Genomic DNA, 57,671 nt, shown 5'->3' on the forward strand with positions numbered 1-57,671 from the left:
GAACGCGGAGAGCTTGCGACCTACAGGACGTAGGGAGTGCCATTTATGCAGGATGCATATAAATGGTCTCGAAGCTGTCCATGACAGGCGCCTTCGCTTTTATCTATGAAGCTAGCTACTAAAGCTGTATGACCGATAATTGCTCCTCGGCTATGGCATCCAGCTTTGACCCACCTCGTATATCAATTCAGCCCTGAGTTATTGTTATTAACTACCTATGATATTCAGGATATGCACACGTCCTAATTCGTAGTTGCCGCGGGGGATACAAGCTTCGCGGCTAAAGCACGCTCCTACATAAAGAGGGGCATTTCAGCCATCTGATGTTCAGGGTTAACAAATGCCTTGATGGCAAGCATGCCAATGAAAGGTCATGTCTGGTACTTTTGCTTGGTTTAGGCATATAAATTAAAAAGCCTGCCGATACAGCAGGCTTTTATTTCCTACATATCTCTATTCCATAGCCAGCTCTTTTAATTTCCGGGTTAGTGTATTACGTCCCCATCCCAGCCGTTTAGCTGCTTCCTGCTTGTGACCATTAGTATGCTCGAGAGCCGTTTCGAGTAGTATTCTCTCAAAAGCCGGCTGCACCTCGGTAAGCAGATTACTTTCACCATCCTTGAGGCGTTGGTTGATCCAACTCTTTAATGATTCCTGCCAGTCAGTCATTTCTCCCGATTGGTTAACCGGCGGTTTATTCTGCTCGTTAAGGAGCTCCGGCGGCAGATCTTGAGGTAGTATCTCCTGCCCGGATGCCATGACCATCAACCAGCGACAGGTATTTTCCAGTTGTCGTACGTTTCCGGGCCATGGCAGCTGTGCAAGCTTCTCAGCCGTTTCAGGTGTTAATATTTTAGGTTCTACAGCTATCTCTTTGGCCGCAGAGGTAAGGAAGTGACGTGCCAGTTGAGGGATATCCTCCCGCCGCTGTGAAAGAGGGGGAAGGTGTACTCTTATTACGTTGAGGCGGTGAAAGAGGTCTTCACGAAACTCCCCTTTCTGCACTAACTGTTCAAGATCCTGATGTGTAGCCGCAATGATTCTGACATCGACGCTAACCGGAGAGTGGCCACCAACACGGTAAAATTGCCCATCGGCCAATACTCTTAACAGACGGGTTTGGACATCGAGCGGCATATCACCTATCTCATCCAGAAATAGCGTGCCGCCATTGGCTTGCTCGAATCTTCCCTGCCTGACACCAGATGCTCCAGTGAAAGCACCTTTTTCATGGCCGAATAGCTCAGATTCGATGAGATCTTTTGGAATTGCGGCCATATTAATTGCGATAAAAGGGCTCTCTTTCCTTGGGCTATGCTTATGCAGTGCACCTGCAACTAACTCCTTACCCGTACCGGATTGACCATTGATAAGCACGCTGATAGAGGACCTCGATAGTCGGCCAATAGCGCGAAAAACCTCCTGCATAGCCGGCGCTTCACCTATGATCTCCGGTGTTTTCACCTGATGCTCTTCCGGGGCATTTGTTGCCTGTTCACTGGAATGAGTCAAAGCTCGCTCTACCAGTGCAACAGCTTCATCGATATCGAAAGGCTTAGGTAGATATTCGAACGCTCCGGCTTGATATGCACTAACCGCACTATCTAAGTCGGAGTGCGCAGTCATTATAATCACCGGGATATGGGGATAATGAATTTGGATTCGCTCCAACAGGCTCAGGCCATCGGTGCCCGGCATTCTTATATCAGAGATAATGACTTTAGGTTGAGATAGCTCGAGTGCCTCCCACAGTGATTCTGCTGCGGCAAAACTTGCACAGCTGATTTGTGCCCCTTTTAAGGCTCGCTCGACAACCCAACGAATAGAGCTGTCATCATCAAGCACCCAAACTTGTTCCGTTATACTCATGATTATCCCCGATCTATTCATTATTAATGATGTGGTTATATTGGTTCCGCTGGTCAGCTTTTTATGGGGAGTAAGATGGTAAATTCCGTTCTCCCAAGTTTAGAGTGGCAGTCAATTCTGCCGCCATGTAGTCGAGCAAAGTTGTGCGCGATCGATAAACCCAGTCCAGAGCCATTATCACGACCTGTCACCATAGGATAAAACAGAGTGTCCAGCAGTTCAGGTTTGATACCCGGGCCATTATCTATGATGGATAGGGCCAGTACTAACTTATGCCTTTCAGTACCTATGGTGACTTGATGCTGGGTGCGTGTTTTTATCAATATCTTCCCACCCGCAGTGTCGAGTGCCTGGACTGCATTTTGAACTATGTTCAGTACGGCTTGCTGCAATTGTTCAGGGTCCATTTGAATATCGGGTATGGAGGGATCGTAATCTTGTGTCAATGTGATATTCGCAGGAAGGGTCATGAACACCAGGTTAAGTACTTTCTGAACCACTTCGTGAATATTATGCAGACTATGCTGTGTCGGCTTTTGGGGGCCGAGTAATCTATCCACCAGATTTCTTAGTCGATCGGCCTGCTCGATAATAAGATCAGTAAACTCATTGAGCTGAGGGTCATGCAACTCTCTGGATAGTAGCTGAGCTGCGCCACGAAGTCCTCCCAAGGGGTTTTTTATCTCATGAGCAAGGTTTCTCACCAGATACTGTGCCGCTTGCTGTTGGGCATCTATAGTCAGCTGCTGGTGAATACGTCTTTGCTGGTCGACCTGTCTGAGTTCTAACAGGCCTAATCCCTGTTCCTGCTCCAGAGGGGTGAGCGTGATGTCTACGGTATGGTGTTGATTATCAAGTGTCACTAATGCAGCAGTATTTACCGTGAGTCCTTGATTTTCTCGAATAGCCTTACTCAACAGTTCTGTGCTTACTCCGAGGATTTGAAAGCCGTCTGATAAAACATGCTCGGTTAGTCGGTGGCTCCCCACCCCCAATAACTGCTCGGCCGCAGCATTGGCATAACAAAGCTTAAGATCAACATCTACCACCATGACCGCGGTCACCAGATTATTGAATAGGTGTTTTATATCCATCAGTGCTCCAAGTTGACTAATGCACCATTATGGTGCACCAATTTGGTGCACTCTGCAACTTTCTTCAGCTGAGTGATATATGATTGACTAAAAGCTTAACTAACTATTTTTTATAGTGTTATAACCTTCTTCAATTAAGAGTAGTGGCTTGTGGCTTTTTGTTAACTATCGCTCGGTGAAGAAATATTTTCCTCGGGGGAGTGGATGCAAGTTGTTTGCCGTTTTGGGCCACAGCCTTGATAACAAAAGAGTGTTCACCACGATCAATATTCTTAAGGCTAAAGATAGGGGTTTCTTGTGGGGGCCCAATCACCTTGTCATCCATCAATAAGACGAGCAGATGTTTGGGTTTTAGATCCGGTGTTATGGTCGCCATTATGGTGATATCGCCGTTGTTATCACGAATAGTCTCATCTTCTTTCGGACTGAGAATGCTCATCTTATATTGAGTCGCAGGAGTGACCTCCTCTTTCGTTTCCGGTGCCAAATCCTTAGGCAGCTGAACTTTTATCTGGTTTTGCGTATTACTTTTAAATTCGACCACTTCAGAATTACTTATTGGTTTATCGGAGTAGTGAACCTTGCCATCTTTATCGACCCATTTATATACGGTGGCTTGAGTAACCCATGTAAAGAGCAGAAGGCAGAAAATAAGAGCTAAACGCATAAAAGTTCCTTTGTTACACATATGTAAGCCCTTCAAGATTAGCTTTTATTTGGCTAAAAATCATGGAGAAAATATGTTTATCTGAATTATCGATAGCTCTTTTTAGAGTATTGCCTGTAGCTTACTATTCAAAATACCTCTGTTTAAAGCCGTTGCTTCAGTACTCAGGAAAAACTATAGGCTTTAGGGGATACACTTAAGCTTCCGTTGAGAAGGGTTAAGAGGGGGCGCCGTAAGGGGCCCCCTTGTGTAGAAGGAGGTGAGTTAACCTAACTGTTTAATCATCTCATCAGCGACGACTTCTGATGATGCTGGGTTCTGACCTGTTATCAGGTTGCCGTCTACCGCAAGGTAGCTCGCCCAATCATCGCCTTTGCAATACAGGGCGCCATTATCTTGCATCATATCTTCGACCAGAAAAGGTACTATATCTGTTAGTTGAACGGCTTCTTCTTCGGTGTTTGTAAAGCCGGTTACACGTTTACCTGCTACTAAAGCTGTGCCATCGGGAGCTTTTACATTTTTCAGGACACCCGGAGCATGGCATACGAGACCTACCGGTTTATTGGCCTGATGAAAGGCTGTGATTAATGCAATTGAGTGTGGGTCGTTAGTGAGATCCCAAAGTGGGCCATGGCCGCCTGGATAAAAAATCGCGTCATAATCTTCAGCCTTTATATCGGCTAAACGTAGGGTGTTTGCTAAATGTTGGCGGGCTTCACTGTCTTGATTGAAGCGCTCCGTTGCAGCAGTTTGAAAGTCGGCTTGCTCACTGCTTGGGTCGAGCGGGGGCTGTCCGCCTGAAGGGGATGCCAGGGTGACAGTAAAATTTTGGTCTTTAAAGCGATAGTAAGGGCTGGCGAACTCCTCTAACCAGAAGCCTGTCTTTCGTCCCGTTTCACCCAGCTTGTCGTGAGAGGTCAGTACCATCAATATATTCATTTTTATTATCCCGTTTACCTGAGTTGTCTTTCATTTTTCAGCATAGATCCGGTTGCTTGAAACCATCCGCAGCTGGTCGTAATCTATAAGTTTCGTTCTAATATTTTACGGCTCATGGCGAGGTCGACATCTTGTTTCTCACCCAGCGCCGTCATGCCGTGTCGTTCGAGTTGTTCAATGATGTTATCTATGCTCGATGTATCTAAATTATAATCTGAAAGTCGGGTATTGATTCCCATGGCTTCGAAGAACTCTCGGGTCTTGGCTATCGCGCTATCGATCTTCTCATCGGTATCGCCTTCGGTGATCCCCCAAACTCTCTCACCATACTGCAACAGCTTTTCCTTCTTGCTATCACGGCGGCAATCGAGCATTCCCGGCAGAACCATTGCAATAGTGCGTGCATGGTCTATGTCATATAGAGCCGTGATCTCGTGTCCAATCATATGAGTCGCCCAATCATGAGGAATGCCTTTTCCGATCACACCACTGAGTGCCATGGTGGCGACCCACATCAGGTTGGCACGTACGTCGAGATTGTCTGGCTCGCTTAACGCTAATGGGCCCAGCTCGATTAAGGTCTGAAGTAAACCTTCGGCAAACCTGTCCTGTACTGGTGCGTTGACCGGATATGTTAAGTATTGCTCGGTGATGTGAATGAAGGCGTCGACAACACCGTTAGCGACCTGACGCTCAGGGAGTGTGAAGGTTTTAGTGGGGTCGAGTATTGAAAACCTGGGAAATACATGGTCACTCATAAATGAGAGTTTGGATTGAAACTCTTTACGGGTTACTACACTGGCGCTATTCATCTCAGAGCCGGTTGCCGGCAGGGTCAGCACAGTGCCAAATGGCATAGCTTGGGTGACCTTGGCTCCCCAGCTTAGCAGGATCTCCCACGGCTCACCCTCGAAAGGTACTGCAGCAGCGATAAATTTAGTTCCATCGATCACTGAACCACCGCCGACAGCGAGCAGAAAATCGATCTTCTCCTCTTTCACAAGGGCGACCGCTTGCATCAAAGTTTCATAGGTAGGGTTGGCTTCAACCCCACCGAACTCCAAGACTTTACGTTGACCTAAGGCCGCTTTAACCTCGTCCAGGGTGCCGGTTCGCTTAGCGCTATTGCCACCGAAAAGAATCAGGACTTTAGCCTCGTTCGGAATTAGCTTATCGAGTTCGGCAATCTTGCCCTCACCAAAGCAGATATGTGTTGGGTTGTAATAGTCAAAGCTGTACATAGTTTCCCGTCTTATCGACCAGTCATACTGAAGGTGTTAGTAGACCAGTCGTCTAGTTGTTAATTAAAAAAATTCCCGCCTTAATTCTAGACGGGAAGATAGATGCTGTTTGATATTTTTATGTCGAACCAGGTTGAGCGAGTTGCTTGTGAGTGGTCTTCAGTACTCGTTCGATCACGGCTGGATCTCGGTTTAGCTTATTCATCAAACTAGCGCCTAACCACATTTGGTAGAGCATTTCGGCGGTATCAAAGGCGGGCATCTCAGGGATGGAACCATCGGAGATACCGGCTTCAATGCAGTTAGCAATGCGGTTGATGACAGACGCCGATCCTGATTTTAATGCTAAGCGCATAGGCTCAGACAGGTCGGCCACTTCGGCACTTAACTTTACGACGAGGCATTTTTGATCCACACAAGTATCGCTTTGGGTAGATTGCCAGCGCAGCCAGTACTCCATGAGGCGATCCAGAGCCGAACCCTGCTTTGAGTCGAAGATCTCATCGATGCTATTAAGGTAGCCTTTAAAATAGTTGTGGATGATCTCTTCACCAAACTGCTCCTTTGATTTGAAGTAGTGATAAAAAGAGCCCTTTGGAACATTGGCAAATTTTAAGATCTGTGAAAGGCCAACATTTGAGAAGCCCTTGCCGGAGATCAATGTGTAGCCAGAATCTATAATATGCTGGCGTGTAAGTTGTGTCTCTGTTTTCATGTGAATAGATTAATAGGGAATAGACCGGTCGTCTAGTGTTGTTTTATAATTCAATCGTGTGTTTGTATCCCTTTCAGTCATCTCTAAGTTGTGTTTGCCTCCGTGTATTGATAACTCTTTAATGTTTCTGGCCTGCGTTTTGACACATAAATTGAGAATAGGCGGACCATTTCTATTTGAGTCAGCCTAAGGTCGGCAGTTAAGATCTTCGAAATCCCAAAGGCCTTAACTGCCGGATGAGTCTGTATCGATTTATGGGTTGATGGCTCTGAGGTGTGCTTTGCGGTACTCATATCTGTTATTGATAGTGTCTAGCTCACTCACAGACATCGCAACTGCAACAGGTTGATCGTTGCTGTCACTCTTGGACGTAAACTTCTGTGCGGTGCGATTGACGAAGTCAACAACATAAATATTTGCTGCCGATTCTTTATCTATAAGTGTTTTTATCTCTTGGGCGGAGCAGTCATTACATACGGTAATTTCAGAGATGGCTGCGTAGCTTGTTGAGGTAAAGAGTAGAGTGAATGAGACTAAGGTTGCTTTGATTTTATTGTTCATGCAGATTCCTTTTTATTAGTGTTGTGTGAGCTGAGTCACATTTAATCCTAATGGAGAACTCTGGTTTTGTCTATTTTTTATTCACGGCCATATCTTTTAAAATCAATTATTTAGCTGTGGCTAATTTACCTTTTGCTCTCTGTTGGCGCCTGTTCTGCCTTAAAGGTTTTTTGAAGTAGCCGTTAAGGGGCGTGGGGAGTGCAGCTGTCAGGTGGCTTGCTTTCAAAGATAATTCAAGAGCATAAATCATCGCTAATGAGAAGCTTCGATATGAAACCTCAATATTTCAATGAGAAACAGTATCTGGCTGGCTATCTTCGATATTGTTCTCTGTAAACAGGGCCATCAAGGCCTGTCTGATATCATCCGGCTCCAGTGGTTTAGAGATGTATTCATTCATTCCGGCCTGTAAACAGCGTTCCCGATCTCCCACCATCGCATTTGCTGTCATTGCTATGATAGGGATATCTTGGTAGTGCTGACCTGCGTAGCCTGCCCTGATCATCTCTGTAGTCTGATAGCCGTCTAAGCGTGGCATCTGACAATCCATGAAAATTAATTGATATGAGGTTTGGTTGCTACTCTTTAGCATCTCAATAGCTTGCTCACCATCAGAGGCTATGTCTATCTCTAGTCCGAATTGGGCAATCATTCCCTGAGCAACAAGCTGGTTCGTTTTATTATCTTCAACGAGGAGTAGCTTGGGCGTTTGAGTGCCGAAATAGGTTCTCAAATCCCAACTTTTTGTCGCCATGGCTCCTGTATCAAGCCGTTCGGCATTATCCTCCGCGCTCTGGCTTATCTGCCACAATGCGGTCAATAGTTGCTCTAAATGCAGCGGGTTGCAGAAATAGCCAACTATTTTCCCATTGAGAAATGGAGTAATAATGGTTTCATCCAGAGCTGTAATGAATAGCAGGGTTGGCGTTTTCGATAAGCTTGTATTGTCTTCAAGTTTCTTAAGCTCTGCTTCAATTGCATCCCGGCCGGCCGGGAGATGGATAATGGTCAGCTGGGGTCGATATGTATCTGCAATGTTTGCCGGTCTGAAATCTGTTAACTGTGTAGCCTTAACGACCTTAAGCTTAGCATTTAACAGGTTGAGCGTTTTTCCAAGCACCTGATCGGCTCGGGTGCTTCGGCTGAAGAAGAGAATGGATAAAGATTGCAGATCTGTTGCATATAGCTCCGCAGTGCTCTCAGCTTTTATCCGAACATTGAAACTAAATTTGCTGCCTTTACCTTCATCACTTTCGACTGAGATCTCTCCCCCCATAAGTTCGGTAAGACGCTTCGCAATAGAGAGTCCCAGACCGGTTCCGCCGAAGTGCCGGGTGGTTGAGCTGTCGGCTTGAGTGAAAGGTTGAAACAGCTTTTCAAGCTTGTCTGATGCCAGACCAATTCCGGTATCTTCAACTGAAAATCTGAGTGTCGGTTCTGCGTTGTCACTAAATTTCACATAGAGGATAATGCTACCCTTCTCGGTAAATTTAATGGCATTTCCAATCAGGTTGGTTAGGATCTGGGCTAGCCGGGTTGGGTCACCCATATAATCTTGAAAGTTTATATCTGTTATATCACAGACAAGCTCAATGCCCTTCGTCTGTGCCTGAATGGCCAGGGGGCGAATGGTTTCATACAGTAGCTCGGGAAGGTTAAATGTCACGGACTCTATAGGGAGCTTTCCTGATTCAATCTTAGAGAAATCCAGAATATCATTAATCAGGCTCAACAGGTTTTTTGCACTTACCTTGGCTGTGTGTAGGTGGTTAAGTTGACTCTGATCCAGGGCTGTACACTCCAGTAGGGTCAACATTCCCAAAACCCCGTTCATTGGTGTGCGAATTTCATGGCTCATGCATGCCAGAAACTCTGACTTGGATTGGGCGGCAGCTTCTGCGACTTCACGGGCATCATCTAAAGCCAGATTGTTTATCTCCAGTTGGTGGGCATATTTCTCTATTTTCTTTTCGTTCTCCCTTGCTCGGGTCCTGTCTTCAATGCAGATAAATATTCCTGTTACTTTTCTCTTTTTATCGATATCCGGTATATGGGTTATGTGAAAAAACAGGCTCATCTCCTGATGAGAAAACTCTGCGTCAAAGGTGACCGGTTTTCCACGTAATGCTGCTTGGATCGGTTTCTCTATTAGAGAAAATAGCGTTTCTGGTAATGCTTCTCTACAGGTATGGTTTAGTACCTCCTCCCTCTCTTTCTCCAGCCATAGCAGACTATACTGGTTGATGAATTGAATCTGCTCCTTTTTATCGACATAGAGCAGATGTACAGGCAATGCGCTGGCCATATTCTTGATATATCTGTGCGACTTTTCGACTTCAGCCTTTTGCAACAACTGCTTATGAATTGAACTGTTATAACTGTTAGCTAAAATACTAAATTCATCGCGTGTTTCTACCTGAAGAGGTTCAGGTATCTGTTTTTTATTGTCCTGTTTTAACAACTGCTGAGTCATCTTTGAGAGGGGCTTTAATACGACTATGCGTTGTATGATGATGTTGATTAGCAGGAGCAGAATGAAGCCTCCAATCACAATCAACATAAAACTGTCTCTGGCTTGCTTTAAAGCTCCTTCGAGGGACTGCTTATTATATTCAAGATAGATGATGTAGGGCTTCAACCTGTTTGCCTGAGGGTCGATCAAGTGGATTTTTACCGATTGATGCAGGCTGTTACCTATCGAGGTTCCCTGAATACTTCGGCTGCTGCCGGCGGGATTATTGATCAGTTTCATGACGGGTACGGAGAACACCCGATTGGCACTTTTGCCGTTGTATTGCACCAAACTATCGGCGCTGATGCTGAGATCTGAGGCTTTAATAACAGAGAGGCGGGTGATATTCGGGTAGGTTGCCAACACGCCAACGACTCTGATCATGTTGCTTGTTTGAGAGTTAGTTTCAAGTGCCAGCTTAAGTGAGTCTGTTATCTGGGATAACTCATTTTGAGCCTGGTTCTTTAGTCGCTCTTCAGTTTCCTGAATAAAATAAATACTCAAGACCACACAGATGATCACGCCGATAATCAAAGTGCTGAGGTTGAGCTTGAATCCAATGCTGTGGCGATAGCTGGTAGGGACCATAGCTTTCAGATGCCCGGTTTGAACAGTGATTCGACATGCTGGCAGGAGCTGTCGAAGGCATCGACCTGATTGAGTGTGTTGCATACCGACTTAGAAAGCTTGGTCAGTGTCTGCTGATCCGCGAGGAGTTGTTTCTGCTCCATGCTGGTTAACAGGTGTATATCAGTAAGGGCTTGATTAAATTCGCTTTCTGAAATCTGCTCGCGTTCAGCCATGAGTTTAACGGCTTCTTGTGGGTGCTTATCCAGATAATCCATTGCCATCTGCCAGGCTTGTTGAAGTTTAGGTATTAGGTCGGGGTTGAGGGCGATAACCTCCTTCGATATGGACACGGTATCGAGAATTTCATTAGGGATCTCGGCGGTGGTGAATATCAAATGGTTAGATAACGCCTTGTCGTTGAGCATATCGAAAGAGTAGGGAGGGTAAGTCACTACGGCATCTATCTCTCCGGTAGCTATCGCTTTATGAGCGTTTCCTTGCTCCATGTTCACCACCTGAACATCGTCGAGTGACATATCATATACAGCTAACGCTCTGGCTAAAATGTAGATCCCAAGAGAGCTGACTTCACAGCCGACTCTCTTCCCCTTTAGGTCGCTTATGGACTCAAAAGACTGGTTACCCAATATCACATCTCCTCCGTTGGAGTAGTCGGCAAGTAGTACAACCGTTAATGGTGCCCCACCAAACTCTTGTGCCTGAACGGCTTCCACTATGGTACTGGTAAAGCCATCGACCCGGCCGTTGATGTAAGCTCGCTGAGCATCGGAAAGCGTCGCTGTTTGTACCAGTTTGATATTGATTCCCACCTTCTCGTAAAACCCTTTCGTCTCGGCTAAATAGAGCAGCTCATAGCCTGGCCAGGGGTTAATTGCGATGGAGATGGGTTGCTGTGGCTTCTCTTGCCCACAAGCTGTCAATATGAGCGTTATCAACAGGCAGGCTAATCGTTTCATCATGGGGATAATCGGCAATAAAATTTAATGTAGTTATTAGGTTAGTAGAGCTAAATGGATACCGCCAAAAATTAACAGCTTGGTTTTTAATAGCGGAGGGAGAAGCAATTATGGTGCGAAGAGAGGAGCTGTGGATGAAGAAAATTAAAAAGCCCCGGTTACTACCGGGGCTTTTAGGGCTGGAGAGTTTGGATATCTACCCGTTACAGGCTGTAATAAAGATCGAACTCTACAGGGTGAGTCGTATTATTCACTCGAGTAACATCATCAGACTTAAGTGCGATGTAAGAATCGATAAAGTCATTGTTAAATACATCGCCGCGAGTCAGGAATTCACGGTCAGCATCGAGACACTCGAGTGCATTTTCCAGTGACGTTGCAACTGTTGGGATCTCTGCTGCTTCCTCGGCTGGAAGATCATAAAGATCTTTATCCATCGCCTCACCCGGGTGGATCTTGTTCTGAATACCGTCAAGACCAGCCATCAGCATCGCTGAGAAGGCTAAGTATGGGTTCGCCATAGGGTCACCAAATCTCAGTTCGATACGGCGGCCTTTAGGGCTAGGTACGACTGGAATTCGGATCGAAGCGCTACGGTTACGTGCCGAGTAGGCCAGCATTACAGGCGCTTCGAAGTGTGGGATCAGGCGCTTGTAGGAGTTAGTCGCAGGGTTAGAGAATGCGTTAATCGCTCTGGCGTGCTTGATAATACCACCGATGTAGTAAAGTGCTGTTTCACTCAGTCCGCCATACTTATCGCCGGCGAAGAGGTTAGTGCCATCTTTTGCCAGTGACATATGAACGTGCATACCACTACCGTTATCACCAACTACTGGCTTAGGCATGAAGGTTGCTGTCTTGCCGTATGCGTGGGCAACGTTATGCACGACATATTTAAGCACCTGAACTTCATCTGCTTTAAGGGTTAAAGAGTTAAAGCGAGTCGCAATTTCATTCTGACCGGCAGTTGCCACTTCATGATGGTGAGCCTCAACAACCTGGCCCATCTCTTCAAGAACGAGACACATAGCACTACGCAGGTCCTGTGATGAATCGACTGGAGCGACAGGGAAGTAACCCCCTTTTACGCCAGGACGGTGACCCGTGTTACCTTCATCATAGCTGGTGCCTGAGTTCCATGAAGCTTCTTCAGCATCAACCTTATAGAAGCAGCCGGACATATCTGAGCCATACTTAACATCGTCAAACAGGAAGAACTCAGGCTCCGGTCCAACTAATACCGTATCGGCGATACCAGTTGAGCGAAGATACTCTTCGGCTTTCTTAGCGATAGAGCGTGGATCACGGTTGTAACCCGTTAAAGTGCCTGGCTCAAGAATATCGCAACGGATGTTAGCAGTGGTTTCTGCGGTGAATGGATCCAATACAAAACTGTCAGGATCAGGCATCAATACCATGTCTGACTCGTTGATACCTTTCCAACCAGCGATTGAAGAGCCATCAAACATCTTACCTTCTTCAAAGAAGTCGGCGTCTACTTGATGTGAAGGGATAGATACATGCTGCTCTTTACCACGAGTATCGGTAAAGCGCAGATCAACAAACTTAACTTCTAATTCTTCGAGTTGTTGTAAAACTGATTCAGCTGACATTCTAAGTCTCCGAGTAGGGTAAAGGGGTTTCCCTTATTATATTTAAATTTTTTAATGCTCAAATATGGTTTTAGCTTCTATGCTTTATACAAAGCGAGAGTCATGCCAAAAATATAAGTTCATGATTTTTAAGGTGTCGTGTATGTTGGGCAATGGGCAAAGACGCCGGATTGCACCATATTGGTGCGCTATATGTTCAATGTTGGTGCGTTCACCAAGGTGGTGCGGGTGTGTCTAAAACGAATTATTCATAGCTGACTAAAAAATAATCCTGTCCGAGAGCCCTCGGCTAGAGTAGAATGGCACGTTTTTTATTGCAACAGCTATTATTAAGGCTGTTACAAACCCCCAATATTTTGATGGTAAGAGGTTTATCTGTGTTAGAGAATTTACGTAACATCGCCATTATTGCACACGTTGACCATGGTAAAACTACCCTGGTTGATAAGATGCTGGCGCAGTCTGGAACCCTTGAGACTCGAGGAGAGGCCGCTGAGCGGGTGATGGATTCAAACGATCTTGAAAAGGAACGTGGAATCACGATTCTTGCGAAGAACACTGCCATCAAGTGGAATGATTACCGTATTAACATCGTAGACACTCCAGGTCACGCCGACTTCGGTGGTGAAGTTGAGCGTGTTCTGTCTATGGTTGATTCTGTATTACTTCTTGTTGATGCTGTTGACGGTCCAATGCCGCAAACTCGCTTCGTAACCAAGAAAGCATTTGCTCAAGGTCTAAAACCAATCGTTGTTATTAACAAGATTGACCGTCCTGGCGCTCGTCCTGATTGGGTTATCGATCAAGTTTTCGATCTATTCGACAACTTAGGTGCTACCGATGATCAGTTAGACTTCCCTATTGTCTACGCTTCTGCTCTGAACGGTTTCGCATCTCTCGATCCAGATACTGCAGAGGGCGATATGACTCCTCTGTTCGAAACCATCGTTGAGAAAGTCTCTTCTCCAGATGCTGATGCTGAAGGTGATTTCCAGATGCAGATCTCTCAACTGGATTACAACTCATATGTTGGTGTAATCGGTGTAGGTCGTATCAAGCGTGGTAGCGTTAAGACGAACCAGCAAGTGACTATCGTCGATGCGGAAGGAAACAAGCGCAACGGCAAGATGGGTCAGGTATTAGGCTACATGGGGCTTGAGCGTCACGAAGTTGCAGAAGCTAATGCCGGAGACATAGTTGCGATTACCGGTCTTGGTCAGCTGCAGATTTCAGATACGGTATGTGCAACTACTACTGTTGAAGCTCTGCCTCCTCTGTCTGTCGATGAGCCAACACTAACTATGACCTTCCAGGTCAACACTTCTCCATTTGCCGGTAAAGAGGGTAAATACGTGACTTCACGTAATATCCTTGAGCGTCTAGAGCAGGAATTGGTTCACAACGTGGCCCTTCGTGTTGAAGAGACCGATAGCCCGGATCGTTTCCGTGTTTCTGGTCGTGGTGAGCTTCACCTTTCAATCTTGATTGAAAATATGCGTCGTGAAGGGTACGAGTTAGCCGTTTCTCGCCCTGAAGTCATCGTAAAAGAGATCGATGGCGAGATGTGTGAGCCATACGAGACACTGACTGTCGATGTTGAAGAGGAGCACCAAGGTACGGTTATCGAGAAGCTTGGTATCCGTAAGGGTGATATGAAGGATATGCAGCTTGATGGTAAGGGGCGTGTACGTATCGACTTTATCATTCCAAGCCGTGGCTTGATCGGTTTCCAAACTGAGTTCATGACCGCGACTTCAGGTACAGGTCTTATCTACCATTCATTTGACCACTATGGTCCTGTGAAAGGTGGTGACATCGGTCAGCGTGCACGAGGTGTATTGATCTCAAATGGTACCGGTAAGGCACTAACATTTGCACTATTCGGTCTACAGGATCGTGGTCGCCTCTTTATCGGCCATGCAGCGGAAGTATATGAAGGCCAGGTTATCGGGATTCATGCCCGTGCAAACGATCTAACAGTTAACTGTTTGAAAGGTAAGCAGCTAACTAACATGCGTGCATCGGGTACCGATGAAGCGCAGGTATTGACTCCACATATTGAGATGACGCTTGAACAAGCACTTGAGTTCATCGACGATGATGAGTTAGTAGAAGTAACGCCTGAGAACATCCGTGTTCGTAAGCGTCACCTGACTGAAAACGATCGTAAGCGTGCCAGCCGTGCGGCGAAAGACGCAAATTAATTTGTCGCAGCTCTTAAGCTGCGAAGGTTAATTTTTGCTGTAATCGCAAATCTTATTTAAAGCCCTGAACATGCAGATGTTCAGGGCTTTTCTGTGTCTGGCCATAAATGTTCCATTCATTTATTGGCATTCCCACCATCCATGGCGGTCAGATGTGCTTATCTCCGGAGTACAGGATGTACAAGGAGGGGATTTATGCCAGCTATCCATGGATAGCGACGATACTTGGAACAAAGTCTCACTTTGAAAGTGCCAGGCATTTTAAGCTTACAGCACTCTATACGTGAGCCTTCATAGCTAAATGTATCGAAACTCATGGTTATTAAAATTCAAATCCTACACCAGCGTATATGCTCATGGATTCGGTCGCATTATCGTATGCCCCACCCAATTTAGCGGTTACATTTTCATTGAACCGCTCCCCAACGCCAATTGCTAAGGCCTGTGCTTTACCATGGTGACCAATAGCAGCGCTGACAGCAAATTTGCCCACACCGTACGGATTAACCAGGCCTGCGAAGGCTGCTGAACCCGCATATGCGCCATCAATGTTATTGGACATCTGTTCCAGCTCTTGACGGATCGAAGCGATCTCGGTTGAGTTGTTGATAATATCCTGGGAATTTTTTCTTGCGAGAGTATCCGCATGTCGTGCTGTTAGCCCTGTTGATGCGAGTTGCTGCTGTTGAGCCTGAATGTCACTCTCATTAGCAGCCACTTGCTGCTGATTATTTTTAGCAAGTATACCTGTTTGCTCGGCCACTCTTGCTGTATTCTCCGATAGTTCTTCCGCACGTAGCGCATGCTGGCGGTTTTGTTGTAACTGCGTTTGTTGAGCCTGAATATTCACTTCATTGGCAGTCATTTGTTGCTGGTTATTTTTAGCAAGAATATCTGTTTGTTGAGCAAGCCTTGCAGTATCTATCGATAGCTTTTCTGCATGTTGGGCATATTGCTGGTTTTGTAACAACTGTTTTTGTTGAGCCTGAATATTGACTTCATTGGCAGTCACTTGTTGCTGGTTATTTTTAGCAAGAGTATCTGCTTGTTGAGCAAGCCTTGCACTATCCACCGATAGTTTTTCTGCATGTTGGGCTGACTGCCGGCTTTGCTGCAGCTGCTGTTGTTGAACTAGCAGCGAATTACTATTGGCAACAACTTGCTGGACGGTATCATGAGCAAGAATATCCGTTTGCTGGACACGGTCTGAATTGGCTGTGATCTGTGCCTGTTGTTGCTCTAATCCTTGAGCATTAGCCTGGGTCCACTGGTAAGTATTGTCGTGCAAGCTGAACAGGGTTGATACCTTTTCACTATTTTCTTGAATATCGTTGCCATTGTTGTGGGTGTTCACAGCTAACTGAAGTAGCTCGTTGCCCAATGCTACTCGATCTATTTCGCTACTATCTTCTGCCAGGGCGCTATTAGCAATAAGGCTGGTGGCGAGTATAGATAGGGTTAAGGGAAGTCGTTTCATGTTTACCACCTTTTTTAAAAACAAACCGGTTAATGAGATTCATTGACTAATCATCATGTTAGATATGCCTTTAATCTATTACTCAAGGTGTTCAGTGGGAACTAACTATTTCGACTTATAGGTATGACAAAAATTCATGCCTCAACCCGGAGAAAGTCTAATTTGGGTTGTGTGAGTTTTCCTGAAGGTAGACTTTACCTGAGTCGATCTTTTGTTGAAGGCTCTCCTGCAACAGTTGAAAACATAGCTCGCGAAACCACCTATGCTCTTGATCTCTATGATACTTCGCATGCCAAAGTAGGTAGTATCTATGTGGTGGCAGATTAGTGGGAAATGAGCGTATCTCCAGCTGATATATTTCAACATATTTACTCGCGATATGAAGTGGAGCCGTCATAATTGTTTCAGTATTTAGTATCACTTTAACGGCAGAGTGAAAGGAGGGGGCATGGGCAAATACCTTACGTTTGCTTGCGTCAATATACTCCTTCGCTTTCAGCTGTCGGCGCCTATCAACGGCCCCATTGACTAGAATATGCTTTGCACTAAGATAGCTATCCAGTGATAGTTCCTGATTAGCTAGTGGGTGGTGTTTGCTAAATAATACGACGTGCTGATCCTGAGCTAACTCTTTGCCGTAAAGGTTTTCTGGAATGTCATCGGCAACAGTGGCAACAATATCTACTTCACTTAATGCCAATGGGTCCAGATGTTCCTCTTGCCAGTATTGAGACATAATAGAGACATTCGGTGCTTGAGACTCCACTTGTGAGCAGATCAAAGGCAGGACTGATTTGGCGACAAAACTACTGAAAGCCAAAGTAAATTTTCTGTTGAATTGCATAGGGTCAACCATCACAGGCTCGAACAAACTGTCCATTTGACTGAGCAAGCGTGGTAGCTTAGCTTGAAGCTCTTCCCCCTTACTGGTGAGAATATATTTATTGCCTTCTCTGACCATTATCGGGTCGTTAAATTCTTCTTTTATTTGCCGAAATGTTTTACTCATGGCTGATTGAGTTACATTTAAGTCTTGGGCTGACTGTGTGAGGTTTTGGGTTTCCAGAATTGATCGCAGTGCTGGTAAAAGTTTGTAGTTTTGCATATCAACCCCATGTAACTCATTGATGTATTGAAAACGGTATAACGACACTCATTGCTAAATTTAAGCGACTTACTGTTTTGGAGAAAGCTTTTTCGATATAAAGAGCAGTAAATTAATAGCAAAATTAGGAGTTTGCTAGCTATGTTGTTTAGTCGAAGTGGCTCGCACCATCAGGGCTGATGATGCGAGCTTCACTCATAGGCTTGCAGAGCTAACTAAACATAAGATGCGGGGGCCTGGAATCTAGGCTCCGGGACCTACAAGCTGATTATCAATGCCCGATAGCATTCAAATGCTGTATCAGATAGATGCGATCCTGATCCGGAGTTTGGCTGTGCCAGAAACCGCCGACATAGGCGCCGAGGGGAATGAGGAACATGATAGTTAACAGCATGATGGTCAACCCCCTTGCCGATAGCTTAATCCCGTTGCGGGTGCTGAAGTGCAGTGCCTCTCTCTTTGGGCAGGCGGAGACGCAGCGCATACAGGCCTGGCATTCATCCGAGCGAATGTTCTTCTGGGTATGCACCGAGATGTTGGCCGGGCAGGCGCGGGTGCACTTATCACAGTTCATCCCTTTAGACTCGATAAGGCAGTGTTGAGTGCTTCTGCGGATCTTAAATGGGCTCAGAAAGCTGATGATGCCGAGCAGGGCTCCGTAAGGGCAGATGTAACGGCAAAACCCCTGACGACGCCACGCGGCCAAGGCCAGAATAAAAGCGAAACAGGTTAAGGTAATGAGTCCCGGTGTGACAAAAAACAACGCCATCTTGAGGTCGGCTATCTTATGATAGTTGCCCTCTAAGTAATGGGGAATCGAGGCCGAAGGCATACTTATGATGATATAGAGTAACGCACCCAACAGCAGGTATTTCAGCATACGCAGTGGCCAGTCTAACCAGACTGGTGGCAGGAACTCCCGTTTGATGAAACGCTTTCTCAGCTTGTAAAGGTACTCTCCGGCCAAGCCGAGGGGGCATGCCCAGCCGCAGAAGGCACGTTTACAGAGTAAGCCGGTTAACAGCACGACGGCAAGCATGACTGCGGCGGCCGGATGGGTCTGGTCCCACAGGCCTAAGGTCATGATAGCCTTGAGTTCGATTCCCCCGGCGATAGGAAGAAATGCATCGCCGACATCGGGCCTTGCCAGCCAGGGAGTTATTCCGGCCTTAAGCATGGCGGTGTTTGCGGCAAACTGTGCACCGACCAGCAGCATAGAGAGGGCAAGCAGGTGCTGAGTGCTATCACGCAGTGCGTTAGCCCTGAGCTCACCCTTGGCGGCCTCAGGTCGTAGTTTGGTGAAGATGGTTAGTGAGATAACTGCGATGGCGAGCGCCATGAGCAGTGGCCAGTAGAGCGAGCTTATAGCGGCTGCGAGAGTGATGAAGGTGGTGACCAAGGCCCCCGATTTTTTACCGCTCCAATAGAGCAGGCTGACACTGTAGGCTAGCGCCAACATTAAGGTTAAAGATTCAACAAAGCTCATATTATTCTGATTTAGTAACGACTTGTATCTGTGTGAGGATTATTGTTTTGATAAGTTCTTTAGCGATGAGACTTTTGTGCTGAAGATCTAAAAAATATATTGCTTATTATCGGGAAAGTGGCCTGAGATCACGCATTTGCAATGCCATAAAGTGTATCCCAATTGAAGCAAAATCCGGGTGAATGCACAAACCCTTCAGCTTGAGCCTTAAGCTATATCGGACTAACACCGGCGGTGGTGCCGGTATTGGTCCGTTAGATCTCGGGTAAATTTTTAGAATGATTTGGTCAGGGTGAAGACGAAGGATGAACCTTCGGCGGTATTTTTGGATCCGAACTCATTCACGTACCGAAGATTCCCCTGTAGCAGCCAGGGCAGGTAGAACACGTTGAGTTCTGCGCCAATCCCATAGCCGTTTTTACGTTCACTCGCAGATGTTCCGTGACCATCCCGGCTATCATCGCTGAGCTGCCAACTGGCGCAATAACTCATACCGGGACGAAGCAGCCACTGCTCATTTAATGCGAACTGCTTGCCTATGCCACCCTCTATGATAAATTCAGCGCCCGGTCTAACATCGGTATCTTCCTGCTCAGAGTGCACCAGGGTGCGGGTCAGGCCGCTGATACTCCAGGACTTTTCAGCGTCCAGATAGTAGGTTCCCCCAAGTGTCAACATGCCGGACCAATAGCCCATGCCTGGCGAAGCTGCGTCTGTAGAGTCGTAGTCGCCCGTGGGAGCTATCACAGATAATCCAAGTGCCGCCTCGTAATTTTCCCGGAACCAGAACAGCGCCAGCGGCTCCAGAACGATATCTCCCATGGCGAAGGAGCTGCTGTCATCGACACCGAAGTCGGCGATCGAGGTCTGTTTATCTACCATAGGGATGATGACGTTATAGGCCCAATTGGCACCGAAGAGCTTCTTCTCGGTGACATGTACCAGCCTGTGCAGCTGAACATAGGCACCTATATCCACGTTCAGCCCGGTGTCATCGCCGTTATCATCGGTTAGCGTATCGGCGCTATACCAGGTGTTGTACATACGATAGTGCATACCCGGCGGCGGTGGGGTACCGGCGGCGACCCCCTCTCCACCTATGGGGTAATGGGAGCCGGAGGTTGCCGCCAGAGCTGAAGCACTGCTCAAGAGTAACCCCGTCACTCCTGCCAGGCGAAGCAGGTTTTTTTCTCTAGTATTCAATTATTTCTCCTTAGTTTATTACTTTTATGTTGTGGTTAATCCGGATTCGGTCAGTTAAGGTGATTGTGTTTTCGGGAGATCAGTTTTTGCATCTGTTGTCGATAGCTGAAAAAAGAGGGGGGTGGGTATTGAGCGTAAATAACACTATCGTTGAGGCACCTATTAGCCCTGCCGAGTAAAATACGACGTCTATTCCGAAGCGGCTCAAGATGAGGGCACCTAAAATGGGACCAAAAATAAAGCCTGAGTTCATTGCCCCGTTGAATATACCTACCGTATTTTCCACGCCGTAGCGGCTTCCCTCCTCGACCAACATGGCGGTGCAGGCCGGCTGTGAAAGGGCACTGAACAGGCCCAGCAGGCTGGTTGCGAAGATAACTTGGGTTAGAGTGGTTGAGGCAGGAATTATTAAGTAGGTTATTGAGACCGCAATGCCACCAAGGGTGATTAGCAAGGGGTGAGATATCCTATCGGCAAGCAGGCCCATCGGGCGCAGCAGCAGTGTGATAGTGAGACTGCTTAACGCCATCACTATTCCGGTTTGGGTCCCGCTTAACTTAAGCTCCTTCGTTAAAATGATTGGCAGAAATGTGCCAGTAATAGAGATGCAGCAGGCTCGTCCAAAGATAAAGGCCAGTAGCCCTCTTAAGTGTCGGCTCTGGGTGATGGGGGCCATGAACGATGATCGTTTAAGCCTGCTCGAGTGGCCTGCTTCGGCCCGAGGCGAAGCCGAACCGAGACGGCTACACAGTACAATCGCTATGCAGGTGAGAAGGATCAGGCCTGAAAAAATGGCAGTGAATCCGAACTGATCTTTTATATAACCACCGACTACCGGCCCTATGGACAGGGCTGAATAGAAGGAGATATCGAAGGTACCCATAACCGAGGAGCGCTTCTCCTTTACAGTGCTTTCACTTATCACAGAGACTATGACCGGTCTGAGCATGGCGCAGGCTACGCCTTGCAGTAAGCGTGAGGTAGCAAGTATGAACAGGTTGGTTGACAGTAAATATAAGACGGAAACTGCCAGATAGAGGGTAAGGGAGACAAGCAGAAACCTTTCTGGGCCTAAGGTATCGGCATAGCGCCCCACAAAAGGGCTGAAGATGGTTTTGGCCACTGAATAGGATATCAGGGGGAGGGCCAACAGTGTGCCTCTTGCTCCCAGTTCAAACAGGTAAACAGAGAAAAAGGTGTCGCTGAGCCCAAACCCCAAGGTGATGAGAAAATTGATCGCGAAAAGGATCATAAAGTGATTGCGATGCGTCATCCTTGTCACCCTATATATGTACCTGGGTTCGCCTCTTTTGGTGAAAAGAGGTACGGGGTAACAGGCAGCAGGGTTTAGCCATGCTGCCTGTCCTGCAGAGATCAATAAATATCAGGGGATTGAATAGTTTATGTCTCTAAGGCAGTTCTACTTCATACTGATGACAATCGTTGCAATACAGGACTGAAGGTTCATGGGTCTTATGGCAGGCGGTGCAGCGAACTTCGCCATGGGGAGACTTATGGACATTTACCATTCTCTCCTCTACCTGAAACTCCTTAACTTCAACCTGATCTCCATGGCAGTTTTTACATAAGGAAGTTTTACCCCGGCGAGTGGGGGTGTCGGTTCCATGGCAATCCATGCAGGTGACGTCTGCACCTTCATGTATTTTGGCGAGATCGTCGGCATAACTTGGCATGTTAGCGGCAAACATCAACAGGGCTGCGGTCGCGACGGACATTAAATATTTCATAATCTTCTATTCTTGTTGGGGTAAAAAAACCGAGATCCAAAAGAGCGGATCTCGGCTAAGGGGAATTACAGCTTCATCTTCTTGGCGATGTGCTCTGCAGCGAAACGTCCTGAGTTGATGGCGAATGAGCTGGCCATGCCCTCAAGAGTCAGGTTGTATGAATCACCATATACGCCGCCCACTTCGCAACCTACGACATATAGGCCGCCGACAGGCTTCATATCTTTCTCGCGTAGTACCTGCATGTCCGTATCTGTGGTTGGGCCACCGAGAGTGATAAGCGTGGCGTTTTGTCCCTTAACGGCGAAGTAAGGAGGCTTGTTCATAGAGCGAACGTACTTGCGGTTTTTAGGGAACTCCTCATCGACACCGTTGATGGCGTAACGGTTGGCGTCAGCCACAGTTTGTTTAAAGGTGGCTACGTCGACGCCCATTTTCTTGGCCAGTCCCTCGATGGTGTCTGACTTAACCAACCAGCCCTCTTTCTGACCGACTTCGATACCTTCGTCCAGCAGGTCTAATTTATGGCCGACGCGTACCCAGTCACTGTGAGAGATGTCGATACCATCTGTCTTCATGTACTCTCTCATGTTGTCATCGAAGACGGCGAAGTAACCATTGCCCACACGTTCAACAGCGGGTCCTGTGTTGTGCCATAGCGGTGCCTGGCTCTCATCGATGAAACGCTTACCGTCTTTGGCAACCCACATGTAAGGTTGGCGTAGCAGAGAGGCCATCTGTGAGTAGACAGTCGTATGCTCCGGGTGACTCAGCTGAGTGTTAGGATCTTTACCGTATAACCATGCACCAATTGCCAGGTGAGTCTTCATCCCTTCAAGCCTTGCACCTGTCTCCTCCCACCACTTGATGCTGTCGCCGTCTCGACCCTTCTTAGGGCCAACGATCAGGTGATCGGTGCGGATACCGAACCTCTTCAGCATCTTAGGATTGTTGATGAAACCACCGGTGGCAACGATGACACCGCCTTTAGCGTTAAAGGTATAGGTATCGCCTTCGCCATCTTCTGCGATAACGCCGACGACTTTTCCGCCTTTATAGATAAGCTCTGTTGCCGGTGTTTCTGTATAGATCTTACCGCCGTCTTTGATGAAGGATTGCTCCATCTTCTGAACGAACTCTACGCCCTTGCCATCTTTAAAGATATGCCAGGTACGGTTACCGTCTTCGAACAGAGTTCGAACGTCATGGAAGGTGACACCTTTCTCCTCCATCCATTTGATAGACTCGTCTGAGCGATTAATCCATTTGCGCATCAAGGGGCCGTTGATGAAGCCATGGTTGAACTCCATATGGTTTTTATAAGCCCAATCTTTAGTCAGACCTATGTACATAGATTTTTGCTGTTCGGTTTCAACGGCGAAAGTGCCTTCGATATAGAGCGCCGAGCCACCAATGTTAGCCTGCTTCTCCAGCAACACGGTTGTCAGACCTTTTTCTTCGGCGGCGGCAGCGGCTGCCATACCACTGGCACCGGAGCCAATTACGACCACATCGACATTCTTGGTGTAATTTGCCGCATAACTACTCGCGCTTAATAAGCTCAAAGCAATTGCCATAGAAAGTTTGTTCATTCAGTACCACCTCTTGTTTAACATTCGATTTAAAACACGTTTTTATTTATGGGTTTCTGTTAACTTCTCGTTATACAAATCTGTAGTTAATGACCTCTGCATGAGTTCGAATGCCCTTCTATTTCAGCGTCGGTCACAGAATCTGTATGGAGCACATTAGAGACATCACATATGCGTTGCAGCGCATCTTATTGATAAGGTTTACTTAATTGACCCAGGTCTCGTGATTTAAGATTGCACTAAGCGTGCCAATAGGTAAGTTGCTGAATTTGTTTGATTTATAAAATTCGTGCAAGGTGTTGAAGTTCCGAATGGGAACGCTTATCCCGATTTGGAACCTGTACATAATCATTAGGTAAATTAACAAGATGCTGATAAACGACATAGATCCGAAAGATTTTCTGGAGTTTGTTCCCGAAGAGGGGGTGATTAAGCTCAAAGAAAGACGCATGTTACTGTTCGATGCCGTGGCCTTGGGTTTACTGCGAAAGGAGTTGATAGATACCTTCGGTCACTTTGCCGCACGTAGCATATTGACCCGGTTCGGTTATGCTCACGGCTGGCGGACCGCCGAGTTACTGCGATCAGAATATCCCGCCATTTTTTCCCAGGATGAAGGGGGCTCCTACCTTCACATGTTGTTTGGCCTGACCAAAACATGCCAGTTTAACCACTCAGATAATCTAGCCACAGGTTTTTCTATGCAGGTCTGTTGGGATAACTCCTATGAGGCGGAGCAACATCAGCTGCTGTTCGGGGTTGCCGAGGAGCCCATCTGCTGGACCTTGACAGGCTTTGCCAGTGGTTATGAGTCCTGCAAGCAGGAGCGTGAGGTCTATTTTATCGAGGACAAGTGCCGGGGAGCCGGCGATCCGTTTTGTCGTATCGTGGGCAAGTTTAAAGAAGACTGGGGAGATGAGCTGGAGGTTCATCAGCCATTTTATAGCATGGAGTCTGCCGATACCCTGCTGAAGGGGCTGACGCAAAAGCTGAAGAAGACAGAGCAGGATCTCAAGCGTCAGCAGGAGCAGCTGAGCCTCTATAACGCCAACCTTCATAACATATCCGGCTTAGTGACCCGCAGTAATGAGATGAAGCGGATTGTCGAGCTGGCCCGACGCATCGCTAAGGTCGATTCATCTGTTGTGGTCTCGGGAGAGAGCGGTGTTGGTAAAGAGCGTGTCTCCCGCTTTATTCATGACCACTCATCGAGAGCCTCGGGGCCTTTCGTTGCGGTTAATTGTGGTGCGCTTACCGAAACCTTGTTGGAGAGCGAACTATTCGGCCATAAGAAGGGCGCCTTTACCGGTGCAGACAGAGATCATGTCGGCTTGTTTGAGCAGGCCAACGAAGGCACGCTGTTTCTCGATGAGATCGGTGATATATCGGCGTCCATGCAGGTGAAGTTGCTAAGGGCGCTACAGGAGAAAGAGATACGCCGGGTCGGGGACAGCCAGGACAGGAAGGTTAATGTACGTATCATCGCGGCCACCCATAGAAACTTGAGCGAAGAGGTGAAAGCCGACCGCTTCAGGGCCGACCTCTTTTACAGGCTGTGCGTGATTGAGCTGACGATTCCTCCTCTGCGGGACAGGGCGGAGGATATTCTGTTTATCGCTAAGGTGATTCTGGAGCAGGTGAATAAGGATATGAATCGGAACGTCAGCGGCTTCTCTCCCCAGGCTTCCGAGCTGCTTCTCAGTTATGGCTGGCCGGGAAATGTGCGGGAGTTACAGAATGTGGTTGAGCGTAGTGTTGCTCTGTGTATGGGCCGCGAGATAACCGTTGATGATTTTCCCGAAACCATGACCCACAACCCGGTACTGCTGTCGCAGTTATCGAAGCCGACTCTGTCACTGGAGGAGATGGAGATGGAGTATATTCTGTCTGTGCTTAAGTCATGTGGCGGCAGTAAGACCCTGGCCATGGAGAAGCTTAAGATCGGCAAGACGACCCTGTACCGAAAGCTCAACGATTATCGGAAGCTGACAGAGAGGCAGGTGACTGCTTGATAGGTCTGATATAAGGCGCCCGCTTCGCGCTCTGGAGGACGCTGACTATGTCAGCTATAGGACGCCTTCGGCTAATAAACACTGCCTGCTAGCCTTTACTCTTTCGAATAGCCAACTCGTTGGCGTCATGTTAGCCCTTACAGGGCGCAGCCCGTCAAATAGCGAAGCGTCCTCTTAGCATTTACAGCGCGTAGCGCGTCCAGTTTTGCTAATTACCTTCCAGTGAGGCGATAAACTTGTTCGACTCTTCGATAGACTTGTTCATCTCCTTGATCAGACCCGAGATATCGGTCTGCAGGCTGGTGAACTCACCCTTGATGGCACCAATGGCCTGAGCATTCAAGTTATGCTTGAGGTAGAGCATGTTGTCTTTCATGGCCGTCAAAACGGGCGGCATCTTACTCTCGGCCCGGCGCATGCTTTTTAGCAACTGATTATATGAACGGCGTGTCTCTCTGAGTTTTGACTCGCTGTTACGGCGTAGACTGGCCTTACTTATCTCACCAATCTCACTCTGCCACTCGTCAAATAGGGCTTCGGCTACATCTTCGACCTTATCGATGCGCTTAGTGACGTCATCGGCGGCATCCTGAGCGGACTCATATTCATCTTTAGCCTTATTGTATGCACTCTCCAGATCACCACCATCGTGATTCAGCAGTGCCTGCATCTCTTCCAGTGCCGAGCTGAACTGCTTCTGCGCGTCCTCTTGAGACTCTTTAGCGTCTTCAACTCTGTCGACCATGATGTCACGTTTGTGATAGCCCACTTTTTCCATGGCGCCGTAGTAGGCGCTCTGACAGCCTGTGAGCAGCAGGCTGGTGGCGATAATCGCAATAGAGATAGTTTTCTTCATCGGTAGGGATCCTTGTCCATGGGGTCCAAAAAGGCGATGGTTAATCGGCTTTAAATCTTGCTGCGTCTATGATGCACCAGATGTGTAACGGTACCGCGACGATTAAAAATATGCCAAAAGTGAAAGTGGCAATGCCGTATGAAGCATAGGTGGTCAGACAAAATATGATTGCAGCGAGTATGCGCCCCTGAACGAGTTGACCTAATCCTGCGAAAAAGAAACTTGCGATAGCGGCAATAACATTGCCTGCCGATCCTTGTTGTGACATCTATTTATTCCTTACACTTGTCAATCTTAGGTTATAAGCTTTATTGTACGAAGATACCCATTCAACACCAACTTAATCAAGAGATAGTAGTGATAAAGAAGATAGATGGAACACGGTTTCATACATTTGTGCTTAGCACTTGGCACTTCATGATACATCTAAAGCAGCGCCTGGCGGAAGATCAGATAAATATTCGTGCCGGACACTTAGCTTATGTCACTCTGCTCTCTTTGGTGCCTATGGTTGCGGTAACCATGTCTATGCTATCGGCCTTTCCTGTGTTCGGTGGGATCAGGGGGCAGATAGAGGGGTTTATCTATAACAACTTCCTCCCGGCCGCTGGGGATACGGTGCAGGTTTATATTAACGAATTTGTCGGTAATGCCTCTAAGGGGACGGCAGTGGGCATTGCCGCCTTGATGGTGGTGGCGATCATGCTGATCTCCGCTATCGATAAGGCATTGAATAATATCTGGCGAACGACTGAGAAGCGTTCCATGGTGGTCTCATTTTCCATGTATTGGATGGTGTTGACCTTAGGTCCTGTGTTGATGGGGGCGAGCCTGGTTGCCACCTCCTATGTGGTGTCACTCAAGGTGTTTAGCGATTCCGATCTCTCCGGCGTAGTCCCCGTGCTTGTTGAACGCCTGCCCATGTTCTTCTCGGTTGCCAGCTTTCTGTTGATCTACATGGTGGTGCCCAACACTAAGGTGAAGTTCTTTCATGCTCTGCTCGGTGCGATTGTCGCCGCCCTGCTGTTTGAGTTCGGTAAGAAAGGCTTCGCCATCTATCTGACTAAGTTTCCGACCTATGAGGCTATTTATGGTGCGCTTGCGACCATCCCTATCCTGTTTATGTGGGTCTACCTATCCTGGATCATCGTCTTGTTGGGGGCCGAGATCACCGCAGCTATGCCTGAGTACCTGGATAAGAGACAATCGGATAAGGATGAGTCAACAAAGATAGAGGAGGCTCATGATCCTCAGATCAGCTTTTCAATCTCAACTGCCGTTAACGAATCTAAAAATGAAAGCCGTCGGTAATGAGTAGTCACTTACCTGCATTTATTCGCCGTGACTGGCTGGATGTGGGCGACGGGCATGTGCTTCACCTGGCGCAATATGGCAATCCAGAGGGGATCCCGCTGCTCTTTCTTCATGGTGGCCCCGGTGGAGGCTGCGTTACTGAGGATCTCAGGCTTTTCGATAGAGACTCATTCCGAATTTTTCTGCTGGATCAAAGAGGAGCCGGACGCTCAAAACCACATGGTGAGCTTAAGCATAACGAGCTGCTGCACTTACTCGGCGATATCGAGAGGGTGCGTCAGTGGCTCGATATACCGGCCTGGTGTGTCGTGGGGGGCTCTTTCGGTGCCACACTGGGTTTTATCTATAGCTGCCTGTATCCTCAACGAGTGCTGTCTCAGGTGTTTTGGGGGCTGTTTATCCCCAATGAAGAGGGGGCTAACTGGCTCTATGGCAGCAAGGGAGCCGCAACCCTGTTCCCGCAGGATTATCTGGAGTTTACCGCTCTGGCCCCATTCTCATCGAAGATTGACGCGCTTTTCAAACGCTATAGAGCGGGCTTTCTCAACCTAGATGACGACACCCGCCTCGAATATGTCCGTGGCTGGTTGAAGTGGGAGCTGGCGCTATCTCTTCCGGGCGCGGAATTACCGGAGTCGGGTAGCGCTTTGGCGAAGAGTCTGGCCGAGATTGAGCTGCATTATGCCAGTCGGCAATACTTTGGTGCCTACGCTCTGATGAGAGAGATGGCGAGTGGAATAAAGGCGCCAACGGTGATATTGCAAGGTGAGATGGACTGGGTTTGTCCCTCTGTTATCGTCGAGAAGTTTTTAGATGAGTTTGGCTCCGGTGATATGAAATATTCCTTGATCAAAGGAGGCTATCATGCATTGGCCAATGATAAGATGTTTCTGGAAGTCGTCTATGCCATACAGGAAATGGCTGGTAATATTAGGGAGATAGATAAATGAATAAACTTATTATCGCAGTAGTTTTGACCATGCTCACTGCCTGCGCGTCCACCGACAATAACGACAAGAGCACAGCAGTTGCACCTGAGCGGGTGACACTGGGCGGCATGACAAACGATGATGCGGCTAAGGCATTGTTCGATGCCTTGATTAAAAAGAACTACCTCGCCACCATGGCCTCACCGACTCGCATTGCGCTGCAGTTTGATGATAACCAGTTTGTGCTTCAGCCCAGTATCAACCCCGATGGTATCGACCGCATCATGATGAATCGCTTCTACGCCGTTCATCCCAAGCTTGCGGGTAGCCAAGATCTACTCATATTAATTGGCACGTTAAATCATAAGCTTAACTTTGCAAAGTTTACCCTGCGTGAAAACGGCGCCATCATCCAGGTACAGGGCGCGGCAACCTTTGTGAATACCATTGAACTCGAAGAGATCCGCCGTTTCATGTTATGGACCGATGAAGGGCTACGTCAGGTAGGTCATTCGTTGCCAAAAGGTGCCGAACAGTTGATTAAGCCGATACCTGTTATGCAGCAGTCTCAGTCGTTATAAGTTAACTATTTCCGGCGTCAGACATCCAGATGCTGGTTTATTCTAAATTGGAGATAATTGAACGTGATAGCCCTGATCCAACGTGTTACTCAAGCCAAGGTCGATGTCGATGGAGAAACGATAGGGGCCATCGATAAAGGCTTACTGGTCTTGCTCGGGGTCGAGCGTGAAGATGATTCCTCGAAGATGGAGAAGCTTGCAAATAAAGTCATGAGCTATCGTGTGTTCAGTGATGAAGATGGCAAGATGAACCTGAATGTCAAACAGGCTGGTGGCTCGCTGTTAGTGGTATCTCAATTTACTCTGGCCGCCGATACCGGGCGGGGTTTGAGGCCAAGCTTCTCCGGTGCGGGTACGCCGGAACAGGCTAAAGTGCTGTATGAGGAGTTCGTTGAGTTTTGCAGATCTAAAGGGATGTCTACTCAAACGGGTGAGTTTGCGGCCGACATGCAGGTCAGTCTGGTCAATGATGGCCCGGTTACCTTTAATCTTCAGGTGTAGCATGGATGACTTCGCAGGAGGTGAGCAGGTGGTTGAATCACTCCTGAAGGAGCTGGCAGAAACCTGGCATCGAACGATCCCTGTTAGTGCGTTTATGCAGATATCTCCGCTGGAGTATAGCGATAAGTGGCTGACGATCGGTGCGCCCCTGCCTCCCAATATCAACCTGCATCAGACCATGTTTGCCGGCAGTATCTATACTCTGGCAACCTTGACGGGATGGGGCATGCTTTGGCTGCAGCAGCGCATAGCCGGTGTTGACGGAGATATCGTGTTAGCCGATGGTCATATACGTTACCTTGCACCAATAACTGAGGCCCCGCTTGCAAGATGCTGCTGGCCGGATACCGAGCTTGGCCGCTTATCCATGGGGCGAAGGGTGAAGGTGAGCCTTGAAGTTGAGCTATGGTGTGAAGACAAACTATGCGCAACATTTGAAGGCTTGTATGTGAGCCAACCTATTGCATAGTACCTTTTGATTTGAAGCGTACTTTCTCTCGTTTTATAGCTCCGCTATTACCAGATTCCCTCATTCCCCCTTGCTGCAGCCGTCATTTATTCGATTTTATAGAACGTATTGAGTGATTTTATCAGCTTTTTATCTTCTTTATCGTAAATTAAACTGGCTTCATCGATTTGAGAGATGGTTCTCAATCACGAAATGATGTGGAGTCAGTTATGTCAAAAGTACTAATTTTAAAGTCGAGCATTTTAGGCGATTACTCTCAATCGGGCCAGTTGGTTGAGCACCTTAAACAGCATTGGGAGAAGCAGGGCGCCGAGATCAACGTACGCGATCTGGCGGCAGAGCCTCTGCCGATGCTCGATGGTGAAATTGCATCAGGATTGCAAGGCGGGGAGCAGTTAACGCCGCGTCAGGAGCAGGCGCTGTTATTGTCTGACTCACTTATTCAAGAGCTTAAAGAGCATGACACCCTAGTGATTGCTGCGCCTATGTATAACTTCAGCATTCCTACTCAGCTTAAGAACTGGATCGATCTGGTTGCTCGTGCCGGTGTGAGCTTCACCTACACTGAAACCGGGCCTAAAGGTTTGATTACCGGTAAGCGAGCCGTATTGATAACGACACGTGGCGGGGTACATAAAGATGGTGCGTCAGACCATGTCGTGCCTTACCTTAAAACGGTACTTGGTTTTATCGGTATCGAGGAGGTTGAAACTGTGTATAGCGAAGCGCTCAATATGGGGCCGGAAGCGTCTAAACAGGGGATCGAGTCGGCTCAGCAGGCGTTGGATAAAATGGTTGCCTGATTCAGGCAGCACTTTGATTGCTTATGCCTTTAGGTGTTAGCTAAAGCGGTTTGAACGCAAAGGGCAGAGGCAAAAGCGGAACTATCAACCCCATCTTTATTTTGACCCTATTGTTCGTCCGTCCCCCCAGGGTAAGTCATGGCTCGCCTCGGGGGGATTTTTTATATCTTGGTTCAGTAATCCGGGTTCAAGCTACGTCGCCTGATAACTTAGAAGGTCTTTCAGTGAACCGGCATTGATAACATTATGAAAGCCGTTGCACTTTAGCTGATCGCATGCCTTTTGAGCCCTGATCCCGGCGGCACAGTAAAGCACGAAACTCTGCTTAGGGTCTTGATCATTCAGCCAGGTCGAAATTTGGCTCAGGGGCACATTGATGGCTTGTGGCAGGTGTCCCGAGCCGAACTCTTCAGGTGTTCTCACGTCGATAACTTCGGCCCCCTGCTCGATGAGCTCCCAGCAGCGTTTATCGGGGCCGGCGCCGGCGAGTTTAGATAGCAGAGACTGAAACATTGATGCACTCCCTCTCAGATATTCCGATGAGAACGATTTCGACGTAAATATTCGATTAGATTAAGCTTGATAAGATTAGTCTAATCGAGGTCGCTCTGCAACAGGAAATATCTCTCCTGAAGCCGGCTTATCTGATTGCGGATATCAATAGTAGGCTTTCAGGTACTTCCTTGCATATCTGCGTAGTTTTTGCTCTGAACTATGCTCTGCGATATGTTCAAGCGTAGCCCTGTATTCAGGCTTAGCCGCGCTTGCCAGCGCCTTTGCCATGTAGGCATACGTATTGATTGCCAGCTTTTCATGCTTGAGCAGGCGTGGTTCCTTCAGTTCACTGTCTAAGACAGATAACAGGAAAGGGGCATACACGGAGCGATTGATCATGCGCTTAGCGGCATAACGTTTCAGCTCTAACTCGTCACTTCGCAGGGCGTTGGCAATCACATTGACCTCTTGGGTCTGAGACACCTCGTACCGGCTTTTGTCACTCAAGATTGGGATCCAGCGCTTATACTGCTTCAGCGTCGGGATTGAGCTCTTCGCGTACTTCTTAAGCTTCTTTGGGTAGTTTCCCGTGATGATATCATCGAAAGTGTGCAGGTATCTGTCATCTCCGGAGTAGGCCAGCCCTTTCAGCAGCCAGGCGCTGTAGTCGATGCTGGCGTTATCGACCGCCAGTGGCAGTGATTTCTGAAATTTAGCATGCAGTGTTTCGAATACCTTAGGTTCCGATAGGCCTGCCATCACCAGAGAATCGATCGCCTGCTTCTGCTTATCGATATCATCACCATTAAAAATGGCCACATATTCGGCTTGGGTAAATGTTTCGGCTGATGCCTGACCGGCAATGGTGCTCAGGGTCAGCACCAGGGCCAGAGTGATTTGCTTTATCATCAATAATTTCCTTTTATTGTGTTGTTTTTTCGTTACCCAGATTATTTACGCTGACCAGCGTTTAAATATCAACGAGGTGTTGATGCCGCCGAAGGCGAAGTTATTACTCATCACATAGTCTGTATCTATCTGCCGGATATCACCCTTAATGTAATCTAACTCGCCACACTCGGGATCGATCTCGCTTAGGTTTAGCGTGGGGGCAAACCAGCCAGCATTCATCATCTCTACACTGATCCAGGCCTCCAAAGCGCCGCAAGCGCCTAAGGTGTGCCCGGTATAGCTCTTGAGTGATGAGATTGGCATCGATGTGCCGAATACGGCCTGAGTTGCCTGAGTCTCGGCAATATCGCCTCTGTCGGTCGCCGTGCCGTGAGCATTCACATAACCTATGGCATCCGCAGAAAGCTGACTATCTTTCAGCGCCTGCCTGATAGCAACCTCCATGGTATCGGCGTTAGGCTGAGTCACATGAAGGCCATCGGAGTTGGTGCCGAAGCCGACGATTTCAGCATAGATCTTCGCACCGCGAGCCTGAGCATGTTCAAGCTCTTCCAGTACTAAGGTGCAGGCTCCTTCGCCTATGACCAAGCCGTCTCGGCTGCTGTCGAACGGGCTGGGACTCAGCTTAGGGGTATCATTCTTGGTGCTGGTGGCAAAAAGGGTATCGAAGACCACGGCTTCGGTGGCGCATAGCTCCTCACCTCCTCCCGCAAGCATCAGATCCTGTTGGCCGTATTTTATCGCCTCATAGGCGTAGCCAATTCCCTGACTACCGGAAGTACAGGCACTGCTGGTGGTATGCACCCTCCCCTTGAGGCCGAAGAAGACGCCCACATTAACCGCTGTGGTATGAGCCATCATACGGATATAACTGGTGGCGGTGACACCGGACATATCGCCACTTTTGAGCATATCACCGAAGGCGACAATGGGGTCTGTGCTGCCTGTAGATGACCCATAGGCGATCCCCATGGCACCGGAAGTTACGACAGGATTGTCCAGTAAACCGGCATCGATAAGGGCCAGTTCACTGGCGCGGGTTGCCATCAGCGAGACACGCCCCATGGAGCGTATCTTCTTGCGCGAATAATGTGCCGGCTTTTCAAAATCTGTTACCGGGGCAGCCAGGCGTGTGTTGAGCCCATCATAGCGATCCCATTCATCGAAACGTACCACGCAGTTCTTCTGCGCCTTTAAGTTGGCGGCTATGGTTGGCCAGTCATGACCGAGACTGGAGATTCCGCCGCAGCCTGTGATAACAACGCGTCTGCTCATCAGATCATGCCTCCGTTTACCGAGATCACCTGTCTGGTGATGTAAGCGGCATCCTCGGACATGAGAAACTTAGCCAGGCCGGCAATTTCTGACGGTTTGCCCATACGGCGCATGGGGACTATCTCTTTGACCATATCCTTGGGGATATCCGCAACCATATCGGTTTCGATGAGTCCGGGCGCGATACAGTTTACGGTAATTTTTCGTTTGGCCAACTCCAGCGACAAGGCTTTGGTCGCACCTATGATCCCCGCTTTCGAGGCGCTATAGTTAACCTGTCCCCGGTTACCGGCGATGCCTGAGACCGAAGCCATTGTGATAATTCTGCCACCTTTCCGGGTCTGTATCATAGGCATTACCGTAGGGTGGATGACGTTATAGAACCCATCTAAGTTGGTGTGAACGACGCTGTCCCATTCATTCTCGGTCATGGCTGGAAATGCGGTGTCACAATTGATTCCCGCATTGAGCACCACACCATAATAGGCACCATGCTGGTCAATATCGTGCTCTATGCTGGCTCTTACCCCCGCGCGATCGGCAATATCAAACTGCAAGGTGGAGACCTTGATGCCATGTTCGAGCAGCTCCTGCTTAGTGAGCTCAGCCGCTTCATGGTTGCTGTGATAGTGCAGGGCAATGTCGTAACCGGCTTCGGCCAGTTGTAGTGCTATCGCCTTGCCTATTCCCCTGCTGGAGCCTGTTATTAATATCCGTTTGTTCATTACTCGTTATCCTTGACTCTCTGAAATATAGGCTAGGGCATCCTGAGGCTGAAATACATTCACATTTGCCTCGGCAACTAAAGTATCGTTATGAAATATCTGACAATCGAAAACGGCCAGGCCGGACTCCTCCTGATATAGGCGGGTGACTCTGGTGCGGTAACACTCACCCTCCCGATAGTGCGGGATATGCATCTTTAATTTGCGACTCCCCAACAGAAATCCCACCCGGATAGCCTCACCACGGGATTTTGCCTCGACACCGGCGAGTGCGGCAATGCTCTGCGCCATATATTCGATGCCTACATAGTTGGGGACGGCATCGATTGTGGCGTCGAAGTAGGGACTCTGCCCGGTAATACAGGTCTGGGTTAACAGCGTATCCGTTCCATATTCGATAAGAGTGTCGATTAAGATCATCGGGTCTCTGTGGGGCACGACCTCGGCAACGGGCAGTTGAGAAAGAGGTTCAGGTAAAAGGTATTTCTGGGTCATGACAGTGCTTCTTTGCGACAAAAGATCAGGCTGGCATTACTGCCGCCAAAGGCAAATGAGTTACTCATTATATAGCTAAGCTCAGTGGTTTGTCCTTGAGTGACCAAAGGTAGCTCGGGATCGTTGGGATCGGCAATACCGTCGTTTACCTGAGGTGGAAGGGCCCCAGTGGTATTGAGTGGGGAGAGCAGCAGATAACAGAATGCCGCTTCGATAGCGCCGGCGGCACCTAAGGTGTGCCCGGTCAGGGGCTTGGTAGAGCTACATAATGGAATGTGTTGACCGAATACCCGTTGCAGGGCCCGACTCTCCATGGCATCGTTCTTTTGAGTGGCGGTGCCGTGAAGGTTGATATAACTGATCCGATCCGCTGTGAGCTCAGCATCTTCTATGGCCATACGGATCGCCGATATGGCTCCCAGCCCCTCTGGGTGGGGGGCCGAAATATGGTGGGCATCGCTGGACTCGCCAATGCCTGCCAACATCACCTCGCCATCGCCCCTCTCCAGGGTAAACAGGGCCGCGCCCTCACCGATATTTATACCGTCTCTGTTGGCGCTGAAGGGCTGGCATCGGCCTTTGGAAACAGACTCCAGTGAGGTAAAGCCATTGAGTGTTAACCGGCAGAGGCTGTCGCCGCCGCCGACGATGACCAGATCACACAGCTCTGCTTCCAATAAGCGTCTGGCACTGGCGAACACCTTGGCGCTGGAGGAGCAGGCGGTGGAAACGGTATAGCAGGGGCCGCCGATATTAAAGTAGTGGCGCAGAAAGTCGCTGCCGTTTCCAAGTTCCTGACGGGAGTAGTGATAATCACCGGGAAGCTGACCCTGTTCGGCCCTATATTGTAATGCTTCTTCGCCCTGAGCTATGCCCGAAGTGCTGGTACCCAAAACTATGCCGATACGCCCGGGACCGTACAACTCTATGGCATCGGATACTCTATCGGCAATCTGCTGTGCGGCGCAGAGTAATAATTGATTATTGCGGCTGGCAAATTGAGAGAGATTTCCGGGAAGTTCCGGCAGTGGCTGGCTCACCTCTCCTACTATGGTGCTGCTGTGTGGGATCAGATCGTCACGAACTCTCATCGCGCTGGTATCACCGCTGAGCAGTCGGGCTAAAACCTCTTCCGGGTTTTGACCTAACGGAGTGCATAGTCCTAGGTGTGAGATGGCTATCTTAGTCATTATGTTTCTATCTAAATGTTTATATCTATAAATATCAGGCTTGTATAGCGAGGGCCGGATAACTTCGCTCTTCGTGCCGTGGCTGGTACAACACACTTAAATCGGGGTTATTTTCAGTTCAAATTTTGCCTGAGGGATCGCGAGTTCGACCTCGGCCTGCCATGGTTCTATTTTATCAAAACTAATCTTGATGATGCTCTTGCGACGATTATCTTTCGTGTCATTGACCGTAGCATATATGGTTCGGCAGCGGGGAGCATCACACTCGGGAGATGTTAATCTGGCCCCCTGTAAATGGGCATTTACATCTGCTTGTGGCCAGTATATCAACTGGATGAGTGCAAGCAGGTATTCGGCTTTAAATTCATCACCCAGGAGCATGTTTTGTTGGCTATTCAGGCTCACACCATCGAAGAGTATGGTAAACAGTGCTTGCCCTAATGGTGCCAGACCGACGAGTGTGAGTTGCCCGCTGTCCAGCTCCAGCTGAGTCAGCAGTTCATGACTCGAATCATCCACCTCTATGGTTACCCTCTGAGTTACCGAGCGTACCTGACTGTCAGCTGGAATTGGGGCAAGGCAGTAGCTGACATCTTTGGCCAGGGCGACACAGGTCTGACGCTCGAGGGTGTGGCTGCAGCTGCCGGAAAGCAGCGCCAGCAGGATGAGTAGCGAAACTCGCTTACAAGGCGTTAAGCCGTTTGTTATGGCATTGAAAAACCGGGCCATAGTCAACTCTCCCATAGCCATCAGCGGCAAAGCTCGACGATAAGGTTGAGCCTTTTCTCGGACTCTGCGACTAAGGGGTTGGCCTCATCCCATGCATAGCCTGCCAGAATTGAACAGACCATCTGCTTGATCTTGTTATCGGGAGCATCATAGAAGATGACGTCCTGAAAACGGCCATCATACCAGGCCTCAACATAGGTACGGAAGGTATCGACCCCCAGCATCAAGGGGCGGGCGTATTCGCCCTGCCAATCGACCTTTTCACCATTGAGCTGCCTTACTACACATTTAGTTGCCATTGAGGCTGATTGCATCGCGATGGTAACACCGGAGGAGAAGACGGGATCGAGGAACTCGCCGGCATTGCCCAGCAGGGCAAATTTGTCGGTGGCCAGGGTAGTGACATTGGCGGAGTAGCCTTTAAGCTCGGCACACTCACGAAGGACTTCGGCGTCAGCCAATAGCTTCTTCAGGCCGGGTTCCTGACTGACCATGTCAAACAGACGCTGCTTCAGGTTGAGGTCCGAATCGCCAAGAAGCCGGGGCTCTCCCACGACGCCTATAGAACATCTGTCGGAGCTCAGCGGAATCAACCAATACCAGATATCCCTGTTTTGAGGGTGAACGCTGATCAATATTTTATCGCGGTCTAAGGGTCTGCCATCGACCTCTTTACTGCCGATATTATCCTTAATGTGGGTAAAAATGGCACTGCGGTTGGCTAGCGTCGATGGCTTCTCCAGTCCGAGCAATCTTGGAAGTACACGGCCAAATCCGCTGGCATCCAATAGATACTCCGCCTCGAGCCGGTACTCCTCGCCGTTGGCATCGGTTACCGTTAACTTAGGCTTCCCGCTCAGGTCGACCGCCTTAACCGCTTCCCCGTAGCGAATCTCTACACCCTGGCTTATCGCGGTATCGGCCAATAGTTTATCGAAACCTGCACGCTCAACCTGAAAGGTTGTCCCGTGACCCGCTGTGAACTTGTCGGTGAAGTCGAAGTCTGTGTACTTCTCTCTAAAGCGAAAAGCCGCGCCGTTTTTGAACTGAAAACCTGCCTGGTTAACGGTTTCGAGCATATTTGCCTCTTCGAGGGTTTGCATACAGCAAGGCAGTAAACTTTCGCCGATGGAGAAGCGCGGGAAATGTTGCTTCTCGATGACGATAACACGCTTGCCCTGTTGATGAAGGAGGCTGGCGGCAATGCTGCCCGATGGCCCGGCACCAATGATAATGACATCAATATCTGTCGTCGGTGTAGATGAGGAGGCTGGCATCACTTAACAGTCCTTGTGAAAGTTTGAATAAAGGGGGATAACACAAATGTGAAGCCGATCCCCAACAGGAGAGTCAGCCCAAAGTTATGTATGGCCGGGGTACTGCTGAATGCGAGTAGTCCAAAGGCTAAAATGGTAGATGTGGCAGACATAAAGACCGCCATCATCACGCCTCGACTCTGCTGTTTTGATTCGGCAAAAAACAGGCTGTAATCGACGCCGATCCCAAATATCAGAATGAGAGCAAGAGCATGAAACAGGGTGAGAGGCGCACCAATCAGTCCAAGCAGTGACAGTGTCAACACCGCCGAAAGTGCCGGAACGGCGACGACGAATGCTGCCAGCTTAACCCCGAAGCGAGTGCTGAAGATCACCGCCGCTACTGCCATGGCCAGAGCCAGGAGCCAGAGAGTTAATTGACGATACTGGCCCATCAGATGGGAGATCTCACCGACCTTATCAATCAGCTGAACATAGGGGAGATCAGCCATAACCGCTTCCAGCTTATCTAACCCGGTGATCCCGCCGAGCAATACTATGGCTCCGTACCTCTCCTGCCCGGGGGAGGGGGTTATCCATAGTGGCTTAAACAACTTACCGGCATCTGAGTTTATAAAAGAGTCTGCATCTATATAGATCTCTTCTGCTTCTTGATAGGCTTGGGAGAGAGATGAACTCAGGGAGTCATCCAGGCCGAGCTTATCGATGATAAGGGGCAGGTTCTGCTGATATATGAGCCCCTGTAAGCGGTAGTTACTCTCCTGTTGACTCCTGCTTGGAAGATAGCTGCTCAGGCTAATAGCATTACCAATCAAGCCCTCTTCGACAGCACTGTTTAGTCTTGGTGAGAGTAATTCCAGGTGCTGCAGTAACTGCTCCTCGCTTTCGCCGCTAACTAGCAGGAATTGATTATCGGTTCCGCCGCTGAGGATGCCTCTCAGTTGGTTCTCCTCCTGTATTACCGACAGCGGACTCTGCTGCAGGTTGCGAATATCGTCATCACTGGTTAATCGCTGCAGGCCTAGTGTGGCAAGGGGGACAAAGATTAGAAGCAGAGCCAGGCCGGTTTTTATATTCAGAGTGCGGGATATAAAATTTACATTATCCAGGTATGCCGCCGCCATATTCAGGGGCTTTTCACCCGAAGGAAGCGGACCTGAGGCGAGTAGAGGGTAGGCCAGATTCAGGGTGATGTAGGCGCCTAACAGCCCCGCGGCGCAGAACACCGCTACCTGCTGCATCCCCGGGAAGGGAGCGAGGCCTATTCCGGAGTAAGCCAATACGCTGGTGAGTAGCGCCAGTGTGATCGCAGGAAATATCTGCTTAATTACCTCGTTGGCCCCTCTTTTAGCCTGGGCCAGTCGTTCGCAGTAGAAGTGAAAGTTATAGTCGATGGCGACGCCTATCAGGCTGGTACCAAATACTAAGGTCAGCAGATGAAGCTCTGAGAAGAAAAACAGTGTCATCACCACTGCAGTGAGCAGGCTGGTGGATATGGTTAATATTGCTATGGCCAGTGGCATGACTGAACGAAAGGCGAGCCAGACGAGTAAGCTTACGCCGATAAGGGAGGCAAGCCCCAGGGTGGTGACCTCATTTTTGGCGCTTTTGGTCGCGGCGCTGGCATGAAACAGGGCGCCGGCCCTGAGAACCTCAATTCGTTCGTTTTGAGACTCGACCGCCTCGAATGCCTTTTGTAGCACCGACATCTGCAGGGCTTGAGTGTTGGGGTTAAAGGCGCTGCCTGAGCCTTTGGCCATCACTATCGCTGCTGTCTTAGTCACAGGTTTTGAATTATTGCCACTGTCACCGGGAGACCATTGCCCCAGCAGTACTCCCTGTTGTACCTGCAATCTCTGTTTCGGTGCGAGTGCCTGCAGATTGTCCGGATAAAGCAGCAGTGGGTCGTTAGCGATTAAGCTGCTGTTAGCGTAGCCGAAGGCGTTGTAGAGCTGAAGTTGAGCCTGTCCGATAAGCTCGTCTATCCTGCCCGATGAGAGGGCGCTTGACTGAGCCTGGGTGAGTAAATTAAACCTGTGATTGAAATAGAAATGATTTAGCGCCTGAGCCTGATTAAGGTCGGCACTTCTGATATCAAAAAATGCGCCCCGACTGTCTGATACAAGGCTCTCCATCAAGGTGTTAGCAGCCGTGATAGCCTGAGTCTCATCTTCTGCGAGCAGTGCGATATAGACTGTGTTCGCCAGCTGCTCTTCGACCCTCGCGAGAGCGATTTCCGTTAACGGATCCTCCTGCAGTTTGGGCAACATGGCTAAGATATCGCTTTGGACCTTAGCGCCGCCTTGCCAAAGCTGTATGCCTGTCAGGCTGGTTAGACACAGCAATATGACCCAGAGGGCAAATTTGAGCCTCGCCGGGCATCGACTCAACCTCAGTGCCAGCTTATCTATCATGGATAACGTTCCGGCTCAGTTTCGGGCTGAACTTCCGGCTGTGAAACGTCATCGTGCTCGGGCCGTTCAGGTGAACCTTGCTTACCCGACAGTAACGCTAGCTGCTCTTCACTGAGCGGGGCCTTACTAATCTGCTCAAATTCAATTCTGCTTCTGTCTCCGTTGTTACTCAGCAGGGTAAGGGCCGATACCTGTATGGCACCCTCTAATATCATTTTAGGGATAGCCTTGAGGAGCAGGGGATCTTTGGGGATTAAGCCCAGTTGCCAAAACTCAGACTCCTCTCGTGGCTCTTCGCCTGTGTCACCGGCCTTGAGATACAGATGAAAGTGCTCACTCAGCTGGCTCAGGTTGCCACTGAGCAGTGCCGAGAGTAACTTAGGCATGGTTTGCGCCAGGCTGGCGGCTCCCTGAGCCGAATCGGCCCGTGATACCTGCTCTCGTCCCGCACTGTCGATCTGGATCAGCTCACCCTCTCTCAGTATCAGGGTCGTTTCGAAGGGCTGAGCCTGTTGCCATACCAGGCCGAGCCGGGAATCAAAAATAAAGCGCCCATGGCTTATTAAGGGGTGCTTCAGCACCTTGAGGGTTCGGTACTGAGTAAAATCTCCGCTGGCAGTCCTGCCTATCATGAGTCGTTCGGTTAATGTCTGCAGCCGTTCATTGTCAGCTATTGATTCAAAAAGAGCGTCATAACTGGCAGATTGTGCCCCATAGCTGCTGGGTACGCTGATGCTTATCAGCAGGAGCAAACCAAATATGCCTGGCCCTCGCAGCAAAGCCGAAGCGAGCCGCCTGTTAAATGTGCTCACTCCCGGTATCATTGCCCATCTCCCTTCGGGGAAGTAGGGCCTTGGGCGGTGTCTTCCGGTATCAGGTGTGCGATTTTCTTCCTGAAGATATCAGGCGTCACGAAGCATAGCTCCTTGCTCTCTGCATCAACGGCGGCTTGTATCGTATAGCCTTTGGTGAGTCTTTGGTTAGTGGCAAGATCCCTGACCTGATAGTTGATCTTGAGACGGTTCTCCCACTCTACCAGCGAGGCGATAACCTTCACCTTTTGCTCGAACGTGCTGGGCTGTACATACTTTATCTGTAGATCGACAATAGGCCAGGAGTATCCTGAGGCTTGCATCTCCCGGTAACCGTACTGGATCTCATCCAGCAGCTGGCAGCGCACTATCTCAAAATAACGTAAATAGTTGCCATGCCAGGTGATCCCCATGGAGTCGACATCATGAAAGGGGATCAAGATCTCAATCTCGGTGGTTAAGAGTGCTTTCATGAACACACTTCCCATGACCCTTGCTGGATCTTCTCTACCGTCTGCCTCAGCACAGGTTCCAGGGGTCTGTCTTCGGTCAGCAGCTCGAAATCGGTCTTGACCTGCTCCAGTGTCCTGGAGATAGATGGTGTCAGCGATGAGTGGCAAAGCTCCCCTTGCGACACACGTAAGTTGATCCCCTGGGTCATGGCTAAGAGTGCGGCTGCGGCAACCTGCTCCGTCAACTGGAGCACACGCATGCAGTCTCGTGCTGCTATGGTTCCCATGCTGACCTTGTCCTGGTTATGGCACTCTGTAGAGCGGGAAAATACGCTGGCCGGCATGGTGTTTTTCAATGCCTCGGCAGTCCAGGCGGATACACCAATCTGTACCGCCTTGAATCCATGGTTAATCGCGCGCCTGGAGCCAGTCGAACCGGATAGGTTAGCGGGAAGGCCATTATTGAACTTAGGATCCATCACCAGAGCTATCTGACGATCGAGCAGATCGGCAATATTGGCCACGGTATTTTTCATCGAGTCCATCACAAAGGCTATGTGCCCGCCATAGAAGTGACCGCCATGAAGAATGTGCTCGCCCTCTGCGTCGACGATAGGGTTATCGTTGGCGCTGTTTAGCTCGGTTTCGATAAATTGACGCATGAATGGCAGCGCATCTTGTAGTACACCGATAATATGCGGTGCACAGCGGATAGAGTATCTGTCCTGCAGCCTGTCCGAGTTTCTTGGGTGTTCATGATGATTGAGGTCTTTTCGGATCCAGGCGGCTATCTGGTTTTGCCCCGGGTGGGGTTTAGCATCGAAGAGGATATCATCGAAGTGGTTCGAGTTGCCTTTAAGAGTGAGCGACGCCATTGCGGTGATGCGACTCGCAAGCCTGCTCAGGTATTGAGCCCTGTCATAGGCCAAACACGCCAGAGCCGTCATAACGGCTGTGCCGTTCATCAGGGCTAACCCCTCTTTCGGACGCAGCTTCAGTGGTGTTATGTTGAGTTTGGCATACACGTCGACCGTGGGCTGGCGAACACCTTCATAGATGACATCCCGCTCTCCCACGAGCACGGCGGCCAGGTAGGAGAGTGGAGTCAGATCGCCACTGGCCCCCACAGAACCCTCCTCAGGGATCACCGGGGTGATATCGAGGTTAAGCAGGGTTTCAATTCTCTGTAGTAACTCGTAGCTCACGCCGGATTTTCCGATTGCGAGTGAGCTCAGGCGGCAAGCCATCACGGCGCGGGCCTGCATGGGAGAGAGAATTTCGCCTAAGCCACAACCGTGAAACCGTGTGAGGTGCAGGGGAAGTTCATGCACAAGATCCATACCAACGGTAACCGTGCAGGAGTCGCCATAGCCCGTTGTGACGCCATAGACCACCCCCTCTTCGTTTAGCAGGCTGTCGATAAAGTCAGCCCCCTTCTGAATATAGGTTTGATACTCGGAGCTCGCTTTTAATTTTGCTTTAGCGCCCTTGGCTATCGCAACGACATCTTCCAGGGATAGGGCCCTGTGACCAAAATGAACAATCATCTCGCTTTTGTTTGATTGATTAGTCTGAGTCATCTATTTATCTGTCCTGTCTTTACCCTGAGAATTGGCTCGTTGGGTGTCACTGTCTTTTCGCCAAAAATCAAAAAAATTAAACCATTGCAGCGGTTCGCGCCGCGCATAATATTCGAGTCGTGAGCTGTAACTATTTACTGCATCCTCAAGTCTTTGCATTCGGCCGGCTCTCGGTCCCTTGAGTGTATTTGAGAAGGTTTCCAGATGAACCCTGTAGCGACCCTGTTCACGCAGGCAAAACATTAAATATACTGGGCAGTCGAGTAGCCCTGCAAGAATAAAGGGACCCTGAGGGAAGGGGGCTTGCTTTCCCATGAAGGGAGCGTAGATCACCCGCCCCTGGGTATTGGACGAAGTTCTGTCTCCGGCGATAACGACCAGCTCACCCGCTTCTATCTTCTGTTGCAGTAACATTGAGGTTGTCGGGCCTAAGTCAGTAACCTGAATGAGGTTAAGTGCACTGTCCGGGTTGAGTTGCTTTAAGACACGGTTAAAGTTTTCCGCATTTTGCGTTAGCACCATGACGTTCACCTTGACTCGCTTCTGGTGAACGGAGATGGCGCGACATAACTCAAGGTTTCCCAGATGAGAGACGAGTAATACTGCGCCTTGACCGGCTTCGAGCCGATCGGCAAGGAGGGCGCGATTGGGAAAGTCGACCTGGCTCAGGTGGATACGATCACACCAGGCATCGATACGATCTAAGGCCGCATTTCCGAAGGCAAGGAAGTGTTTGAGGCTATGACGCCAGCCAATCTTGCCTTGCAGCTGCGGCTGCTCGGGATCATAGCTCTTGACCTGCTTGAGGAATGTGAGAGAGGCCTCTCTGGCTGTGTGTCCCGTCAGGAAGAAATAGAATATAACGGGGTACATGATAAGACGGCAGAGCCAGTGTCCGCCCAGTTTATAGCTGGCTGCCAGCAACTTTATTCCCCAATAGCTGCCGCGCTCTGAGATTGAGGACCAATGAGCATCCCGGTTGCTTCTGAAGAGCCTTTGGGGCAGACGTTTCAGCATGCCGAAAAAAAGCCGGGTATGCATGCCCGAAATGCGCAGGTTATCCCATAATCCCTGAAAGTGGCTGATGCCACCTTCTGGGTAGATCACCTTTGTCGGTAGATGGATGACCTCTGTGCCGGCCCAGTGCAGGCGGACTAAGATCTCTATGTCGAAATCCATTCGCTCGCCTAAGGCTTGGTTGAGGAAGAGCTTTTCGGTGGCTGCAAGGGGGTAAACCCTAAAGCCGCACATGGAGTCTTGTATGTCGAAACTCAGGGTTTCAATCCATACCCAGAAGTGGGTGAGGTAGCGTGCGTAGAATCGGCTCTTAGGCACAGATTCGTCATATTGCGGCAGGCCGGAGATCAAGGCCTTAGGGTTCTTCTCGGCCTTGGCTATCATGGCCGGGATATCATCCAGATTATGTTGACCGTCGGCATCGACCTGTAGTGCATGAGTGTAACCGTCGTTAAAAGCCTCCCGCAGGCCGGTGGTGACGGCAGCCCCTTTGCCTCGGTTAAACGGGTGATGTAGTAGGGTGACCCAGGCGTATTTTTCGGCGAGAGCGATTAACAGGTGTCGGGTCTCATCATCGCTACCGTCATTGACCAGATAGCAGGGGAGCGCGAATTGAGCCAGTGATTCCAGGGTCTGCGCTATCGCAACCTGATGGTTGTAGTTCGGAATCACTAATGCGAGCTTCATCAGTTGACCTCTCCGGATGAGGGAGTGAGTAAGATCCGGCCCGATGCGAAGCGCTTCTCATCATCAAAATAACTGAAGATAAGCTTGGTTTTGGCGGCATTTTGGGAGATGGCGAGTGTCACCTCTGAATTTGGTAGCATAAGCTGCTGAAACTTCAGGACCTCTAATGTGGCAACTTCAACCGGGTAGTCGAAATGTTCGCAGCCCAGACGAATGGCCCAGTCCAATTGGGTCACACCGGGAAGTACGGCCTGCTGAGGAAAGTGACCGTTAAAAAAAGGTAACTCTTCATCGATAAACAGACGCCACTCTACAGCATCCTCTTTGCTCTCCTTCGAAAGGACTCTTGGTAGCACAGATTTAATCATGATCGAATAACTCGGCTAGTTGTTTGGCTAATCTCTTCCCCTGTGGATTAACGGGCATAGCTTCAGGGTAGCGCCATCGCCTTGGCAGCGTGACACGTTCAAACTGAGTCAGCAGGTGGGCTTTTAACAAGTTATTGAGGCCGAGTTTCCCCTCGGCGTCCAGCCTCTCTCTCCCTTGGGCTGATAGCTCGATAACCGCACCAAGTTGAGTGCGTGGTTGCTCAAGAACAACCAGTGCCGCCTGGTTGATCAGAGGGTGAGTTTCAAGCAGGGCTTCCATCTGTACCAAGGAGAGTCGTTTCTCTTCGATTTTGACAACTCTGTCCAGGCGGCCCTGTAACTGGAACTCTCCGGGATTGGTAATTTCGATCTTATCTTCGCATCTTAACCAGTTATCGTCTTCAAGGTAGGGGGATTTTAGTTGCAGTGCGCCATCTTTTTCATCCCTGCGGATCTTTATGCTGTCGAAGACACGCCATGGCTGCTCTCTTTGAGTCTGACGTCGATAGGCGATTCCGCCGGTTTCTGTGCTGCCGAACACCTCGATGGGCTGGTGTCCGTAACATTGCTTGATACCCTGTGCCGCCTCGAAGTTAAGCGGCCCACCGGAGCTGAAAACCAGGCTTGGTGATCTTAGCTGGCGTTCGTTATCCAATGACTCCGGAAGACGGGACAGTTGTGCCGGACTACTGATCAGGCATAGGTTCGGGAATAGACTGGTGTAATAGGTCAGGGTCTCCGGATATTCAACAATATCGCTCAAGAAGGGACGGCTGGCGGCTAGCGGCCAGAGGATCTTGAACAGGAGTCCATAGATGTGTTGATGCGAAACCGTCGATATCACACTGCATTGCGGCAGGTGTTTGGCAAAGGTATTTTCGAGAATGCTGACTTCGGCATCTAACTGCTCCACTGTCTTGCATACAGCCTTGGGGTGACCACTGCTTCCCGATGTAAAGAGAACGAGTTCTCCGTAACTATCGCACTCCGGCCAGAGGTTATTGTTTTCGTGCAGGTCTCTTTTCAACATGATGAAGGATTTCCCTTCACACAAGGGAACGTCAGAAATCACGCCATCGAACTCATGAGTTATCTCACTCAGGGTGCCAGCCTGAGTGTTTGAGGGCAGGATCACCTCCTTGCCGGCAAGGAGTGCCGCACATAAGCCCACTGCAAACAGGTCGCTGCTTTCACATGCCAGCAACCAGCGCTTGGATGGTGACAGGAGTAGTTGCTGGTGGACATTGACAACCTGACTCGTGAAGGCCGCACCGGTAACGATATCATGGTGATTGAAGCTGATAAGTTGCTGGCTCGATGGCCCCTTGGATAACCAGGATTTTAATAACTCTGTCATGACTTTTTTAACCAAATAGTTCTATACAACCACTCGCCACCAAGTAGCGACCCTATGAGCAGGTATGCGATCAGTCCATTGTATAGCGTCCATATCTCCAAACTGGAGTAGAGGGCGGTATACAGGGCTACTGCGCCATTGAAAACAAATAAGCCACACCAGACGAGCGTGACTCTTTGTAGATAAGGGATCGCTTCATCGGGGAGTTCCGGCTCTTTCAATCGGGCGAGTCGTTCAATCATACTCGGTCCCGATTTGAGTGAGTAACCGAACAGAAACAGCATACTCAGGTTGATCACCACGGGATAGTAAAGCAACCAATCGTGCCGTTTAGCGATAAAGCTCCCTGCGGTTAATCCGATACCGACCAGCAGAGGCAAAACCATCGACTTTACCTGCTGTTTTTGTACCAACAAACGCAAGATTAAAAACAGGCAGAGGACCATGGCGATGGAGCCTGCCGGCAAATAGTTGAGTCCAAAATAAACGGCTAAAGGATAGCCAAGTAATAGGAGACTGGTGACTATTTGTAAAAATAAACGCATCAGCCTTTAGTCAGCCCCTCGATGGCGGTGACCACATCATCGACTGTTCGTACGGCTTTAAACTCTTCAGGCTTGATCTTCTTGCCTGTCATCTGTTGTAACTTGATGACCAGATCCACGGCATCGATGCTGTCCAGATCTAACTCCTGATAGAGGGACGCTTCGAGTGTGATATCCTCGGCATCGATCTCGAACTCATCGACTAAAATCTGAGTCAGGGCTTCGAGAATTTGTTCACGGGTTTTCATAATCTCTCCTAAGCTCGCTGCGACTCGATGAAGTTGGCAAGGCTGGACACACTATAAAAGTGTGCTTTTGTCGCCTCGGAGTTGGCTTCGATCTTTACATCGAATCTCTTTTTGATCGCTAAGCCCAGCTCCAGCGCATCGATGGAGTCTAACCCTAAGCCCTCTCCAAATAGTGCTGCATCGGTTTCAATGTCTTCGATACCGACATCTTCAAGATCTAAGCAATCTATGATTAACTGTTTAATTTCGTTATGTAAGCTCATAATTTATTCAAGTTCTTTTCTAAAGTGATCTTCAAGATCCCGTGTAAGTAAGCGTGCCATTTTAGCATCACCACCGGCCTGTGTATCATACTTTATGTGAGCGATAGTTTCGCCTACTTCGATACGCATCCCTATGGTGCGGCGGGGAATTTGATACCAGGCTTCCTGCTTGGTTAAACCGGAGGCATTGGTATGAAGCACGACGGGTAAGATATCTGTTTTGGTTCTCAGGGCTATATTGGCAGCTCCCCTGGCAAAGTCATTAATAACACTGCCGAGAACCGTGCGTGTCCCTTCAGGGAAGATAATTAAATTAGTTCCGCTGTCCAGGACCTGTTTACAGTCAAAAAGGAGTAACTCCGCACCACGGTTGGGGATGTAACCGGCGCAGGCAACCACACCCCGCATAAATGGGTTGCGCCATATCCCCTGCTTTACGATACAGCCGGCATTTGGCATCAAGCTTATCAGCACCACGACATCGACCAGAGTAGGATGGTTCATAACCACGACCTTACCTCTAGCCCCGCTCAGGCGCTCAACATTAATAGCCGTAACATCTATGACTCCCGCACCGGTTAGCATACGTACAAAACCACGAAACATGAGGTGTACGGCTCGCTGAACCCGGCTGACCCTCTGCTCTCTTGTGCCCGGCCAAAACCTGAGGAGCGGGAGAATTGTCAGGGAAGTTAAGAGCCCTCCCAGACCAAAGGCGATATAGCAACCTACTCCCCCCAGCCATCTGGGGATGTAGGCGAGGCCAGTGAGCCTTTCCGACGGTGAGCTATCCAAAACTTAACTGCCAATGTTGCTTGAAAAAGTTGCCGCTCAGGGGCTGCTTTGTCGCCAGGGCGTGGAGTAGCTCTCCATAACTTAAGTTTCTTGTCGAAGGAGAGCCATCTATGGTGAGCTTAGCTCCCTGAGCTCCCTGTGTCGGCAGAGTCAGAAGGAAACCCATGGCTACCGGCAACTCGGACTCATCGGTAAATTGACTATACACCTCCGGAACCGGTTCATCGCCGAAGACCAGCAGGAGAGGAGTCGGATCCTGTTTGAGTTGGGCATAAGCCTCAATCAGAGCCTGATAGAGTGTCTCTTCACCTGCCGCAATCGATGTTGAGGCGGCACGATTACCTTTCAGAATTGTGTAGATACCACTGGCGGTATTGTGGACAGACTGGCTAAATGCAGTCGGCGATAGTGGCTCCCGCTCTACGATGTTATCCAGCAGTCCTAAGGTGCGACTCAACTCTCCATGCCTGGAGCTGAAGATAGTACGGCACTGCTGTGGCGCATCGCACTGAAAGGCGACTTCGAGCTGCATCTTGGTGAGAGCGCTGTAACGTCTGCGTTGCATGGCGGGCACCTGGGTCAATTTAGGCGCTGAGGGGAGCTCTGAACTCGGGGCTAACTGTACATCTTGCCAACTCTTCCAATCATCGGCCTGTTGGTATAGAGGTGACCAGGCTCCCCAGGAACAAATTGTAAATATTAACTGCACCGTTTTGCCTCTGATATGACGTTTAAGTCCGGGTTATCCATAACGAGTAACACTTGAGAAAACTCTAATGTTCAGACTGGCAAGACAACTGCCACATCCGATCTATTCTACACCAGGTTCCTGCATATGATGAAGCGATTTGGGTTACAGCTGTTGTGAGTATCTATCTGACAGGAGAGGGGCGTGAGGCGTTGTTAAAACCCGCAGCGGCAAGTACTGCGGGTGATATTTGATAGCTTTAGTTATGGCGGTTAATCGGCTAAGTGTTTTTTCAGCCTGCGCAGCGCCGCTTTGATCTTCTTGCTGTTTTCTGGCCCCATGCGCACTAACAGTTTTTGCGCGTTGGGGAGGGCTTCGAGCTCAGGATCGACAAATTGATAATTTACGCTGACGCCATCGAGCTCTATGGCCTGCTCGATAATTGGTGCCGCCAGCATGATGTCGATGGCTTCGAGCATACGCTCGTTAAAGCTCATATCACCATAACCCAGCTCCTCAAATGCCTCAGTTAACAGGGGGGTTAACTCTTTATAGGTGGCAGCAAGCTGTGCATCATCTAAGTTGGCGACGAAGTCGGCGTAAAGATCATACCTGTGGTAGCTGTCAGGGTTCAGGTAAGTTTTATTGGTGATCTCCGAGACGGTAAACACTCTGTCGGGCCCCTTTAGCGGACTGACCTTACGCGCCAGCTCTCCCTGGGCCAGGTTGTCGACAAATACGACAAAATGCCTGACCAGATCTTTTTCGACCAGCATGGGCGCTATCGCCATGCCGTCAGCCATCTCAATCGTCTTCTTATGCACGAAACCGTCGCTCTCTCCCAGTACAGGCAGAGGCTCGACTTGAGGCTGCGGTGTATCTTCCGGCACCACCTCCGGTTCAACTACTGGCTCAATGACCGGCTCCGGGATATCGGCGATGGTAACAATAGGCTCTTGCGGGATCACATCGGGCACTTCGACGACTGGTCTCTGCTCCGGTAGTGGCTCCTGATCGTCGCTGAAATAGTAGTAAGCTCCTCCACTGATGAGAACCACAACGGCAAGGGCCACTATTGCTATGGTATTGGCACCGGCAGACTTCTCCTGCGGCGCAATTCTATCTTCTTGACTAACTTGCATTTAACATCCTTTGAAAGTTCGACTCGATTACGGAGGGCTGATACCAAAGCGATATATGTGGTATTACTCCATTCTGCAAAATTCAGCGGTCTTGTCTAGGGGAGTGGGCTGAAATAAAAAATAATTAATCTGAAAACAAGCGTGATGCGGCATTCTGGCCCTTAGGCTTGAACAAATTGCTCCCTGTCACCCAGCCAACGTTGCACTATGCCGTCTACATTATCAGGTGCTTGCTGCATGAGGTGAACGGCGAGTTTCTGAATATGGGGGATCAGGGCCTGATCTCTGATGAGATCGGCAATTTTCATATCGGCGATGCCGGTCTGCTTGGTGCCCAGCACCTCGCCCGGGCCTCTGATCTCAAGATCTTTTTGAGCTATGATAAAGCCATCGTTGCTGTCTCTGAGTACGCCCAATCGTTTCGTGGCACTTGGCGAGAGCGGCGCCTTATACATTAGTACGCAATGGCTCGCCACGGCGCCACGGCCGACGCGGCCTCTTAGCTGGTGTAGTTGAGCTAAGCCCAATCGCTCCGGGTTTTCGATGATCATCAGGCTGGCGTTGGGAACATCGACCCCCACTTCGATAACCGTAGTTGCGACTAACAGGTTAAGGTTTCCGGCCTTGAACTCGGCCATGATCGCTTGCTTCTCGGCCGGTTTCATGCGGCCATGAACAAGACCAACCTTGAGATCGGCGAGTACCTGCCTCAGCTCTTCTGCGGTATCTTCGGCGGCCTGACATTCGAGTACCTCAGACTCTTCGATTAAGGTGCAGACCCAATAGGCCTGTCGCCCCTGGTTAATGGCGGCTTGCCTGACCCTCTCTATCACCTCACTGCGTCTGGCATCGGATACGGCCACAGTTGCAACCGGCGTACGCCCGGGCGGCAGTTCATCGATAACCGAAGTATCTAAATCTGCATACGCCGTCATGGCTAATGTACGTGGGATTGGGGTCGCGGTCATGATCAGTTGATGGGGGTGAAATCCTTGGGTTATCCCTTTCTCTCTCAGCCCCAGACGTTGATGCACACCAAATCTGTGCTGCTCATCTATGATGATCAGAGCCAGCTTATTGAAGATGACTTGTTCCTGAAATATGGCGTGGGTACCTATCACCATATGGGCTTCACCGCTCTCTATATCGGCCAGAGACTGAGCTCTCGCCTTGCCCTTTAATTTGCCCGCTAGCCAGCCAACCTTTAGTCCCAGAGGCTCAAACCATTGAGAGAAGTTCTCGGCGTGTTGCTCCGCAAGTAGCTCTGTCGGAGCCATCATGGCGACCTGATAACCGTTTTCTATTGCCTGTAGTGCGGCCAGGGCCGCAACTAAGGTTTTGCCGGAGCCAACATCCCCCTGAACCAGACGCATCATAGGGAAGGGCTGTTCCAGATCCGTCGAGATATCGGTGCCGACTCTCTGCTGCGCTCCGGTGGGCTTAAAGGGCAGTGACTGCAAAAATGGGTTGAGCAGTTGCCCCGATGCCGGCATCGACACGGCCTGGTCCCGGTTGCTGCGTTGACGCAGCTTCAACATACTCAGGTTGTGAGCCAGCAGCTCCTCCTGAATTAACCTCTGTTGGGCGGGGTGAGTGCCCTGCTCAAGCTCGAACAGGGCGACACCGGTATGCGGGCGATGTAGCAGCTGAAGGGCTTCTTTCAGACTCAAATTGTTAGGCTGCAGCTCAGGTGGGATCAGCTCCTGCAGGCCCCCCTCTTCGAGCAGAGCCAGGGCTTGATCTGTCAGCTTTATCCAACTGGCCTGCTTGAGTCCTTCGGTTGTCGGATAGACGGGGGTTAAGGTGTCACTGAGCGCCAGATCGCTGCTGTCATGCAGCAGCTTATATTCGGGATGAATGATCTCTGCCTGATGTTTTCCGCGGCGAATTTCGCCATAGGCGCGAATGGTTGCGCCATTTTGTAAACCGTTTTTCTGCGCGACAGAGAAGTTGAAAAACCTCAATGTGAGGCTGGCTGTGTCATCTCTGACGGTACAGGTCAGCATGCGTTTACGGCCCTGGATAATCTGACTGGATTGAATAACGGCTTCGATAGTGCCGTAGCTGCCGGGATAGAGTGAGGCTATGGGGTAGATCTGAGTGCGATCTTCATAGCGCAGGGGGAGGTGAAACAGCAGATCTTGTACCGTTTGGATGCCGAGCTTAGCCAAACGTTCAGCCATCTTCTTGGCAACGCCTTTGAGCTCTGTTACGGGAACAAGATCTAGTCTCTTCACTCACAATACCAATCTGATTAATTGAGTATTGTCGCTTATAACACACTCAATTACTGTATTTATATACATATACTATCAGATAAACGTGTGATGGCAATCCTATGGTAGGTATTACTGTTTAAGCTCAGGTGCAAATTTCCCGGAGTCTGACGAAGTCCCTGTTGGTTTATAACCAGCCTTTTTTCCGCGCGATCCGCGCAGCATCGATTCGGTTTGATGCATGAAGTTTACTTATAGCTTCAGAAAGATAGTTCCGCACTGTGCCTTCGGCGATAAACAGTGCAGTTGCTATCTCGGCTGTAGAGCGCCCCTCACTGGCGAGCCGCAGTGCTTTTCGTTCCTTATCGTTGAGGGGATCGCTTTCTCCTATGGCCATGATGGCGAGTTCTGGGTCTATGACACGTTTTCCCGCCATCACCTGCCTTATTCCATGTATCAGGCTATCAGATGGGGCGTCTTTGAGCAGGAAACCGCCGACACCGGATTCGATGGCTCGCTTTATGTATCCTGCTCTGCCAAATGTCGTGAGTATGATGACTTTAATTGGACTATCTTGCTTTTGACACCATTGGGCTAGTTCAAGCCCTGTCAGTCCCGGCATCTCTATATCGGTAAGCAGCAGATCGAATGTGTCTTTTTTCAGAAGTGATAGGGCCTCGTCGCCATCACAGGCCTGGGTTACCTCAAACTCGCCATCAAGGCTCAGCAACGCCGCGAGTGCACCTCTGACCATAGCCTGATCTTCGGCGAGTAAAATATTCATCAGTTTTGCACTCCGGATACTAGTTTTTGAGCTCTGGGCTCTAGCGCTTGTTCTTCAGGTACTGGCAGGGTGATGGTAAAACGACAATGCTTTTCGAGGCTGTAATCAAGCTTGCCCTGAAACTCACTCAAACGCTCTCTTATTCCACTCAATCCATTTCCCTCGGTGACGCTTTGTGGCGTACCGTTATCGGTGACTGAGATATTGATCTCATCGGTTAACCGCTCAAATGTTATAACACAGTGGCTGGCCTGGCTGTGACGGATGACGTTATTACACAGCTCCGTAATGCTCAGTATCAGTTGAGATTCCAGAGTTGATGGCAGGATTGGGAGGTCGCCCTCGAGACTGACGCTCAGCCCTTTATCTCTGAGAGTCTGACATAGCTGCATCACGCTGGCCGATAGTCCCTTATGTTTATAGTCTGAGACCGTTTGACGTATCTGACTTAAACTATCGCGCGCGATCTCGTTTAGCTCTCTCAACTGAATCCTCGCCTGCTCAAGCTCATCTTTAGCCAAGAGTTTTTCCGCCAGTTCCGCCTTGAGTGAGATACTCGAAAGATTGTGCCCCATGATATCGTGAAGATCCCTGCCGATACGCTCCCGCTCTAACATGGTTGCCAGTTGGCTTATCTCCGCCTCACTCTGCTGCTGACGACATTTAGCCTCGACTCGTTTCCGTTCGGCCACGCCAAACAGACCCACCCCTAAGACGAGAAAGCCGCCATAGAGAACGAAGAAATAATGATTGATCCCAAGGAGTAATGAGAGTGTAGTGAGCAGCGTTAGTAAAGCCAGCAGGCCGAAAAAGGCTGTTCTGAGGGAGTAATAGAAACCGATAAAGAAGCCGGCGAACGTGAAAAGCGCCAGTGATCCGGCATTGATCGGAGTGATCAGCGCACCTAGGGCTATCATGGCGAGAATAGGGTAAACGGCTTTCACTTTCGAGCTGCGGTGGGCCCAAAAATAACAGTAAATAAAAGGGGGCAGGATCAGTAAGCTTACCCCTATCTCCCATAGCGGCATCTCGGTAAGAAACATCGGGATAAAATAGAAAACCAGGTTAACCAAATAGATCCAGGCAAGCTTATCTTCGGTGGTTTTACCGCAGGTTCCCGGCATCAACTCTGTGCTCTTCATTGCATTAATTCCCTGTGGGAACCGCTTGGCTCTTTGAACTGGCCAAGCGGAACATTTCAACTAGTGGGTTAGATTGTTTTGTTTCAGCAAAAAGTTTGCCCAGGAGTAATCGGGCTGGATCTTAATGGCCGACTGCCAGTCGGCGAGTGCGCCTTGAGTGTCACCACTGTTTTGCTTAGCCAGCCCTCGCCAGGTATAGGCTTCTGCATGCCCCCAACAGACCTCATGGCAAGGTTCGCCGTAAAGGGCTATTGCTCTGCTGCTTAACTCTATCGCATTTTTCATACTACCACCAAAGGCCACAGGGGTATTAAACGCAGAGATAGCTTTTACTAACGCGACTCTGGGATTCGAGGGGGAGAGTGCCTCCGCCTGAGTGAGAGCCTGGGACTGCTTAGGTCCTAAACTGGCTCCCCGGATATTGTCTATGCCTATCTGCATGCCATACACTGAGGCAAGCAGGGCAAGGGCTTCAGAATCGTCCAGCTCTTCCAGGGTTGATTGTGCCGTCGAGAGTGCAGATTTCGCCAATGTCCGCTGGCCTAATATGTTGGCTGTGATAGCCAGGCGATAGTTCGCATAGGCCAGCTCGTAACCCTGTGTCTGTTGACTCAGGCTTTGCAGGGCCGCTATGTTCATCGTATTAGAAGCGCTGTCGATAGCCGGGATCTCGTTAGCGTTAACCATTTGTGTGAACAGCGACATGGTGGTGAGCAGTATTGCAGTTTTCATATCGATCTCCTTTAATTTCCATTTATGGGGTATGGGATCAGTATGGGTAATTGGCTGAGATATTGGCAGGCACAAAGGTCATCAGATCACTATGACAAATGTCACTTTCAATGTTCCTTTGTAAGCCACCGCAAGTCGTGGTGGCTTTTGAGAAGGAGGGTGAAGACTAAGCTAAAGCCTGAGTCACCAGATAACCGATGTAGGAGATATATCCTGCCAATAGGATACCGCCTTCCCGGCGTCCGATTCTGAATCCGGATCTGGCAAAGGGCAGGGTGAGTAGTGCCAATATCAGCATCACCACCAGATCTAAAACTTGTACGCCTCCGGCGGCAATGGGGTGTATGAGTGCCGTGATCCCCAATATACCTAAGATATTGAACATGTTAGAGCCGACAATATTGCCTATGGCGATATCGCTCTCCCCCTTTCTGGCTGCCACGACCGAGGTGACAAGTTCCGGCATGCTTGTGCCTATTGCAACTATGGTCAGCCCTATGATCACCTCGTCGATACCTAAGGTTTTAGCTAATTCGACGGCGCCATCGACAAACAGGATTCCGCCTCCAACCAACATGGCTATGCCTGTGACCACAAGCAGCAATGACAGCAGCGGGTGCTGGGGACGCGTATCGACCTCTTCATTGTTTCCGGCGCTCTTTGAACTTATGTAGTTGAAGCCAAGATAGGCGAACAGTAGCGTGGTTAGCAGGGCGCCATCGAACAAACTAAGCTTGCCATCGAGCAGTAGTCCCCAAAAAAGTATCGAGGCGACAATCATGACAGGAATGTCCCGTCTTACCATCTGAGACTGTACCTGGATGGGCCTGATTAAGGCTGTCACCGCCAGAATGAGACCTATGTTGGCGATGTTTGAGCCTATGACATTGCCCAGGGCGATACCACTGTTGCCTGCGAGTGCGGACTTTAAACTGACGGCCAGCTCAGGCGCACTGGTACCGAATGCAACTATGGTCAAGCCGATAACCAGGGGGGCGATGCCTAATCTGAGCGCGATAGCACTCGCACCTCTAACCAGAGCCTCGGCACCGAGTGTTAATATTACAAAACCGCCGATAATTGACAGTAAAATGAGCATGCTTTTCACCAGGATAATTTCAGGGTGGCTAGCATAAGTATTTTGCCCGGACTGGCAATCAAAATAAGCAGTAAATGGATTAAATTTCGTTAACGATCTCTGATGGCGAAGCAAAAAAAAGCATGCCCTGAGACATGCTTTGATTGAAGTAGATTCGAAGCCGTTGCTCCTGGAGGTTACAGCTCCTCCTCCCAGCGAACTTTGCCTCCACGGAGGCCGTCAACTTTTTCGCTGAAACGTGCTTCCAGAACATGACGTTTTATCTTCAGTGTCGGTGTTAACACGTCATTATCGACATCCCAGGCTTCAGCGACGACTACGATCGCATCTAAGGTCTCATGGGACTCCAGATTAGGGTTGATGCTGTCCATCGTGGCCTTCAGGGAGGTACGTACCTCCTCTCTTGGCTGCAGCGAAGCACCCTCTGAGAGCTGTACCAGTGCGATAGGGTGAGGCAGGCCAGAACCTATGACGCAGAGCAGCTCTATATGGGGATCCTGGGCAAGTTTGCGCTCGATAGGCACAGGAGCGACATATTTTCCTTTTGAGGTCTTGAAGTTATCTTTGACTCGCCCGGTGATGGTGACACAGCCATCTTTGTCGATTTCACATAGATCGCCGGTATGGAAGAAGCCATCGGGATCGAAACTGGCTGCGGTTACCTCGGGTTGCTTATAGTAACCCGTCATCAACCCGGGGCTCTTAACCAGCAGCTCACCGGACTCGGCTTGTTTAATGTCACACCCTTCAATGGCGCGGCCGACGGTCCCAATCTTTTCGGGATCGAAGGGGAAGTTGATGATCGAGTAGGCACTGTTCTCAGTCATGCCCCAGGCTTCACTGATATTGAGTCCAATCTTGTGATACCAGGCGATCAGCGAAGGTGGAATAGGCGCCGAGCCCGACCCCAAAAGGTGGCAGTGCTCTAAACCTAAACCTTCATGGATCTTCCGCTTCACTATGTTGCTGAGGATAGGAACCTTGAGCAGGAAGTTAAGTTTCTTATAGCCGACCTTTTCAATGATGTTCTGCTGAAACAGACTCCAGAGCCGCGGGACAGAGAAGAAGACAGTGGGCCTTGCACGCTGAACATCGGCGACGAAGCTGTCGAGGCTCTCGACGAAGGCGACACTGCTGCCCGAATAAAATGAGGAGCCTTCCATCGCAACACGTTCGGTAATATGGGCAAGT

The 57,671-nt window shown here is 49.4% G+C and carries 54 protein-coding genes (1 of these 54 running past the window's edge); 8 read left to right on the plus strand and 46 right to left on the minus strand.

Going from position 1 to position 57,671, the window contains the following annotated elements; all coding sequences use genetic code 11:
• Positions 1-453 precede the first annotated feature (453 nt).
• The 10 genes from glnG to glnA all read right to left on the minus strand — a co-directional run bounded on the left by glnG (position 454) and on the right by glnA (position 12,761).
• On the minus strand, positions 454-1,869 hold the full coding sequence (gene glnG, locus Q1B47_RS14375) for a nitrogen regulation protein NR(I) (RefSeq protein ID WP_299794977.1): 1,416 nt from the start codon (positions 1,867-1,869) through the stop codon (positions 454-456).
• A gap of 53 nt (positions 1,870-1,922) precedes the next feature.
• The gene (glnL, locus tag Q1B47_RS14380) at positions 1,923-2,963 is read right to left on the minus strand and encodes a nitrogen regulation protein NR(II) (RefSeq protein ID WP_299794979.1); all 1,041 of its coding nucleotides are present in this window, start codon (positions 2,961-2,963) and stop codon (positions 1,923-1,925) included.
• A 130-nt stretch (positions 2,964-3,093) separates the two neighbouring features.
• Positions 3,094-3,630, minus strand: coding sequence for a DUF4124 domain-containing protein (locus Q1B47_RS14385; RefSeq protein WP_299794981.1), 537 nt, complete (start codon positions 3,628-3,630; stop codon positions 3,094-3,096).
• A 264-nt stretch (positions 3,631-3,894) separates the two neighbouring features.
• The gene (locus Q1B47_RS14390; protein ID WP_299794983.1) at positions 3,895-4,572 is read right to left on the minus strand and encodes a type 1 glutamine amidotransferase domain-containing protein; all 678 of its coding nucleotides are present in this window, start codon (positions 4,570-4,572) and stop codon (positions 3,895-3,897) included.
• Positions 4,573-4,655: 83 nt separating this feature from the next.
• Positions 4,656-5,813, minus strand: coding sequence for an iron-containing alcohol dehydrogenase (locus Q1B47_RS14395; protein ID WP_299794985.1), 1,158 nt, complete (start codon positions 5,811-5,813; stop codon positions 4,656-4,658).
• Positions 5,814-5,931: 118 nt separating this feature from the next.
• Positions 5,932-6,528, minus strand: a complete 597-nt coding sequence (locus Q1B47_RS14400; protein ID WP_299794987.1) for a TetR/AcrR family transcriptional regulator — start codon at positions 6,526-6,528, stop codon at positions 5,932-5,934.
• 252 nt (positions 6,529-6,780) lie between these two features.
• A complete protein-coding gene (locus Q1B47_RS14405; RefSeq protein ID WP_299794989.1) occupies positions 6,781-7,089 on the minus strand; it encodes a hypothetical protein in 309 nt (102 codons plus the stop codon).
• Between the two features lie 286 nt (positions 7,090-7,375).
• Positions 7,376-10,189, minus strand: a complete 2,814-nt coding sequence (locus tag Q1B47_RS14410; RefSeq protein ID WP_299794991.1) for an ATP-binding protein — start codon at positions 10,187-10,189, stop codon at positions 7,376-7,378.
• Between the two features lie 5 nt (positions 10,190-10,194).
• Positions 10,195-11,151, minus strand: coding sequence for an ABC transporter substrate-binding protein (locus Q1B47_RS14415; protein WP_299794993.1), 957 nt, complete (start codon positions 11,149-11,151; stop codon positions 10,195-10,197).
• A 200-nt stretch (positions 11,152-11,351) separates the two neighbouring features.
• A complete protein-coding gene (glnA, locus tag Q1B47_RS14420) occupies positions 11,352-12,761 on the minus strand; it encodes a glutamate--ammonia ligase (RefSeq protein ID WP_299794995.1) in 1,410 nt (469 codons plus the stop codon).
• A gap of 377 nt (positions 12,762-13,138) precedes the next feature.
• Between glnA and typA the strand changes: the two genes are divergently transcribed.
• A complete protein-coding gene (gene typA, locus Q1B47_RS14425) occupies positions 13,139-14,965 on the plus strand; it encodes a translational GTPase TypA (RefSeq protein WP_299794997.1) in 1,827 nt (608 codons plus the stop codon).
• A gap of 322 nt (positions 14,966-15,287) precedes the next feature.
• Here typA and Q1B47_RS14430 read toward each other — a convergent pair whose 3' ends face one another.
• The 7 genes from Q1B47_RS14430 to Q1B47_RS14460 all read right to left on the minus strand — a co-directional run bounded on the left by Q1B47_RS14430 (position 15,288) and on the right by Q1B47_RS14460 (position 23,576).
• Positions 15,288-16,442 carry a YadA C-terminal domain-containing protein gene (locus tag Q1B47_RS14430; RefSeq protein WP_299794999.1) on the minus strand — a complete coding sequence of 385 codons (1,155 nt, stop codon included), beginning with the start codon at positions 16,440-16,442 and terminating at the stop codon, positions 15,288-15,290.
• A 157-nt stretch (positions 16,443-16,599) separates the two neighbouring features.
• On the minus strand, positions 16,600-17,547 hold the full coding sequence (locus tag Q1B47_RS14435; protein ID WP_299795001.1) for a LysR family transcriptional regulator: 948 nt from the start codon (positions 17,545-17,547) through the stop codon (positions 16,600-16,602).
• Positions 17,548-17,818: 271 nt separating this feature from the next.
• A complete protein-coding gene (locus tag Q1B47_RS14440) occupies positions 17,819-19,033 on the minus strand; it encodes a 4Fe-4S binding protein (RefSeq protein WP_299795003.1) in 1,215 nt (404 codons plus the stop codon).
• 273 nt (positions 19,034-19,306) lie between these two features.
• Positions 19,307-20,236: a transporter gene (locus Q1B47_RS14445; protein WP_299795005.1), complete on the minus strand. Its 930-nt coding sequence runs from the start codon at positions 20,234-20,236 to the stop codon at positions 19,307-19,309.
• A 79-nt stretch (positions 20,237-20,315) separates the two neighbouring features.
• Positions 20,316-21,509, minus strand: a complete 1,194-nt coding sequence (locus tag Q1B47_RS14450) for an MFS transporter (protein ID WP_299795007.1) — start codon at positions 21,507-21,509, stop codon at positions 20,316-20,318.
• 136 nt (positions 21,510-21,645) lie between these two features.
• Positions 21,646-21,984: a cytochrome c3 family protein gene (locus Q1B47_RS14455; protein ID WP_299795009.1), complete on the minus strand. Its 339-nt coding sequence runs from the start codon at positions 21,982-21,984 to the stop codon at positions 21,646-21,648.
• Positions 21,985-22,049: 65 nt separating this feature from the next.
• The gene (locus Q1B47_RS14460; RefSeq protein WP_299795011.1) at positions 22,050-23,576 is read right to left on the minus strand and encodes an FAD-dependent oxidoreductase; all 1,527 of its coding nucleotides are present in this window, start codon (positions 23,574-23,576) and stop codon (positions 22,050-22,052) included.
• Between the two features lie 368 nt (positions 23,577-23,944).
• Between Q1B47_RS14460 and Q1B47_RS14465 the strand changes: the two genes are divergently transcribed.
• Entirely contained in the window at positions 23,945-25,588 is a 1,644-nt protein-coding gene (locus Q1B47_RS14465) for a sigma-54-dependent Fis family transcriptional regulator (protein WP_299795013.1), read from the plus strand.
• A 208-nt stretch (positions 25,589-25,796) separates the two neighbouring features.
• On the opposite strand, the gene Q1B47_RS14470 is transcribed toward Q1B47_RS14465, so the two are convergent.
• Together Q1B47_RS14470 and Q1B47_RS14475 are read right to left on the minus strand one after the other, a co-directional pair.
• Complete coding sequence (locus Q1B47_RS14470; protein ID WP_299795015.1) at positions 25,797-26,444, minus strand: DUF2959 domain-containing protein; 648 nt, start codon at positions 26,442-26,444, stop codon at positions 25,797-25,799.
• Between the two features lie 40 nt (positions 26,445-26,484).
• Positions 26,485-26,712, minus strand: coding sequence for a hypothetical protein (locus Q1B47_RS14475; protein ID WP_299795017.1), 228 nt, complete (start codon positions 26,710-26,712; stop codon positions 26,485-26,487).
• A gap of 89 nt (positions 26,713-26,801) precedes the next feature.
• Here Q1B47_RS14475 and Q1B47_RS14480 point away from each other — a divergent pair, with 89 nt between their 5' ends.
• The 6 genes from Q1B47_RS14480 (at position 26,802) to Q1B47_RS14505 (ending at position 31,041) form a co-directional block, all read left to right on the plus strand.
• Positions 26,802-27,755 carry a virulence factor BrkB family protein gene (locus Q1B47_RS14480; RefSeq protein ID WP_299795019.1) on the plus strand — a complete coding sequence of 318 codons (954 nt, stop codon included), beginning with the start codon at positions 26,802-26,804 and terminating at the stop codon, positions 27,753-27,755.
• Positions 27,755-28,708: an alpha/beta fold hydrolase gene (locus tag Q1B47_RS14485; RefSeq protein WP_299795021.1), complete on the plus strand. Its 954-nt coding sequence runs from the start codon at positions 27,755-27,757 to the stop codon at positions 28,706-28,708. The genes Q1B47_RS14480 and Q1B47_RS14485 overlap by 1 nt, the downstream gene beginning before the upstream one ends.
• Positions 28,705-29,268 carry a hypothetical protein gene (locus tag Q1B47_RS14490; protein WP_299795023.1) on the plus strand — a complete coding sequence of 188 codons (564 nt, stop codon included), beginning with the start codon at positions 28,705-28,707 and terminating at the stop codon, positions 29,266-29,268. The genes Q1B47_RS14485 and Q1B47_RS14490 overlap by 4 nt, the downstream gene beginning before the upstream one ends.
• Positions 29,269-29,331: 63 nt before the next feature.
• Positions 29,332-29,769, plus strand: coding sequence for a D-aminoacyl-tRNA deacylase (gene dtd / locus Q1B47_RS14495; RefSeq protein WP_299795256.1), 438 nt, complete (start codon positions 29,332-29,334; stop codon positions 29,767-29,769).
• A 1-nt stretch (position 29,770) separates the two neighbouring features.
• Complete coding sequence (locus Q1B47_RS14500; RefSeq protein WP_299795025.1) at positions 29,771-30,238, plus strand: thioesterase domain-containing protein; 468 nt, start codon at positions 29,771-29,773, stop codon at positions 30,236-30,238.
• 209 nt (positions 30,239-30,447) lie between these two features.
• The gene (locus Q1B47_RS14505; protein ID WP_299795027.1) at positions 30,448-31,041 is read left to right on the plus strand and encodes an FMN-dependent NADH-azoreductase; all 594 of its coding nucleotides are present in this window, start codon (positions 30,448-30,450) and stop codon (positions 31,039-31,041) included.
• Positions 31,042-31,233: 192 nt separating this feature from the next.
• Here the strand turns inward: Q1B47_RS14505 and Q1B47_RS14510 are convergent, their stop codons facing one another.
• The 27 genes from Q1B47_RS14510 to Q1B47_RS14640 all read right to left on the minus strand — a co-directional run.
• Positions 31,234-31,554 (minus strand): rhodanese-like domain-containing protein, encoded by a 321-nt coding sequence (locus Q1B47_RS14510; RefSeq protein ID WP_299795029.1) that lies wholly within the window; start codon positions 31,552-31,554, stop codon positions 31,234-31,236.
• Positions 31,555-31,698: 144 nt separating this feature from the next.
• Complete coding sequence (locus Q1B47_RS14515; RefSeq protein ID WP_299795031.1) at positions 31,699-32,445, minus strand: hypothetical protein; 747 nt, start codon at positions 32,443-32,445, stop codon at positions 31,699-31,701.
• A 45-nt stretch (positions 32,446-32,490) separates the two neighbouring features.
• Positions 32,491-33,723: a beta-ketoacyl-ACP synthase gene (locus Q1B47_RS14520; protein WP_299795033.1), complete on the minus strand. Its 1,233-nt coding sequence runs from the start codon at positions 33,721-33,723 to the stop codon at positions 32,491-32,493.
• Positions 33,723-34,448 (minus strand): 3-ketoacyl-ACP reductase FabG2, encoded by a 726-nt coding sequence (locus tag Q1B47_RS14525; protein ID WP_299795035.1) that lies wholly within the window; start codon positions 34,446-34,448, stop codon positions 33,723-33,725. The genes Q1B47_RS14520 and Q1B47_RS14525 overlap by 1 nt, the downstream gene beginning before the upstream one ends.
• A 6-nt stretch (positions 34,449-34,454) precedes the next feature.
• On the minus strand, positions 34,455-34,943 hold the full coding sequence (locus tag Q1B47_RS14530) for a hotdog family protein (protein WP_299795037.1): 489 nt from the start codon (positions 34,941-34,943) through the stop codon (positions 34,455-34,457).
• Positions 34,940-36,133, minus strand: a complete 1,194-nt coding sequence (locus Q1B47_RS14535) for a beta-ketoacyl-[acyl-carrier-protein] synthase family protein (RefSeq protein WP_299795039.1) — start codon at positions 36,131-36,133, stop codon at positions 34,940-34,942. The genes Q1B47_RS14530 and Q1B47_RS14535 overlap by 4 nt, the downstream gene beginning before the upstream one ends.
• Positions 36,134-36,229: 96 nt before the next feature.
• A complete protein-coding gene (locus Q1B47_RS14540) occupies positions 36,230-36,862 on the minus strand; it encodes a DUF3261 domain-containing protein (RefSeq protein ID WP_299795041.1) in 633 nt (210 codons plus the stop codon).
• 20 nt (positions 36,863-36,882) lie between these two features.
• Entirely contained in the window at positions 36,883-38,139 is a 1,257-nt protein-coding gene (locus tag Q1B47_RS14545; RefSeq protein WP_299795043.1) for an NAD(P)/FAD-dependent oxidoreductase, read from the minus strand.
• Positions 38,139-40,553 (minus strand): MMPL family transporter, encoded by a 2,415-nt coding sequence (locus Q1B47_RS14550; RefSeq protein ID WP_299795045.1) that lies wholly within the window; start codon positions 40,551-40,553, stop codon positions 38,139-38,141. The genes Q1B47_RS14545 and Q1B47_RS14550 overlap by 1 nt, the downstream gene beginning before the upstream one ends.
• Positions 40,550-41,377 carry an outer membrane lipoprotein carrier protein LolA gene (locus tag Q1B47_RS14555; RefSeq protein WP_299795047.1) on the minus strand — a complete coding sequence of 276 codons (828 nt, stop codon included), beginning with the start codon at positions 41,375-41,377 and terminating at the stop codon, positions 40,550-40,552. Before Q1B47_RS14555 ends, Q1B47_RS14550 begins: the two co-directional genes overlap by 4 nt.
• On the minus strand, positions 41,374-41,838 hold the full coding sequence (locus Q1B47_RS14560) for an acyl-CoA thioesterase (protein ID WP_299795049.1): 465 nt from the start codon (positions 41,836-41,838) through the stop codon (positions 41,374-41,376). The genes Q1B47_RS14555 and Q1B47_RS14560 overlap by 4 nt, the downstream gene beginning before the upstream one ends.
• Positions 41,835-43,397 carry a histidine ammonia-lyase gene (locus Q1B47_RS14565; protein ID WP_299795051.1) on the minus strand — a complete coding sequence of 521 codons (1,563 nt, stop codon included), beginning with the start codon at positions 43,395-43,397 and terminating at the stop codon, positions 41,835-41,837. The genes Q1B47_RS14560 and Q1B47_RS14565 overlap by 4 nt, the downstream gene beginning before the upstream one ends.
• Positions 43,398-45,101 (minus strand): glycosyltransferase family 2 protein, encoded by a 1,704-nt coding sequence (locus Q1B47_RS14570; RefSeq protein ID WP_299795053.1) that lies wholly within the window; start codon positions 45,099-45,101, stop codon positions 43,398-43,400. It abuts the gene before it with no gap.
• Entirely contained in the window at positions 45,101-45,469 is a 369-nt protein-coding gene (locus Q1B47_RS14575; protein WP_299795055.1) for a thioester dehydrase, read from the minus strand. The genes Q1B47_RS14570 and Q1B47_RS14575 overlap by 1 nt, the downstream gene beginning before the upstream one ends.
• Positions 45,462-46,826, minus strand: a complete 1,365-nt coding sequence (locus Q1B47_RS14580; protein ID WP_299795057.1) for an AMP-binding protein — start codon at positions 46,824-46,826, stop codon at positions 45,462-45,464. The genes Q1B47_RS14575 and Q1B47_RS14580 overlap by 8 nt, the downstream gene beginning before the upstream one ends.
• Positions 46,823-47,371: a hypothetical protein gene (locus tag Q1B47_RS14585; RefSeq protein ID WP_299795059.1), complete on the minus strand. Its 549-nt coding sequence runs from the start codon at positions 47,369-47,371 to the stop codon at positions 46,823-46,825. Before Q1B47_RS14585 ends, Q1B47_RS14580 begins: the two co-directional genes overlap by 4 nt.
• Positions 47,371-47,619, minus strand: a complete 249-nt coding sequence (locus Q1B47_RS14590) for an acyl carrier protein (protein WP_299795061.1) — start codon at positions 47,617-47,619, stop codon at positions 47,371-47,373. Before Q1B47_RS14590 ends, Q1B47_RS14585 begins: the two co-directional genes overlap by 1 nt.
• Before the next feature lie 8 nt (positions 47,620-47,627).
• Entirely contained in the window at positions 47,628-47,882 is a 255-nt protein-coding gene (locus Q1B47_RS14595) for a phosphopantetheine-binding protein (RefSeq protein WP_299795063.1), read from the minus strand.
• 3 nt (positions 47,883-47,885) lie between these two features.
• Positions 47,886-48,677, minus strand: a complete 792-nt coding sequence (locus Q1B47_RS14600) for a lysophospholipid acyltransferase family protein (RefSeq protein ID WP_299795065.1) — start codon at positions 48,675-48,677, stop codon at positions 47,886-47,888.
• Positions 48,670-49,386 carry a beta-ketoacyl synthase chain length factor gene (locus tag Q1B47_RS14605; RefSeq protein WP_299795067.1) on the minus strand — a complete coding sequence of 239 codons (717 nt, stop codon included), beginning with the start codon at positions 49,384-49,386 and terminating at the stop codon, positions 48,670-48,672. The genes Q1B47_RS14600 and Q1B47_RS14605 overlap by 8 nt, the downstream gene beginning before the upstream one ends.
• Before the next feature lie 251 nt (positions 49,387-49,637).
• Positions 49,638-50,507 carry a DUF3014 domain-containing protein gene (locus Q1B47_RS14610; protein ID WP_299795069.1) on the minus strand — a complete coding sequence of 290 codons (870 nt, stop codon included), beginning with the start codon at positions 50,505-50,507 and terminating at the stop codon, positions 49,638-49,640.
• Between the two features lie 161 nt (positions 50,508-50,668).
• On the minus strand, positions 50,669-52,744 hold the full coding sequence (gene recG / locus Q1B47_RS14615; protein WP_299795071.1) for an ATP-dependent DNA helicase RecG: 2,076 nt from the start codon (positions 52,742-52,744) through the stop codon (positions 50,669-50,671).
• A gap of 166 nt (positions 52,745-52,910) precedes the next feature.
• Positions 52,911-53,507 (minus strand): response regulator transcription factor, encoded by a 597-nt coding sequence (locus tag Q1B47_RS14620; RefSeq protein WP_299795073.1) that lies wholly within the window; start codon positions 53,505-53,507, stop codon positions 52,911-52,913.
• On the minus strand, positions 53,507-54,649 hold the full coding sequence (locus Q1B47_RS14625) for a sensor histidine kinase (RefSeq protein WP_299795075.1): 1,143 nt from the start codon (positions 54,647-54,649) through the stop codon (positions 53,507-53,509). The genes Q1B47_RS14620 and Q1B47_RS14625 overlap by 1 nt, the downstream gene beginning before the upstream one ends.
• A gap of 60 nt (positions 54,650-54,709) precedes the next feature.
• Positions 54,710-55,381 carry a tetratricopeptide repeat protein gene (locus Q1B47_RS14630; RefSeq protein WP_299795077.1) on the minus strand — a complete coding sequence of 224 codons (672 nt, stop codon included), beginning with the start codon at positions 55,379-55,381 and terminating at the stop codon, positions 54,710-54,712.
• A gap of 166 nt (positions 55,382-55,547) precedes the next feature.
• The gene (locus Q1B47_RS14635) at positions 55,548-56,480 is read right to left on the minus strand and encodes a calcium/sodium antiporter (RefSeq protein ID WP_299795079.1); all 933 of its coding nucleotides are present in this window, start codon (positions 56,478-56,480) and stop codon (positions 55,548-55,550) included.
• Between the two features lie 176 nt (positions 56,481-56,656).
• Positions 56,657-57,671, minus strand: the 3' portion of a protein-coding gene (locus Q1B47_RS14640) for an AMP-binding protein (protein WP_299795081.1). Its footprint extends 641 nt past the window's final position; 1,015 of the gene's 1,656 nt are visible here — the last part of the coding sequence; the start codon falls outside the window, past its right edge — the gene reads right to left on this strand; it ends in the stop codon at positions 56,657-56,659.

Origin of the sequence: uncultured Shewanella sp., from assembly GCF_947501225.1 — a bacterium.
In the GTDB taxonomy this organism is placed as follows: Bacteria; Pseudomonadota; Gammaproteobacteria; order Enterobacterales; family Shewanellaceae; genus Shewanella.

Excerpts from the sequence above, each read along its gene's own strand:
- Q1B47_RS14555 (WP_299795047.1), bottom strand. The coding sequence starts at position 41,377 with ATGATACCGGGAGTGAGCACATTTAACAGGCGGCTCGCTTCGGCTTTG.
- Q1B47_RS14450 (WP_299795007.1), bottom strand. The coding sequence starts at position 21,509 with ATGACGCATCGCAATCACTTTATGATCCTTTTCGCGATCAATTTTCTC.
- glnG (WP_299794977.1), bottom strand. The coding sequence starts at position 1,869 with ATGAGTATAACGGAACAAGTTTGGGTGCTTGATGATGACAGCTCTATT.
- Q1B47_RS14630 (WP_299795077.1), bottom strand. The coding sequence starts at position 55,381 with ATGAAAACTGCAATACTGCTCACCACCATGTCGCTGTTCACACAAATG.
- Q1B47_RS14470 (WP_299795015.1), bottom strand. The coding sequence starts at position 26,444 with ATGAAGAAAACTATCTCTATTGCGATTATCGCCACCAGCCTGCTGCTC.
- Q1B47_RS14385 (WP_299794981.1), bottom strand. The coding sequence starts at position 3,630 with ATGCGTTTAGCTCTTATTTTCTGCCTTCTGCTCTTTACATGGGTTACT.
- Q1B47_RS14405 (WP_299794989.1), bottom strand. The coding sequence starts at position 7,089 with ATGAACAATAAAATCAAAGCAACCTTAGTCTCATTCACTCTACTCTTT.
- Q1B47_RS14395 (WP_299794985.1), bottom strand. The coding sequence starts at position 5,813 with ATGTACAGCTTTGACTATTACAACCCAACACATATCTGCTTTGGTGAG.
- Q1B47_RS14415 (WP_299794993.1), bottom strand. The coding sequence starts at position 11,151 with ATGATGAAACGATTAGCCTGCCTGTTGATAACGCTCATATTGACAGCT.
- Q1B47_RS14410 (WP_299794991.1), bottom strand. The coding sequence starts at position 10,189 with ATGGTCCCTACCAGCTATCGCCACAGCATTGGATTCAAGCTCAACCTC.
- Q1B47_RS14440 (WP_299795003.1), bottom strand. The coding sequence starts at position 19,033 with ATGAGCTTTGTTGAATCTTTAACCTTAATGTTGGCGCTAGCCTACAGT.
- Q1B47_RS14430 (WP_299794999.1), bottom strand. The coding sequence starts at position 16,442 with ATGAAACGACTTCCCTTAACCCTATCTATACTCGCCACCAGCCTTATT.
- Q1B47_RS14610 (WP_299795069.1), bottom strand. The coding sequence starts at position 50,507 with ATGCAAGTTAGTCAAGAAGATAGAATTGCGCCGCAGGAGAAGTCTGCC.
- Q1B47_RS14515 (WP_299795031.1), bottom strand. The coding sequence starts at position 32,445 with ATGATAAAGCAAATCACTCTGGCCCTGGTGCTGACCCTGAGCACCATT.
- Q1B47_RS14525 (WP_299795035.1), bottom strand. The coding sequence starts at position 34,448 with ATGAACAAACGGATATTAATAACAGGCTCCAGCAGGGGAATAGGCAAG.
- Q1B47_RS14575 (WP_299795055.1), bottom strand. The coding sequence starts at position 45,469 with ATGATTAAATCTGTGCTACCAAGAGTCCTTTCGAAGGAGAGCAAAGAG.
- Q1B47_RS14625 (WP_299795075.1), bottom strand. The coding sequence starts at position 54,649 with ATGAAGAGCACAGAGTTGATGCCGGGAACCTGCGGTAAAACCACCGAA.
- Q1B47_RS14490 (WP_299795023.1), top strand. The coding sequence starts at position 28,705 with ATGAATAAACTTATTATCGCAGTAGTTTTGACCATGCTCACTGCCTGC.
- Q1B47_RS14520 (WP_299795033.1), bottom strand. The coding sequence starts at position 33,723 with ATGAGCAGACGCGTTGTTATCACAGGCTGCGGCGGAATCTCCAGTCTC.
- glnA (WP_299794995.1), bottom strand. The coding sequence starts at position 12,761 with ATGTCAGCTGAATCAGTTTTACAACAACTCGAAGAATTAGAAGTTAAG.
- glnL (WP_299794979.1), bottom strand. The coding sequence starts at position 2,963 with ATGGATATAAAACACCTATTCAATAATCTGGTGACCGCGGTCATGGTG.
- Q1B47_RS14550 (WP_299795045.1), bottom strand. The coding sequence starts at position 40,553 with ATGATAGATAAGCTGGCACTGAGGTTGAGTCGATGCCCGGCGAGGCTC.
- Q1B47_RS14505 (WP_299795027.1), top strand. The coding sequence starts at position 30,448 with ATGTCAAAAGTACTAATTTTAAAGTCGAGCATTTTAGGCGATTACTCT.
- Q1B47_RS14595 (WP_299795063.1), bottom strand. The coding sequence starts at position 47,882 with ATGAGCTTACATAACGAAATTAAACAGTTAATCATAGATTGCTTAGAT.
- Q1B47_RS14390 (WP_299794983.1), bottom strand. The coding sequence starts at position 4,572 with ATGAATATATTGATGGTACTGACCTCTCACGACAAGCTGGGTGAAACG.
- Q1B47_RS14510 (WP_299795029.1), bottom strand. The coding sequence starts at position 31,554 with ATGTTTCAGTCTCTGCTATCTAAACTCGCCGGCGCCGGCCCCGATAAA.
- Q1B47_RS14545 (WP_299795043.1), bottom strand. The coding sequence starts at position 38,139 with ATGCCAGCCTCCTCATCTACACCGACGACAGATATTGATGTCATTATC.
- Q1B47_RS14455 (WP_299795009.1), bottom strand. The coding sequence starts at position 21,984 with ATGAAATATTTAATGTCCGTCGCGACCGCAGCCCTGTTGATGTTTGCC.
- Q1B47_RS14635 (WP_299795079.1), bottom strand. The coding sequence starts at position 56,480 with ATGCTCATTTTACTGTCAATTATCGGCGGTTTTGTAATATTAACACTC.
- Q1B47_RS14570 (WP_299795053.1), bottom strand. The coding sequence starts at position 45,101 with ATGAAGCTCGCATTAGTGATTCCGAACTACAACCATCAGGTTGCGATA.
- Q1B47_RS14530 (WP_299795037.1), bottom strand. The coding sequence starts at position 34,943 with ATGACCCAGAAATACCTTTTACCTGAACCTCTTTCTCAACTGCCCGTT.
- Q1B47_RS14400 (WP_299794987.1), bottom strand. The coding sequence starts at position 6,528 with ATGAAAACAGAGACACAACTTACACGCCAGCATATTATAGATTCTGGC.
- Q1B47_RS14435 (WP_299795001.1), bottom strand. The coding sequence starts at position 17,547 with ATGCAAAACTACAAACTTTTACCAGCACTGCGATCAATTCTGGAAACC.
- Q1B47_RS14500 (WP_299795025.1), top strand. The coding sequence starts at position 29,771 with ATGGATGACTTCGCAGGAGGTGAGCAGGTGGTTGAATCACTCCTGAAG.
- Q1B47_RS14620 (WP_299795073.1), bottom strand. The coding sequence starts at position 53,507 with ATGAATATTTTACTCGCCGAAGATCAGGCTATGGTCAGAGGTGCACTC.
- Q1B47_RS14590 (WP_299795061.1), bottom strand. The coding sequence starts at position 47,619 with ATGAAAACCCGTGAACAAATTCTCGAAGCCCTGACTCAGATTTTAGTC.
- Q1B47_RS14540 (WP_299795041.1), bottom strand. The coding sequence starts at position 36,862 with ATGGCCCGGTTTTTCAATGCCATAACAAACGGCTTAACGCCTTGTAAG.
- Q1B47_RS14475 (WP_299795017.1), bottom strand. The coding sequence starts at position 26,712 with ATGTCACAACAAGGATCGGCAGGCAATGTTATTGCCGCTATCGCAAGT.
- Q1B47_RS14465 (WP_299795013.1), top strand. The coding sequence starts at position 23,945 with ATGCTGATAAACGACATAGATCCGAAAGATTTTCTGGAGTTTGTTCCC.
- Q1B47_RS14565 (WP_299795051.1), bottom strand. The coding sequence starts at position 43,397 with ATGACTCAGACTAATCAATCAAACAAAAGCGAGATGATTGTTCATTTT.
- Q1B47_RS14460 (WP_299795011.1), bottom strand. The coding sequence starts at position 23,576 with ATGAACAAACTTTCTATGGCAATTGCTTTGAGCTTATTAAGCGCGAGT.
- Q1B47_RS14485 (WP_299795021.1), top strand. The coding sequence starts at position 27,755 with ATGAGTAGTCACTTACCTGCATTTATTCGCCGTGACTGGCTGGATGTG.
- Q1B47_RS14560 (WP_299795049.1), bottom strand. The coding sequence starts at position 41,838 with ATGAAAGCACTCTTAACCACCGAGATTGAGATCTTGATCCCCTTTCAT.
- Q1B47_RS14535 (WP_299795039.1), bottom strand. The coding sequence starts at position 36,133 with ATGACTAAGATAGCCATCTCACACCTAGGACTATGCACTCCGTTAGGT.
- Q1B47_RS14585 (WP_299795059.1), bottom strand. The coding sequence starts at position 47,371 with ATGCGTTTATTTTTACAAATAGTCACCAGTCTCCTATTACTTGGCTAT.
- Q1B47_RS14580 (WP_299795057.1), bottom strand. The coding sequence starts at position 46,826 with ATGACAGAGTTATTAAAATCCTGGTTATCCAAGGGGCCATCGAGCCAG.